The following is a 57,671-nucleotide window of genomic DNA, read 5'->3' as shown; positions in this document are numbered from 1 at the left end:
CGGATTTTCTAAACAGTTTGTCCAGATTGAATGCCACTCTGGGCAAGTACCCAAAATCTTCTAATAATGTAAAAAGTGGAAAAAATATGGCCATCGGTGGTAGCATTACACTGATCACCCATGCCAATGCCAGATAAACCCCATCTATAAGAAATCCACTCAACCACCAGACCATACCAATACTTTCAGCCATTTCTTTAAGAAAAGGATGAATGGTATCTAGCAGTAAAGCTGCAAGTAGTGATGAAGGAACATTAGCACCTTGGATGGTTAACCATAGTACAACTGACAAAATAAAGAGCATAATGGGAAACCCCCACGTTCGGCTGGTAACTATTCTATCTATCTTTCCATCAAATGGTGTATTTTTCCTCTCCCCTGCTACAGTCACCACTTTATCAGCTATTCGGGAAGCATCTGTATAAATACTTTGTGTCAGCGAATCATGGAAATTTTCACCAATGTTCCATTTAAGGCTATTGGCAAATGAAAGAATGTCTTTTTTAGATTCTTTGTTTTCCATTTTAATTATGCAATTTCAAATTCATTGTTTTCTAAAGCTTCAATTACCCGTTGGTCATTTTCGAGCAAACGAAAAGCAATCCATCTGCTATTAGGTACATGAGGATACTCTTCTTCGATTCGCTTACTCAACTGATCCACAGCATTTTGTATGTGACTGGGAATATTTTTAATCCGGTAAGGTTTACATACAATTCTTTTTTCAGCCACATCACTTATAGTCTTGATCAACTCAGGAATTCCCTGATCAAATCTGGCACTGGTTGCCACTACAGGAATACCCAGCCTGCGTGCCAAAGCTCGCTCATCTATTGATGTATTGTGGCGTTTGGCTTCATCCATTAGATTGAGACAAAGCACTGCATTGTCAGTAATCTCCAAAATTTGAAGTGCAAGATTCAGGTTTCTTTCTAACCTGCTGGCATCCACCACAATCACAGTTACATGAGGTCTGCCAAACAATATGAAGTTCCTTGCTATTTCCTCATCCTGACTGGTTGAAAGCAATGAATAAGTGCCTGGCAAATCTATAAGTTTGTATTTTTTGCCCTGATAGGAGAATCCTCCTTCCGCCCGTGTTACAGTTTTGCCGGGCCAGTTGCCTGTATGCTGTCTCAACCCTGTTAGTGCATTGAATACTGTACTTTTTCCGGTATTTGGATTGCCGGCCAACGCAACAACATAGTCGAATTCAGTTACATCAAGACCTAGTCTTTTCAAACTTCCTGTATTATTGAATTCACATGTTTCACAACTGCTATGAGGCTGACTGTTCATACACTTCTTTGTTTTTAATTAAAATGAAATTTGCCTGATCATTTCTTAGTGCAATATCCGTATTCCGAACTTTATATGCTCTGGGATCATTGAGTGGACTTGTTATACCCAAAGAAATTACCGTACCGGGTACAAAACCCAGATCCAGCAATCTCCTGCGGTTAGGTCCACGGCATTCTCTGGAAATACCAATTATTTCCACTTCTTCTCCTTCTCCAATATTAGCCAATCGTCTGATACTTTGATCATGTTGCTCTTCTTGCTTTACTGGTTCTACACTCAGATTTTCGGCTACTAATGGAGCCAGTACATACTCTTCACCTTCCGATAAAAAACGCACCCGTTGCTGATTCGATTCCACTACCCTAACCTGAGATCCTATATGGAGGTTTTCAGCCAGAATTTGTCTATATACTACCTCGGGCTCATCTTCTATATGAATGATTCTTCCAATTTTGTTTATTGGAAATAGAGAAAGAGAAATTCCCTTTTGAGGTCGTATATCGCCACTTTCAGTAGGAATAGGATCTCCATGAGGATCAAAATTGGGATTACCCAGTATGGAGGATAATTCATTGGTCTGATCTATGGTCAGCTCATGTTCCATCTGTTCTGCTCTATCGTGCCATTCCGACTTGTCATAACCAGTTTTTTCAGCCAAAAACTTTTCCCACAGGCGATGAGCTCTAACGATTCTTAAAGCATACTCTCTGCCTTCAGGTTCTAAAACCAAATAATCACCTTGCTTGGATATGAGTCCTTTTCTCATCATTTTATCCAGAATGGCAAGTACGTCTCCACCGCCTATACCTGTAGAAGCCCTTAAGTCCCTGAACCTCACTTGCGTATTTTCATATTCCATGTGAAAAAGCTGTTTCAAAACATCTTCTATTATGGTTTTCTCATTTTGTTTTTTACCCTGTTGGAATATCCAGTAATACCCATTTGGACGAAATACTATATACACTACAAGGCAAATAATCCCAAAAATTGATAGAGCCAAAAGTGGACTTAACATATTTTTATATTAATTAATTGAGTGCGTTTTTCTACTTTCAAATTTAACAAGATATATTATATTTTTAGATATATCTAAAAATTTTTAACATAAATACCTAAACATTATATTGGTAACTACGGCCATATATTTAAAAAGATACAATCCTTTTGGCTTTATTGAAAAGGAAATCATTTGATTCAGGCTGCAAATGCTTTATTTTTAAGACTATATTTCAAAACCAGTTTATGAATACAAAAAAAACACTGCTTTTATTTATACTTTTAATAGCCTCTATTTCATTATCTCTGGCTTTAAATCCATCGAAAGAATACAAGAAATATCCAACTGATTTGAAATTTAAAGAACAAAAGGTTCAAACACCTGATGGATATTCTCTTAATACCTGGTACTTTCCTTCAACCAGAACCTCTAATAAACTGATTATAGTAAGTCACAATGGAGATGGTAATATGGGTGATAACGTAGCTAGAATAAAATCATTTATCTCACTTGGTTTCAATGTGTTATGCTATGATTATCGTGGTTTTGGTTCAAGCAGTGATTTTAAGATAGACAATGAAACTTATTTGTACTCAGAGTTTTACAAAGACTTTGAAACTGTATATAATTATGCCTTAAAAAATCATGGAAAAAAAATCTATTTGTATGGTTGGGGTATCGGTGCAACTATCTCCATTACCATTGGCTACACCAGGTCTCACACCTATTCTATCGTAGCTGACGGAGCTATTTCAAGGTTTGTAGATTTACCTCAAAAGTTTTTTAAAATCGGGAGTAGAATGTCTTTAGACAGTGAAGTGTCTTCCAGATATAAAGATCCTTACACGGTACTTAGTGAAACCCCGTCAGCCAACTTTCGGGGTATCCTTTTCATTATTGGAAGCAAAAATTATTTATTTACTGAGAATGATGCCAATGAATTAAAAAGTCAGGTAAAAAATGGTATGGCAGAAGTCTTCGTGATGCAGAATAGTCGCTTTGCTGATAATTTTAAGGACAGCCCGTCAGATTATACCAGAAAGGTGAGTCAGTTTTTGATAAATAATTAGTACAATCTGATAACCCGAGTATTGTAACAGAATTGTACGATAATCATCAATAATAATGCATAAAAGTCCGATTTCGGACGATATTAGATTTTAAAAATATCATAACAACCTGTAAAACAGCATGTTATAATGTATGGTACATTTCTTGAAATCGTTAAATCATAATTGACAATATTATGATAAGAAACTACCTATTCGTCGGAATCAGAAATCTCCAAAAAAACCTGAGCTATGTCATCATCAATACCTTTGGGTTGGGAATTGCTATGGCTTGCTGCATCACAGCTTACCTGTTGATTGCCTATAACATTGAATTCGACAACTTTCATAAGAGCTCAAAAGTTGATCTAATCTATAAAGTTCACTCTCATTATAATAAAACAGAAGGAGATCCTTATCAGCAAATCAGTGCACCTATAAATCTGGCACCTAATGCAGCAATGGAAATTTCAGGTATCAAAAGGTACACACGCTACATGAATGAAGGAGGCTTTGTGAAAAGTGGTGATGATTCATATAGCGAGCGTATTGCATTTGCAGACAGTACTTTTTTTGAAATGTTTGATTTTCCTTTAGTGAACGGAAGTTACGGCTCGTTTAAAAATATGCACACCATATTTTTAAGTAAAAAAACGGCTGTCAAATACTTTAAAGATGAAAATCCAATAGGTAAAGTATTAGAGATAAATTTTCCGAATCAGACAGAAGTACAAGTAACAGTTGGTGGTGTTGTTGATAAAGTTCCTCAGAATAGTTCTTTCGTTTTCGACATGTTAGTCAGGTTCGAACATTTCTATGACATTTATGACCTCAATTCTGATAACTGGAAAGACTGGCGTGATCCTTCAACCTTTTTCGAGTTAACCGCACACAATCAGGCTCCATATATTAGTGAACAATTCAATAAATACATTGAAAGAAGAAATAAAGAAAAGACCGACAGAGTGGTAAAATCATACCAACTGCAACAGTTTAAGACATATTATGACCGTGAACAGGTTCAGTGGAGTCAGATTAATTTACCCATGAGTATTACACCGATGGTCGTATTTATATCAATGGCATTGATCATATTGATGATTGCATGCTTTAATATGACAAATACTTCCATAGCCATGACAGCCCAAAGAATGAAAGAAGTAGGGATCAGAAAAGTTGTAGGGGCAACAAAGTGGCAAATCATATCTCAGTTCCTTTTTGAAACCTTATTGGTTATCCTGCTATCGTTAGTTGCAGGTTTGTTTATGTCTAATATAATCACTCCAGCATTTACTGATATGTGGAACCTCAATTACGGAATGGAAGACCTTAATGGTCTCAATCTAATTATAGCGTTATTGATAATCATATTTTTCACTTCGCTGATTGCAGGAATTTACCCTGCATTATCTAGTAGCAGATTTGTGCCTGTGTTATTATTAAAAGGCAATTTGAAAATCAAAGGAAGTACTTTATTGAGTAAATCACTTATCACCATTCAATTTGCATTGTCTGTAATTGTTTTGATTGCAGGAGTTATGTTTGTCCAAAACACAAAATATCAGGAAAAGGTAAAATTTGGCTATGACAAAGACATGGTGTATATGATTAAAGTAAGTGGTGAAAAGGAATTTGAAGTGATGGAAAATGACTTGAGAAGTAACCCTAAAATACTAAAAATTGGAGGAACAGCCCATTCCTTAGGTTGGGATAGTTACGCTGTACCTTTAGGAGTAGATACTGCCAAATATGAAGCAAGACACTATGGTGTAGGTAAAAACTATTTTGACATTATGGGAATGAAAGTACTAAACGGCCGGGTATTTAGTACTGAGAGTACTAATGATTTAAATAGCGCAGTAGTAGTCAATCAGGCATTTCTAAAAAAAATTGGCATAGAGGATGATCCATTGATGAAAACGATAGTGATACATGAAGTAAAAAGACACATTGTTGGAGTGGTTGACAATCATATTGACAATCTTTTTAGATCCCGGGAACCAGAAGCTTCCGTTTTTTACCCTGCATTACCTAATCAATATCAATATTTATTGGTGAGAGCTGAACCTGAAAACCTGACTTCTCTGGAAGATTACATTGAAGATTTGTGGAAAAAAAACATACCGGACAAACCTTTTCAAGGTTGGTTTCAAGAAGACATTTTATTTGAAGACTTACGTGAAACAAATGCCAACCTCAAGAAAATATTCCTCTTCCTGACTGTTCTGGGAGGGCTTTTGTCTGCTTCCGGTATATTTTCATTGGCTACTCTGGATGTTAAAAAGAGAAGTAAAGAAATTGGTGTCAGAAAGGTTTTGGGGGCATCAGTGAGCAATATTTTAGCACTAATGAATAAAGAATTTCTGATTATACTGTCTATTGCTGGCATTATCGGATCTTTAGGTGGATATTTCCTCACCGGAGCTCTTTTGGATGAAATCTATGCTTACCACATACCTATCGGAATTATTCCCATTCTAATTTGTACTGCTACCATCATTTGCGTAGGACTTTCAACTACTTGTATGACTATTTTAAAAGCAGCAAAATCTAATCCTGTAGATACTTTGAGAGATGAATAGCTAACCCTTCGGGTTAACCACATACCCGCATCCATAATAATCATAGCTTTTTCTATTGATTTAGTCATAATGTAAACCTAAAGGGCAGACATGGCAAACATTGGTGTTAAAGGGAAAATGTGACCAAGCAAGACTAAAATCACCAACCAAATGTGATTCCCAATTTAAAAATAACCATATCAGTTTCTGAAGTCAAAGGATTTGCAATGGCGTTTTCTATGCCAACTTCTCTGATGGTTTTACCATCAACATATTCAGCCTTCCCTCCTATCAGGTATTGAATGCGGAATTCAAGAGCGGTATTTCCTTGCCCTATTGGAATGTGAATTCCGGCTGCTCCACCATAACTCAAAGCAAAATCATGAAAATCGGTTTGAATGGCTATAGGATCCAGTAAAATATTTTCTTTCAACTTACTTATAGTGTATAGAAATTTGAAGCCATAGAGGCCTTCAAAAAATGGAACTATGCCATCCGATGGTGGTTTAATCCTCAAAAGACCATGAAACTGAAGCATGTTGTTGTTAGTAATGATTTCATAATAACCATCACTATCAAACGATTTACCATAAATATCATAACTGAGGTCAGCTCCAAGATAAAACAGATTTTGAGCATCAAAAGAAAAATAAGCTCCCATTCCCATCCCCAATGCAAACGCATCAGTATTTTGACGAAACTCTCCGGTAGGTCTTCCAAACTCGGTAAACAGGTTCACCATTCCTTTTTGTGCTGCAACCTGAAGAGGTAAACTGAAAAGTAGTATAATTAATGTTTTTTTCATTAGAAAAGGCTTGTGGTAATGGTTGGATTGAACCCCCACTTCAACTAATATTTCCTTAAAGACAATAGTTTATTCAATTGCCACCAAAATCAGGGGTATTCTTTTCCATCCATTCCTCAATAGAATGCGCATCTTTTTCATGAATAACCTGTTCTTTTATTTTTTCCTGAGCCCTTAATATAGATTTTGTTACCATACTATGTTCGATCATTTCGTTTTCTTCCATTCCCATCGTCTTCAGCAGTTGAATGATTCGGTCTGCTCCAAACATTCTAAGAATTGGACTATCTATTGAAGTATAAAACCTCAGTATGGCACCTCCATATTTTTCTGTTAAATAATCGTATAATGCAATATCTACACCTGCCAACGGGTGTATTTCACATACCAAAATCATAGAATAAGCATTTACCTCAAAAGTATTTTTAGATGATTTGATGAGACTTTCTGCCTTTCCAATAGTAATACCAGAAGTATTCTCTTCCATTGACCCTAAAACATTAAATTTCAAGTCGGCAGCTTCCAGCAAACTCGCAAGTTCTTTACCTGTATCGTCAAAATAGTAGGCTATAAATAGTTCTTTTTGGTTGTTCATATCTTCCTGAACAGTAGCCATCAACTGTCTATATAAAGTGATTTTGGTCAAATAGACATAGTATGTCAAGTTTGATTTTTTTGCCTTACTCTTAAATAATCCAAACATATATTATTATTTATGGCATAAAGGTATTGCTTCAATTCCCCAATTAAAATACCCTTTACAGGGTATTCTAATAACCCATTCTATTGCCTTATTTTAACTTTTCATTTTGAAATTAATAAACGTCATGGCAACAATAAAACTCCGTCTAATAAACTGCTCACTGATTTCTGTAAGCTTAATTATTCTTTTCTCAGCCCAATTGTATGCTCAGGATTGCACTTCATCAGAAGATTGTTATCAAAAAGGAACAACAAACAATTTTACCAGTCAATCAATTGCATTGCTGGATAAAGCACTGAAGTTGGCTAAAAAGGAAAAAATAAATCCGGCAAAGATATATTGCCAAAGAGGCATCAAGTGGCTAAATGGCCGTTCGTCCAAAGATGCTTTAAAAGATTTTGAAGCAGCAATCAAATCAGATCCTACATTTTTCCTGGCATATAAGATGAAAGCGAATATTTTCAAAGTGCAAGAAAAAAATTATGAAAAAACTGATAAATTTCTAAAAGAAACTATAAAAACATTCCCCAACAACCCTGAAGCCGTTTATGAAAAAGCACAAAACCACCTATACTACAACAAAACTGATCTGGCCTATACTGATTTCGAAACAGCCTATAACATGCTAGTCATGATGATGGATGGTACCGATCAGATAGACACCAATACCAAAGGAAATATCTGCAAATGGTATGCTATATCATACATGAAAAAGAATAATTTATACGTGTATGATGCCAGAGCTCTGGAAATTCTGGAATCAGGTAAAAATTTCTCTCCAGATTCACCAGTAATGCTTGGAGAACTTGTAATGGCCTATTACGACAATGGGAGGTTGCAGGAAGCAACAACAGTCGGCAACAAAGCAGTATCTCTGGATGAAGAGACTTATAAATCCAAAAATGTAGGCGGCAACTTTATAGTTGGGATAAAAGCATTTGAAGACAAAGATTATTTTAAAAGTGCAAGCCACCTGAACTATGCCATAGCAAATATTTCCAATCCTCACCCACTAATCTACTACTATGCTGGTCTGGCCAATTGGTTTCATTATTACTACAATGCTCCAAAACTATGGTCATCTCATGTAGCACAAATTAAAAACCAATTAGAAATGGCTTATAAATATGGGCAAGGCACTAAATATGATTTTTACGCTCAGGATGCGAAAAAACGAATTCCGGATTTGAAATTCTAAACAAGTTCTTTATAGAAATTATACTGATCAATTAAATTATAAGAAATAAAATTCATGAAAAAGATTTTGCTCATCTTCATCTTATCTTTTCTTTTTCGGATTAATGCCTTCTCGCAGAGCCATGTCATTCCTCAATTGGGTCATCAGGAATCAATAATCCATGCTAAATTTTCGAAAGACGGAAAATGGCTGGCAACCGGCGGCCGTGACAGGGTAATCCTGCTCTGGGATATGCAAAAAGGTTTACACTGGCCATTGGAAGGACATTCATTTGTTGTAACCGGAATAGATTTTAACGATGACAACACGCTACTCGCTACAAGTGATGGCAGAGGCAAAATTTTTATCTGGGATATCGACTCTAAAAGTATTCTGTATCAAAAAGACTTAAAACGTGATGTTAATGACATCCATTTTTTACCCAATGGTAAGGGTTTGTTGTATTCCGATGATGTTGTCAATATTTGGAACTACAAATCCAGTCAGGTTCAAAAAACAACGATGAAAAAGAGCGAAGGAGGCATGTCCTCCGTCTCTATTTCACCAGACGGTAAGTACAGGATGCATACACAAAAGAAAATGGATTACATCAACTCAAATTTTGTAACCAACTACACTTTCACCCTACATGATATTTCGCAAAGCAAAGAAATCTACCGCAACGACTTGAAACAATTTGGCAATAAGTGGATCGTCAATGCAATTAGTTCAGATGGGAAGTTGATAGCTCTCGGTAATGAATTCAAAATAGTTGTACTCAAATTGGACAATGGACAATTGGTGAAACAATTTAACAAGGCTTCTGATATAGAAAATCTATATTTCACTAAAGGAGACCAGCAAGTGATTGCTTCATACACAGATGGATACATTCTCGTTGGTAATCTTCAGACTGGTAAAACTGAAAGCATAGGAGGAGTAGTCGGTCATGATGTTCCGGCAGGAAAAATGGCCTATGATGCCACAAATGATATTATAGCTGGAATCACTAAGGAAACAGAAATCGTTTTTTATGATCTGGAAAACAGGCAGCAAATTAAGACTTTTAGCCCGGGAGCTTCGGAAATTGCAGGGTTATATTGGAACGAAACAAAAAGGGAACTTTATACACTCATGAATAGTTCCGTGATTACCTGGGATTTAAATGCTCTCAATATTAGTGAAGCAATATATTCTTCAAAAAACAATTCAGGTAGTTCTATTGGAGTAATTGCCGGAAAGACAAAACAAATTTATGAAGAGCCCTATAAATATTTCAATAAGACAGGTTACTTACCTAAATATCCGGATGGAGAATCCAGAAAACACCACTTAAAAAGAACAGCTGTAGGAACAAGTAAATTCGGATTTAAAGTATATGACAAAAGTACGGGCAATGAAATTGCTAGCTTTCCAAGTGCTATTTACATAATAGGAACAGCCATTTCTCAAGATGGCACTAAAGTATTTGCAAGTTCAGTTAACAAAATCGATGTGTACTCTTTACCTGATAAAAAATTAGTAAAATCTATTCTCTATGAAACCGGAGCACCTTCGGTAATGAAAGTAACTCCAGATGGAAAACACTTGGTTGTAGGCAAAACTGCAGAAACAGTATGGTTTGGAGATACAGAAAAACCATTAGAATTTGACATAGATATTTATGATATAGGCACTCTAAATCTGTCAGGGAAGTTGAAAGGACATTATTCTTCTATTACAGGACTTGATTTCACTCAAAATGGAAGTTTACTATTTTCAGGAGCAATGGATGGTACAATTAGGATATGGGATTTAAAAACTAAAAAGCAGAAGGTATTGTTGCATGGCAATGCTACCGACCACTACTTTATCGTCTCTGAAGATGGATACTACAGTATGGCGAAAAAGGCTATTGAAAATATTGCTTATGGGGATCAAAATAACATTTACCCTGCTGCTCAATTTGAAATAAAGTTAAACAGACCAGATAAAGTAGCTGAAGCAATTGGCTTCACTCAGCCTTCACTTTTAGAAGCATACCAAAAAGCCTATCAAAAAAGAATCAAACAACTTGGAGTGTCAGACGATAAAATTGATCTAAACAACCTACCAACTATACAAGCAAATATTGATCATCTGCCACGAACTACCGGAGAGAAAAATATTAGCTTTTCTATACAGGCAAGTGATCAAAAAGTCAATTTAACACAACTCAAAATTCTGGTTAATAATGTGCCTGTCATTGAGGACAAATCAACTTCTGTGAAATCATCAAGAACAATTAAAAAGAATATTAATCTAACGTTGAGTTCTGGAATGAACAGAGTAAGTGTGTCTGTAATAAACGAACAAGGATTGGAATCCGCTCCTGCCACATTTGAAATTACCTGTACACAAAAGGCCAAACCAAACTTATACCTCTTCAATATTGGTGTGAGCAAGTTTGCAGATTCTGAATATAATCTGACCTATGCAGCTAAAGATGCCAAAGATCTGGCAGCATTTTTCGAAACCAGAAAAGCCGATTATGGACAAGTATTTGTAAAATCCTTCACTGATATTGCTGCAACAAAAAGTAATATTCTTGCCTCTTCGGATTTCTTTTCCAATGCCAATGAAGATGATGAAGTCATCATATTTGTAGCAAGTCACGGATTACTGGACGAGAATCTCGATTATTACATAGCGACCAGTGACATGGTATTCGACAATCCATCTTTCCTTGGATTGAAATACACTGAAATCGAATCTTTTTTTAAGAATACCAAAGCACGCAACAGACTTCTGATGATTGATGCATGCCATTCAGGAGAAATCGATAAAGAAGGTACTGAAGTGGTTGCTGGAACTAAATCTACCAATACATCAGGCGTGAAATCCAGAGGGTTCAAAACCGTAAAAAGCAGCAATGACCTTGGACTCAAAAATTCATTTGAATTGATGAAGGAAATCTTCGCTGATATGAGGAACGGCACAGGCGCAACTGTTATTTCTTCCGCATCCGGTACAGAGTTTGCCCTTGAAAGTGATCAATGGAAAAATGGCGTTTTTACTTATTCTGTATTGAACGGCATGACGTCCAAAACGGCAGATATGAACCGTGATGCCTACATTTCTGTTTCGGAGCTAAAGGAATATGTATTTGATGAAGTAGGGAAACTTACCAATGGCCTACAGCATCCTACTTCACGGGTTGAAAACATACAAAATGATTTTGTGGTAACCAGCACAACGGAAGCTCACGTAGTGAAATATGAGGTGAAAGGAAAATGGGTAAATGAATACAACTATTACAAAGACAAAAGAAAAAAATACATTGAAGTAGTCACCAATGGCGTTGATCTGGATATATATACGACCAGCATGGAAGATTACAGTAAAAAATGGTACATGAACAAAGGTCCAATCCGATACACCAAAATAGCCCCAAATCAGTACAAAAATGTGTCTGGAGCTATCATAGAAATGCGTGGAAAAGACCAGTTGGTTATGAAGGACATGTATGGAAATAGTGACTTTGATGCCATTTACACTCCTACAGCCACTATTAATACAAACACAGACAACTCAATATTTGGTGTATGGTATAGGTCTGATAAGAAAACAGACAGTTCGGGGAAAGTTTCATCCGTGAAAATTACATCTTTGTCCGATATGCAATTAGAAGTATGGTTTTCTGTTTCAGGGAGTACTTATAAATATGATAAAAAATCAGATTCGGAATACGAATTCAAATTAGGGGCTTCATCTTACAAACTGGCAGTCAATGCAGATGGTAGTCTTACTATAAATAATTATAACTTTAGCAGGTGAGAAATTACACATCCGAAAAGAGCCGTGAAACAAGCAATTTTAGTAGTCAATTTCGTCAATATTCTGTTTTTTTGTTGTGTAAAGTCACTAACTCTTAATAATTTGATCTAAGCATGTCAATCAATAATATATTCTACTTTATGAATTTACAAATGAATATAAATATTCGAAAAGAGCTGTCGTTTCTCTTTTACATTAAAAATATTGCTTTATTTATTATATTAATATGTATATCAGTACATATTGAAGCTCAGAAGCTTATCATTGATAATCATGGGCACTCCGGATTGGTACATGACGTTATTTTCATTAAAGGAGGAAAGCAACTAATTTCAGCTTCCGAAGACAAAACTGTTCGTATTTGGGATGTGTCGGATGGCAGTCTGATCAAAACACTCAGGTTTCAAATTGGTGATGGAGTTGATGGCAAAATATATGCTGCAGCCCTTGACCCAACTGAACGTTATCTATTCTTAGGTGGTTTTTTTGATAAAGCCGGAGGTGATCCCAAAAACATAGGATCTATTAGAGTTGTTGATTTGCAATTGGGTAAAATATCTCATACATTAAAAGGACACAACAATATCATCAATGACCTGGCTATCTCTGCCGATGGCAAATGGCTTGCCACTGCCTCTGCTGATCAAACCCTCGGACTCTGGGACATCTCAACTATTGCGAGTTCCAGTTCTATTACTGCACGAGGATTTCTAAAGGGGCACAGTGGAATTATCCAAAGTGTCGATATCAATCAAAATGGAAGTCGAATCGTATCAGGAGGAACAGATGGTATTGTCAAAGCCTGGAATACTGCTGACCTCAGCAATATTACTTTTATTGATGGAAAGGTTCATTTAGACAAAATAAGAAAAGTACTCTTTACTCCGGATGGTTCTAAAATAATATCCGGAAGCGAAGATGGTGATATAGTTGTCTGGACCAATGCAGGGAGGTTTTTAAGCAAACTGGACAATATTCCTTCGGCTGTCAACTCATTGGCTGTATCTAAAGACAACAAGTATCTGGTGGTTTTTAGTCGCAAGGGTGTGGTTTATAACCTTGATACAGAAACTGTCATTACTGATTTCAACTACCATGACAATGCCGTGAGTGCAGCAGTTTTTGCACCTTTCAAAAAATTTGACGAGGAAGAAGGTTTATATCTGGCATCAGCCGGAGGCAATGACAAAAATATTTTTATTTGGGATGCTTTATCAGGAAAACCTGTTCGCAACCTTGTTGGCAATGGCAGAGGTGTTTTTGCTGTAGGTTTCAATACTGACGAAAATACCACTGCTTTCGGACAAAGCAACCCAACAGAACTCTTGGACGATGCTCCATTGGAAAAGACTTTCAACCTAACTAACCTGAGCCTGGATCCTGAAAAACCGAACACAAAATCATTTATCAGGAATAAGAATAAATTTTTGGGACATGCTATCGAAAAGCAGTCTGAACAACGAATCAATTTTGGCAACAATGGGGTATCTGTTGATGAATTGAAAGACGGTATCATCAGGAGTTATTCTTTTGTAAATGATTACAATGAAGTAGTAATAGGCTCTACCTACTCTCTAAAAAGATTTAAGCCTAATGGCGAATTCTTGAATTCTTATGAAGGACATTTGGGAGAAACCTGGGCTATTTCAGAAATAGAAAAACAAGACAGATTGCTTTCATCAAACAGTGATCAGACAATAAAAATATGGAACTTATCTTCCGGAGAAAACCTGGCAACACTTTTCATTACTTCTAAGAATGAGTGGGTAATATGGACACCTCAGGGCTATTATGAAGCATCAGCCGGAGGTGAAAAATACATTGGGTGGCATATCAACAAAGGAGCTGGCTCACTGGCAGAATACCACGATGTGTCGGCTTTCAGTAAGAAATTCCACAGGCGTGATGTTGTGTTGAAAATGCTGGAAACAGGGTCCTTTGATAAAACAGCTACTGCGCTCAACATTCAAAAACAAGACGTAAATAAAATATTGCCACCCAAGATAAAATGGACATCACCTGTAAACAACTACACTACAACTACCCTGTCCAATTATAATTTGGAAGTATCTATTTCATCTGCCATTGATATTACTCAGGTAAAACTATTTGTAAACGGACGTCCTCTGGCTATTGGAGATAAACTGACATCAACAGGAAATACAACCAATAAGACAGTCTCCTATTCGTTAAAGCTATCTTCTGAAGATATGATTGGCAGAAGAGGTTTTGATGTAGTACCCGATGAAGAGGAAGTTGTTGAATCGTCCAAGGAGTTTCAAATTCGGTTCTTTGCAGCTAACAGTATAGCCAATGGATTCTCAGAAGACCGAACGATTATCTATAAACCGGATGCAAAAAAGCCTAGTGTAAATACCAATCAGGGAAACAGCGAAAAACGGGAGATCACCAAACTTGAAACTGAAGACAAAGAGGAAATACCACTAAGTAACCTCTATTTGGTTTCGATCGGCATCTCTGAATTTAAAAATCCTCAGTACAACCTGAATTATGCTGACGATGATGCCAGAGCGGTATCAAAAATATTTAAGGCACAGGAAGGTAAAATGTTCAATTCGGTGAAAACCATTGACATATTAAATTCATATGCCACACGTGAAAAGATTCTTTCTACTTTCCATAAGTTGGAAGAATACACTACTCCAAAAGATTTTGTTATTATCTTCATTGCCTCACATGGCTTGAATAAAGATAACAATTTTTATATCCTGCCACATGATGGAGATTCATCAAATCCTCGCATCTCCTGCGTTGATTGGCGTGATTTTTCGGATCTCATTGGTAATATGCCGGCAAAAGTGTTGCTACTGATAGATGCCTGCCATAGTGGACAACTGGGAGCCAATGTAGGCCAATCCAAAGTGGATAATACTGAAGCAGTCAGGGAATTGTCATCAGGTGAGTTTGGTGTAGTGATCATGTCTGCCTCTACCGGGGCTGAGTCATCTCTGGAACATCCGGACTGGGGACACGGCGCATTTACTCTCTCTATCATCGAAGGGCTGGAACAACAAAAAGCAGATGTGAAAAAGGATGGCAAAATTTACCTTAGGGAATTGGATTTTTATCTGGCTGAACGGGTAAGAGAATTGACCGGAGGAAGACAACATCCTACCACTCAGAAACCAAGTTCTATTAGTGTGCTCCCCTTGATTTCTTACTAAACTTTATGCATCAAAAAACCCGGCTTCACCGGGTTTTGGGCAAGCAGGAATCTATATGATTCTCAAAGCTTCACCGAGTTTGGTAACATGCTATGAAGGTACTCTTTTTATAGTTGAAAAACAAATGTTTTCAGGTATTTTACTGCGCCTGGAAATCAAATGAAAATACTTAAAACCCGTATGCTGAATAATCCTGAGAAAATTCACTTGGATCAAGTTTAGGGTCAATAGTTACCTTAGAATACTGGTATTTTTCATACAACCCCTGATCATCATATACATCCATTCTCAACGGAATCAAGGCATCTTTATCTATATATAGCATCATTTTGGGAGAGTAGTCATTTGGTATTTGGATTACCTGGCCAACAGAAACATCATCATAATGCTTCACTTTATGATTTTTCTCTAAAATCATGTGCTCACTCAATTTGAACTTAGCAGCTATCGTCTCAAGCGTTTCATTTTCCTGCACAGTATAGTCAATGTATTTAAAGTTCGGATTGGTAAAAGATACTGAATGACAATCCTTGTTGTCATGTTGCACAATTCCATTGTACTTTACCATTGTATCCATATCTGATTCGTATTTTTTAACCAAATAGTCCAAAATAGAGACCACATGGTCAAACCCAGACTGATAAATGGTATGATGTTGGTCATTGCGCATTATTCCCTCTTTAGGATGCAATTTTATGTTTACCCAGGGAAAACCATTGGGATTGATGATGGCTTTGTTATTGTGTTCACCCTCCACAAATAAAACTTCCATCCCTTCCTGTGGGTACAATTGTTTCATATATACCCTAAAAGGCTCTTTTTCCATTTTGGTAAAAGAAATTTGCTTGATCATCTTTCCTTCTATTCGCTCTTCTTTCGATAGCGTATAGATCAACGAACTAATACCGGACGTTTTTTTCAGCATTTTTAATGTAATGGAGTGTCCTGATTCTTCATCTGCTTTTTTAGCAAAAGAAGTCAACACCAAAATTGCTACAACTAAATATATACGATTTCTTTTTTTCATATAATCCTCAAACGTATGGATGATAAAAAAGTATCTGTAAAAACAATTTTAACAGATTCATTTTTCATTCAATAATACATGAATGAAAACTAAAACCGTGTTATTGTCTTATATTATTATTTTTAGAATAAAAGTAATTAAATTACTAAACCATCCAACGAGCAAAAATATGAACAAGGCCGCCAAAATCATTATTTCTATTCTCGTTGTATTATGCGCATTTTTTATTTTAATGGCTCAAATTCAGCGTAGTGAAGCCGAAAAACAAGCTGAGGCAGCTAAAATAGCTACAATACAAGCAGATTTGCATGCGGAAGAAGCAAAAAATCAAGCAAAAAGAGCAGTTCGCCTTGCAGCAGATGCAGTAGCTGCTGAAAATAAAGCCATGTACGCTCAAAAAGAAACAGAAAGAGTAATGGTTGAGCTGCAAAAATGCAAGAGCGGAAAATAACACCTACGATATGAACAAAACTGCAAAAATTATCATAGCCATCGAAGCGGTAATCATACTCTTCTTTGTTGTATTTGCTAAAATTCGAACAGCTGAAGCTGAAAAGCTAAAAATGGAGGTTATAGAGAAGAAAATAATAGTAGAGGAAGTTAAAAAAGAAGCAATCCAACTGGCAGAGCAAGCAGAACATAATGCTGCTCAAACACGACTCGCTCAAAATGAAGTTGAAAGAGTAATGGAGACATTACAAAAATGCCAAAGCGGTAAATAGCCCACCATGAACAAAACAGCCAAAATCATCATAGCCATAGAAGCGGCAATCATACTCTTCTATGTAGTAGTAGCCCAAATTAAAAGTGCTGAATGCGAAAAATACAAATTGGAAGCTGATATGGAGTTGCAAAAATGTAAAAATGGAAAATAGAACTATCAAATTTGAGTCTGTCTCAAAAAGCAGATACTTATCAGATTCCTGACTGCATCAGTACTGGAAATAACTATCGGTGCATTTTCAAAGGGATGCCGGAATAAATCCGGCAACTGTTTTACCCTTTTGAGACAGACTCATTCATTGAACCTTAATCGTCATGATGCATCAATCTTTCTTATTCATCATGAGCAATTCATGCAGTGAAATCTCAGTAACATAACGGGTCTCCCCTTCTTTGTCATATTTGCGATTGACGAGCTTTCCCTCTATGGCTACTTCACTGCCTTTTTTGAGGTAACTTTCAATAATGCTGACTTTTTTGCCCCAGGCCACAACGTTGTGCCACTGGGTGTCTTCTACTTTTTCTCCTTTACTGTTGTAGTAGATTTCATTGGTGGCCATAGAAAATGTAGCCATTGTTTTCCCACTTTCGAAGTTTTTTACTTCCGGATCGTTACCTAATCTACCAATTAGCTGTACTTTGTTTTTTAAAGTTGACATGATATTAAAATTTAAATATTATTGATATTCACCTGATGGTAGATGAATTTGTCGTTTGACAGGACAAAGGATGCAAGAAATCAAAAAACGACTCGGTTGTTAATTATTTGTAGTCACTTAACATCCGTTTGTAGTCGTTTGTAATTGGATATATTTCAGAAAATCAATAACTTACTGCATGAATCAGGAAACCGAAAACAGAACCTGTCCGGAATGTGGCCGTCCGATCTTTGGTAGAATTGATAAGAAGTTTTGCTCAGATGCATGCAGAAATGCTGCCAACAACAAGGTCAATTCAGACTCTACCAATTACATTCGAAATGTCAATAACATTTTGAGGAAGAACCGCAGAATATTACTGGAACTCAATCCTACAGGTAAGACCAAAACTCAGGTGGATAAGTTATTGAAAAAAGGATTTGATATGGAGTATTACACCAACACATACACAACCAAGGCAGGACAGGAATATCGCTATTGTTATGATCAGGGCTATTTACTACTCGACGATGGCTATGTTTTGTTGGTTCAAAAAATTGAGAGTCTTACCTGATAAATCAAGAAAACGAACTTATATCATTCCATGTTGACCAGATATACACTGCTCTTATGTGTATCATCATCTTTGTCATAGGCTACCAGCACATCTCCTTCAAGTAACCAATAATCCTCATCACTATCGTAAGAATCAGAATCTTCAATTATCAGTTCACCATTCTTATTGATGTGCCAATTTGAATATTCTACCTCTTCATCTCCAAAAGCATTGACTGTTACTTTCAAACGATTGTTCGGTTCAAATTCGAACCTGATGTCTAGTTCTTCCAAAATGCCATCCACAAAACCAATAGCTGATTTCACCATCAATCGGGCAAAAACATTGTCTTCATCGTCTATTTCATCCACAATTTCTTCTTTGTCAATATCTATCACCAACTTCCAAACCCCCTTAAGGTCTTTTTCTTTTACCTTTTTGGTTTGTGCACTGACGGACAACATTAACAATAGCATCGGAATTAATATAAAAAACTTTTTCATGTTATAGAAGGTATTAGGTTATACAAAGTACTAAATCCTAAACTGAGATTCACTAAAAAAGTTTCGTTTATATAAAATTATTTTTGCATTCACTCGTAACAATCAAAAGCATAGTGATTAATTTGACTCAATAAAATTTGTATTTAGAGTTAATCTTCAGCATATCATTCAATTCACAGTTCAATAAATGAAGTTCACCAAATTAGCCTTGAATTTGAAGCACCAATATCAAGATTACCTTGGTTATTAAAAATGCTTAAAATTACTTTGCGCCCAAATAACAGCACCTTCTTTTATAGAGGGGATTCAAAGGCACTTATGACACAACTCAATTCAGTAGTTTTTGCAAACAGACAGAGGATTGCTGTAGGCATATTTTTCTTTATTCAGGGTATTAGTTTTGCTACCTGGGCCTCACGCATACCGGACATCAAGCGTATCTTAGACCTCAATGACGCTGAAATAGGTTCTCTCCTACTGGTGATGCCATTCAGTTCCTTACTCGGGCTTGCCATTTCCGGATGGATCAATCGCAATTTTGACAACAGGCCGCCGTTAATTATAGCCATGATCGTGCAATGTGCCTCTATTATGGGTATTGGTATGAGTTCCGATATTATTGACTTGGGTATATCTCTGTTTTTTCTGTCTCTGGCCTTTCGGATTGGTGGTGTGGCTATGAACACCCAGGCAGTGATGCTTCAAAAATCATTTGCCAAACCTATTAATGGATCGTTCCATGCCATGTGGAGCCTTGGAGGAATTGTGGGTGTTGGTTTAACCACATCCCTGATCTGGTTGTCAGTTTCGATGAGCAGCCATCTTTTTTGGGTCGCCATCACGCTGGTTTCTGCGGCTATCATTACATTCAAATACCTGCCTTCCGGAGATAAAGCCACTACGGGATCAAAAATCCAGCTTGGCAAACCCGACAAATCCTTGTTGGTGTTGGGTCTGATTATATTGTTCGCTTCTTTTTGCGAAGGAGGCATGTTCGATTGGAGCGGAATCTATTTCAAAGAAGTAATAAAAGTGGATATCTATACAGTTGGGTATTTTACTTTTATGATGTGTATGGCACTTTCCAGGTGGTTTATGGATAAGGTAATATCCAAAATAGGAAAGCAGACGGTTTATCTCATCAGTTCCATTCTGATCACCTTCGGAATACTCATGTCCACTGTTTTTCCTTTCTTTGTTCCGGCTATCATAGGTTTTTCAATGGTGGGAATTGGCGCAGCAGTGCTGGTTCCGATCACTTTTTCACTGGCAGGAGAATCAAAAAAATATTCACCAGGAATGGCAATCTCAATAATTTCCACCTACAGCGTAGTGGGTATGCTCATTGGCCCTCCTTTGATTGGATTTCTTTCACATGCAATAGGAATGAAATGGGCTTTTCTCTTTATAGCCCTTATGGGAGCTTGTATATTACCAGCTTCCCGATGGTATTTTAGGGTAGCCAAATCAGAAAACCTGGATCAGTAAGTTTATCTGATTCAATTGGATCATTTTTTACTTGCAATTGGAATTGCATTCTCTGTTTTCAAAATATGCTTTGACTGAATAAAATCACCTTCAAAAACAACCTTAGATAAAGCAGGAAAATTATATTTCATTAATTACCTAAAAAGGCTGATAACTCTTGGTAACTTCCAGACCAATTGTTAACTATATGGAAGAATTCATTTCAATACCTAATATCATTACCATTGGAGTCATACTGGCCGGGCTATGGATTTTCTTTTTGATTATTCCGGTTAACCTGTGGATTACCGCTATATTTTCCGGTGTTAGAATAAACCTGATTGATATGGTTTTCATGCGATTCAGAAAAGTTCCTCCCGGACTAATTGTAAGATCGCTTATATTGGCTTACAAAGCCGGACTAAAGGATATAACCACAGAATTACTTGAAACACACTACCTGGCACAGGGAAATCTTGAAAAAGTGATTAAGGCATTGATAGTGGCAGACAAAGCAAATCTTAACTTGAACTTTCAACAAGCAACTGCCATAGATCTAGCAGGTAGAGATGTGTTGCAGGCAGTACATGTATCAGTTACACCCTATATAATCATTGTTCCTTCCATCACAGCAGTATCGGTAGATGGCATTCAATTAATCGCTGAGGCCAGGGTAACCGTCCGCACCAACTTGCAACAACTTGTCGGTGGAGCTGGAGAAGAGACCATTCAAGCACGTGTGGGGCAAGGAATCATTTCAAGGATTGGTGCCACTAAAAGTTACCTCGAAGTACTCGAAAAACCAGAAGAAATCTCCAAAACCGTATTGGCCAATGGGCTTGATGCTGGTACAGCATTTGAAATATTGTCTATTGACATAGCTGACATTAACATTGGACACAATATCGGAGCTAAACTTCAAATTGATCAGGCACAAGCAGATTTAAATGTGGCAAAAGCAAAAGCAGAAGAAAGACGGGCAATGGCCGTAGCAGCAGAACAAGAAATGCTTGCCAAAGTGCAGGAAGCCCGTGCCTTGGTCGTTCAGGCTGAAGCAGAAATTCCATTAGCCATGTCAGGAGCATTTAGAAAAGGTCAATACTATAAAAGGTAATCGTTTTTTGTTTTTAACAATTTCATTGCGCTTCAATGGAACATTTTCAAAGTGGAATAATGTAAGTTTGTATCTTGATAATAAGATATGCTGACCAACAACGATATACTTAAAAAATTAAGAGTTGCCCACAAGTTACGAGATGAAAATATTGTTGACATATTAAAATTGGTGGATTTTCAAATCACCAAAGGAGCACTTGGTGATATGTTTAGAGATGAAAGCCATCCTAAATATGTGGAAGCCGGAGATCAAATACTCCGCAATTTCCTTAACGGACTTATTATACATTTAAGAGGCCCAAGACCTAAGAAAAAAGGGAAAACAGATTAAAGCTTGTAGCTACTTCTTCTTTTTCTTCTTTCTTTTCTTTTTGAGATCAAGTTCCTCTTCCTTCAATAGCGATTGCCAGCTATCTGCCTTTGCATCTGAGATATTCAGAGTAAATTGATAATCACTTTTAGAAATATCAATTCTACTAATGGGCTTGCCCATATTGGTTTCAATTTCAGACAATAGTTCCTGCTCTTCTGTACTACAAAATGAGACGGCTTGCCCCTTCTGACTGCCCCGACCTGTCCTGCCAACTCTGTGAACATAATTTTCGGCAGTTTCGGGCAAATCATAGTTGATTACATATTCTACATTGGGGATGTCTATCCCTCTGGCACTAACATCTGTAGCTATTAGAATTTTCACATTTCCCTTCCTGAACCTTTGCATGGTACGCTCACGCTCTTCCTGTAGCTTGTCACTATGGATCGTGTCTGAGACAATTTGCACCCTATCCAAAGCCTTTTTTACTCGTTCTGCCCTTACTTTGGTACGTACAAACACCAGCATTTTTTTTTCAGGATTGTCCTTAATCATGTCTTCCAAAAAGAAACGTTTATCATCCATTTCAATAAATGCTACAGCATGGTCTATATTCTTAGCCACAGGATCTTTAGGAGACACCTGAATCCGAATGGCATTTGAAACCAGTGAATAAGCCAGTTTTTTAATTTTTTCATTAATAGTGGCTGAGAAAAACAATGTTTGACGCTTTTTAGGAAGGTGGCGCATCAGGTCTTTGATGTCTTTTATAAAACCCAAATCCAACATGTGATCCGCTTCATCCAACACCAGTATCTCTACCCTCTTCAAGATCAATACTCCCTGACTTACCAGATCAAATAATCGACCCGGTGTAGCAATCAATACATCTACTCCTTTATTTAACTGTTCAATCTGTGGATTCTGATCCACTCCTCCATGAATACAAAAAGAATTTATTCGGATATATTGGCTCAGTGTCTTGAAAACTCCGTCTATCTGTAGAGCCAATTCATGTGTAGGTGCCATTACCAGACATTTTACTCCGTCAGGACGCCCCACTATTTTTCTTTCCTGAAGCAAATGAAGAATTGGGATAGCAAATGCGGCTGTTTTACCAGTTCCGGTTTGTGCTATTGCCAACACATCTTCCCCCTTCAATATGAGTGGAATAGACTTAAATTGAATGTCTGTTGGTTTTTTATACCCCAGCTTTGATATGCTGGTTTTAATTCCTTCGTCTATATAATATTGTTCAAATTTCATACTCTAAATATATGCTGCAAAGATATAATCTTAATGGACACACTGCTCTGAATCCTCATTAATTGTATCCTACCGTCAGGTTCAACACGATACGTTTGTGATGGAAAATCAAAATCCTACCAGAATAAAACTCCAATTCTTATAATTTGTCTCAAATTAGCCCACTATAGGATTGAATACTATTGAAAATTGCTCACTTATCACTAACTTGCAGACATGAATATTTTAAGAAGCTGGAGAGAGCAGAAAGTTATGTTGAAAATGAGGTTTCCCATTCTAAACGATGATGACTTTATTTTTGAAGAAGGCAAAAAAGAATCCATGCTTACACAGCTGGGAATCAAGCTCAACAAATCCAGCATAGAATTGGAATTACTATTTGCAGAACTCCAACGGTGTTAACAATCATACCCTATGGTAGATTAGTTAATAAAATCCTATCTCACTACCGTTTTGCACTCCAATAAAACATGAAATGGTATCCTTTATGATTGTAAGGTGCCAAAATTAAAATTTGAACATTACCCAATAAAAATAAGCTCTATGACCAATTATTCAACGATTACTCACAAGTATGCTTTTCTATGGAATAAATATCGTCCGGCGATTCTTAAACTGATGATAGACTCAGAAAATGAACCTCAGGCATATAAATTTTCGAAACACGAATTCCATAATGTGAATGCCAAAGAAAAAGGCGGATACTCCTTCGTTCTCAGCGTATTTGACAGCAAACCAGTAAATGACATTAGAACTTCAGCATTGGCAAAGGATCTCTTGGTAATTTTACAAAATTCCAATAAAGCGTCAGAATTGACCCAAACTTCGACTTATGAATTTACCATGGATAAGCAATTTACACTTCATATTGTAAAGAAAGAAGCAGTATTGACAGAAGAGGAAGTTGTAACCACTGATGCTGAGTAATTTTATCCTCCTTTGATTTTGGCCAAAAAAGATGCGATTAGATAATTTTATGATTTTGAAAAATAAATCTGAACAATCCTGAAACAATTAGTCCATTGTCATTTGACCCTAATTCTATAGACCTGCCCATAAGGGATATAATTCCTGAGGTTAAACTCAAACTACAGAAAGATAACACCCTTATAATTAACGCTCCACCAGGTGCAGGTAAAAGTACATTGCTACCACTGGCAATAATGAATGAACTATGGCTGGAAGGAAAGAAAATACTAATGTTGGAGCCCAGAAGGTTGGCAGCCAGAACCATTGCATCAAGAATGTCTGCCCTTCTGGGAGAGGATACAGGTCAATCCGTTGGTTTTAGAATTCGGTTTGAAAACAGGGTCAGCCAGCAAACCAAGATCGAAGTGCTCACCGAAGGAATTCTCACAAGAATGATCCACAGTGATAATACTCTTGAGGGTGTAGGCATGGTAATCTTCGACGAATTCCACGAGCGTAGCATCCATGCCGATGTAGCCCTGGCACTGTGTCGAGAAGCACAGCAAGTGCTACGCACTGACTTAAGAATACTCATAATGTCGGCTACTCTTGACATGCCCCAATTGACACAAGTACTTAAAGCCCCGGTTGTTCAAAGTATGGGCAAGCAATACCCTGTTGACATCAAATACAGTGGTGAGCAAGATTTGATGATGATGCCTGAAATGGCAGCCAGAACAGTCATCAAAGCAGTAAGAGAACAGGAAGGAGATACATTGGTATTTCTACCAGGACAAGGTGAAATCAAAAAATGCGAAGAAATATTAAGAAAAGAGTTGCGTGGATTTATGATCCATCCCCTCTATGGGCAATTGCCGCAAGGAAAGCAATTTGCAGCAATTATGCCGGATAAAAATGGCAAAAGAAAAATAGTTCTGGCTACTTCCATTGCAGAAACCAGCCTCACCATCGAAGGAATTAAAATTGTAGTGGACTCTGGTTTTGGAAGGACTTCCAGATTCGACCCGAAATCCGGTTTATCAAGGCTGGAAACAATTCAAATAGCCAAAGACTCAGCAGACCAACGTGCCGGAAGAGCTGGGAGATTAAGTGCAGGTACTTGCTATCGTATGTGGTCGAAAGCCACCAATGATCGATTAGCAGAACACAGAACCCCCGAAATACTGGAAGCTGATCTTGCTTCTCTGGTACTAGATATGGCACAATGGGGTATAATGGACGTGTCGCAATTGACCTGGCTAACACCTCCCCCAAAAGGAGCATTGGCTCAAGCCAGTGAAACACTTCACCAACTGGATGCATTGGAAAATGGACGGATTACCGAACATGGTAAGAATATCCACAAATTGCCCTGCCATCCCAGAATTGCACACATGCTATTGATGGCACAAGAAGATGGCATGCTTACCTTGGCTACCGATATTGCCCCATTACTGGAAGAAAGAGATCCTCTTGGCAGAGAAGCAGGTATTGATATCAACCTGAGAATAGAAACGCTAAGAAAACATAGAGATGAAAACCGATTGGCTAAACACCTGGCAAAGATAGAGAAAATAGCAGCCTCTTACCGAAAACTATTTGATTTGGATGCAGACAATGGACTTGTTGATCCTTATGAGACCGGAGTAATTTTGGCGCATGCCTATCCTGAACGAATTGCTTGCGCCCGACCGGGAAATAATGCTCAATTTCAACTATCTAACGGTAAACTGGCCATGGCAGGTCACAGGGACGATTTGGCGCACGAACCCTGGTTGGCGATTGCTCATATAGATGCAAGAGACGGTATGGGTAAGATATTCATGGCTTCTCCTCTCAATCCAAAGGACTTGGCTCCTCTTGTAAAAGAAAAAGAAGTAATTACATGGGATACACGCAAAGGTGGCCTCATTGCAAGCAAAGATTTGCGAATAGGAAGTATTGTCCTTAGATCAACCCCTTTGCCAGAACCCGGGGAAGAATACCTGATAAAAGCAATCTCAGATGCTGTTAAAACTGAAGGAAAGCAATTGCTTAATTTTGATGAAGACGTAGAGCAATGGCAAAACAGAGTATTAAGCTTGCGTAAATGGAATCCTATGGAAGGCTGGCCGGATGTAAGCACCTCTACCCTCTTGATGACTAATACTGAATGGCTCATTCCATACCTGTCGGGAGTAAAAAAACCGGAAGACCTCAAAAAGATCAATCTTGCTGAAGTACTACAAAACCATCTTGATTGGCAAAAACAACAAGCCCTGAATAAACTTGCTCCCACTAAAATAGCCGTACCTAGCGGATCGTCAATCACATTAAAATACTTCAAAGACGGTGCTCCTCCGGTTTTGGCTGTGAGGTTACAGGAAGTTTTTGGATTGTCTGATACTCCACTGCTCAACGATAGAAAAAACTCTGTATTGATGCATTTGCTATCTCCGGGATTCAAACCCGTACAGGTCACCTCTGACCTCCGTAGTTTTTGGGACAACACCTATTTCGAAGTGAAGAAAGAACTCAAAAGACGGTATCCTAAACATGCCTGGCCCGAAGATCCTTGGAAGGAAGAAGCCGTGAGGGGTGTGAAGAGGAAGTAAGCAGTAAAAGAAAATTCTGGATTTTATTTCCAAAAATCACCAATATTATTCAAAACATATAAGTCCAACACTGCTTTGGGTCGTGCAAAAACTTCTCTAAGAACAGTGACATAAGAATAGTCTTCTGAAGGAAATTTAGCCTCAAAACAAATAGCATCTACTTTCAGGTATGAACATATAAAAAGAGCTCGGTAGGCATGGTAACGTTGCGTAATCAAAATAAACCCATGATAAACCTTTTTGCCATTGACAATGGAATCTAAAGTACGAAATCCTTTATCATCTAATATGATCGCTGACTCAGGTACTTTCAAAGCAATGAGAGCTGCTTTCATGTCTTTGGTTTCATCATAATATTTTGAATCTCTTGTTCCACTCAAAAGAATCTTGTTCACCTTTTTGCCATGGTACAATCTGGCTGCAGCTTCCATCCTGTTGTCGAAGAAAAGATTGTTGCCCCCTCCTGTTTTGTATTTGCTGGTGCCAAAAACCAAGGCAATCTCCTTGGATGGCACATCGCTTAATTCAGTAAAGATCTTGTGAGAAGTACTGTTGATTATCCAGAAATTGGACACCACCAGAAATGTGATGATACCATAGACCAGAAGCTGCCATATAATCTTGAAGCGTTTCAGAAATGCAATATATTAAAACGGATAACTATTCAAAAAGTCCTAGCTGGTCTTTACCATTTTTTTTATCATCCTTCCTGATGTCAAACTCAATAGATGATCCTATGTCCAATCCTTTATCCTCTTTTCCACTTTTTTCAGGAGCATTGCTGAGTTTTTCTTTCTCAGATTCCTCCTCAACCTCATGCCTGATATCTTCTTTCAGCTTACTCAAAAAATCAATATTTTCAGAGGTGTCTTCTTTCTGGGAAGAAGGAGTTTCTGTCCCAGCTTCTTCTTCCTCTATTTCAGGTTCTATTTCTTTTACAGATGTAATGGTCTGTACCGGAAATTTGTTACCAAGTGCTTTCCATCCCTTTATTTCTATCAGTTCAGAGAGGTTGAAGGTATCAGTACTTTTAGTATTCTCTCCTTTCTTTTTATAATTAACTTCAATCAATGGAGCAGAAAACAATGATAATGCAATGAGTTTTGAACCTTTTTCTTCACTGATAAACTTATATTCTTTGTTCAACGTCAGTGTTTCGATTTGAAAACGCTTTACATAATAAGTCTTAGAAGTGCCATCCTGATAAATCACTGACACAGTCATTTCAGGGTCAAATTTGACAATATTTAAAATATTGTTGGCATTGTACCTATTGGTAAGCTCAAATGTGCTCAACTCGTATTGTCCATCTTTGTAGAAGGATATAATTTTATCCTCTGCCTGAAAATTGCCCAGATATTCTCCACGTTCATCAGTATTAAGCCGCCCGATGGATTTGTCATACCAAATATCCAAACCTCCCAGCGTAGATTTACCAGCGGTTTTCAATTCTATCTTTCTTACAGGGTAACGGGTAAGGATGTTTCCTCCTGCGCCTCTTCCCTTTATTTCAATATCTGCAAAATCAAAATCAAACACTTTCTTTCGTGCTTTTGCTCCGGCTGTCAAAAAAACAGTGATCAACTCTGCTTCTCCATTAGGGTTAGCTGTAAAATAATGTACCTTAGACCCTTTATCACTTTTACATAAGTTGTATTCCTTGTCTCTGGTTATTGACGTAACACTAAATCGCTTGGCAAAGGTTCTTCCACTTCCACCATCCACATAAGCCATATTATAAACCATTCGGTCATCATTTTTTCTAAATACACCCGCATACAATATGTCTTTACCCACAAACACTTTGTCCTGAATTCTGACGACCATGAATTTTCCATCCTTTCTGAATGCTATAATGTCATCCAAATCTGAACATTCACCTAAGTATTCGTCTTTTTTAAGACCATATCCAATAAAACCATCCTTACGATTTACATACAATTTTTGATTGTTGGCGGCTACAACTGTGGCCGTAATGGTTTCAATAGACGAGATTTCCGTTTTACGCTCTTTTCCTTTCCCATACTTTTCCAGCAGACGTTCATAGTAGGTTACGGCATAGTCTATTATGTTTGCCAGATGATGCTCTACTTCTGCCAGTTCCTCCTGCAATTTTTTCATCAACTCATCGGCTTTGAATGAGTCAAACTTTGAAATTCTTTTGATCTTGATTTCCGTAAGGCGGATAATGTCATCACGGACTATTTCTCTATAAAACTGAGATTTGTAAGGTTCAAGTCCGGTATCAATGGTTTCTAATACAGACTCCCAGGTTTCACACTCCTCTATGTCCCGATAAATTCGGTTTTCGATAAATATTTTTTCAAGAGAAGAAAAAAGGATTTTTTCGAGTAATTCATTCCTGCGAATTTCAAGTTCTCTACGCAGAAGATCTACGGTCTGATCTGCGTTTTTCTTTAGAATTTCATCTACCGTCAAAAAGATGGGTTTGTCTTCAACGATCACACAGGCATTGGGTGAAATAGAAACCTGACAATCGGTAAAAGCATACAATGCATCTATGGTAATATCCGGAGATTGTCCGGGCGCAAGATCAACCTGAATTTCGATATCCTTAGCAGTATTATCAATTACTTTTTTAATCTTAATCTTACCCTTTTCATTGGCTTTGACAATTGATTCGATCAAACTGGTGGTAGTGGTACCATAAGGTATGTCCTTGATCACCAGAGTATTTTTATCAACTTCTTCAATCTTAGCCCTTACCTTAACTTTTCCTCCCCTTAGCCCTTTGTTGTATTCTGATACATCGATGGTGCCACCGGTAAGGAAATCCGGATAGAGTTTAAAACTCTTGCCTCTCAAATATTTGATACAGGCATCAATCAATTCGCAAAAATTATGAGGTAGAATTTTTGTAGATAATCCAACAGCAATACCCTCGACACCTTGAGCCAACAGCAATGGAAACTTGACTGGTAGAGTGACGGGTTCTTTCTTTCTGCCATCGTAAGACAACTGCCATTCAGTTGTTTGTGGATTGTAAAGTACATCCAGAGCAAACTTTGAAGGACGGGCTTCAATATACCTGGAAGCTGCCGCTCTGTCCCCTGTACGCACGTCACCCCAGTTACCCTGCATGTCTATCAGCAACTCCTTCTGCCCGAGGTTTACCATCGCATCTCCTATTGACATATCTCCATGTGGATGGTACTGCATGGTACTGCCGATGATGTTGGCTACCTTATTGTACCTTCCATCATCCATTTCCCTCATCGCATGCAATATCCTTCTCTGCACAGGCTTGAGCCCATCATTGATGGCTGGCACAGCCCTTTCCAAAATAACGTAAGAGGCATAGTCTAAAAACCAGTTTTCGTACATGCCCGATACGGGTACTACATTGTGTATGGTTCCCTCTTCGTTTTGTAATTCCCCGTTGTTTTCTAATTCATCCATTTAAGCAACCTCCTCTTCTACTATGTCTTTCTCAATTCTTAATTTATCTATAATAAAATTCTGCCTGTCAGGTGTGTTCTTGCCCATATAAAACCCTAATAAATCACTGATTTTTGTTTCCTTGTTCAGAATAACAGGTTCCAACCTTATATCCTCGCCAATAAATTCTCCAAATTCATTGGGAGAAATTTCACCCAATCCCTTAAATCGCGTAATTTCAGGCTTAGGGCTCAATTTTTCAATGGCGTCAATACGTTCCTGATCGCTGTAACAATAAATCGTTTCTTTTTTATTTCTTACCCTAAAAAGAGGTGTCTCCAGAATGAAAACATGTCCTCCCCTAACCAACTCAGGAAAAAACTGAAGGAAATAGGTCAACAGCAACAACCGAATGTGCATACCATCCACGTCGGCATCTGTAGCAATCACTATTTGATTGTAGCGCAAGCCCTCAATGCCATCTTCAATATTCAGGGCGTGTTGCAACAGATTGAACTCTTCATTTTCATATACTACTTTTTTGGTACAACCAAAGCAGTTGAAAGGTTTACCACGAAGACTAAATACGGCCTGAGTTTTGACTTCTCTTGATTTGGTGATTGATCCACTTGCCGAATCTCCTTCTGTAATGAAAAGGGTAGTTCCGTTTTTCAAATCTTCATCTCCCTTTTTGTCGTCGAAATGAATTCTGCAATCCCTTAGTTTTTTATTGTGCAGGTTGGCCTTTTTGGCTCTTTCGTTCGCCAGCTTTTTTATTCCTGCTATTTCTTTGCGCTCACGTTCTGATTGCATGATCCGCTTCTGAAGACCTTCCGCTACATCAGAATGCTTATGAAGGTAATCATCAAGTGCTTTTTTTATGAAATCATTAACAAAAGTCCTCATGGTAGGACCGTCATGTGCTACGTTGAGTGAACCTAATTTTGTTTTCGTTTGAGACTCGAAGACGGGTTCTTGTACCCTAACGGAAATAGCTGCAACGATACTACTTCTTACGTCTGCTGCATCATAATTTTTTCCATAAAAATCCCGAACTGTCCTTACCACTGATTCTCTGAAAGCAGCAAGATGGGTTCCACCCTGAGTGGTGTATTGTCCATTTACAAAGGAATAATACTCTTCACCGTATTGATTGTTGTGTGTGATAGATACTTCTATATCGTCTCCCTTCAAATGGATGATGGGATACCGAAGGGTTTCTGGATCGGTCTTCCTGCCAAGCAAGTCCAGCAATCCGTTTTCTGAATGATACTTTTTTCCATTGAAGTTGATGGTTAATCCTGCATTGAGAAATGCGTAGTTCCACATCAGATTGTCCAGATACTCAGGAATGAAACGGTAGTTTTTAAAGATTGTATTGTCTGGCTCAAAAGCTATAAGAGTCCCGTTGCGCCCGTCACTCTTTTCTATTTTGCTGTCATTGATTAGGTTGCCCACATCAAATTCAGCCAACTTGGTTTGACCTTCTCTAAATGACTGAGCCTTAAAATATGTTGACAATGCGTTGACTGCTTTGGTACCTACGCCGTTAAGTCCTACTGATTTTTGAAAGGCAGAAGAATCGTATTTACCTCCGGTATTGATTTTAGAAACACAGTCCACCACTTTTCCCAAGGGAATCCCTCTTCCATAATCCCTCACTTCTACCCTTTGATCAGTCACTTTTACATTGATGGTTCGCCCAAAACCCATGACGTGCTCATCAATACAGTTGTCCATTACTTCTTTTACCAGCACATATATGCCATCATCGGGGGCGGTACCATCTCCCAATTTGCCGATGTACATACCCGGCCTAAGCCTGATGTGCTCCTTCCAGTCCAGTGATTTAATACTATCTTCGGTGTATTCTCCAACTTGTGCTGCCATCCTCTTTTTATGAATTTTTAAAGTAAAATGATCGTGAATATATACTATTTCGACTTATTTTTTTACTAAAAAATAAGCTGAAAAATGACTTAAACAAACACTTTAATTTGAGCATGTATTTAACTCAAATTATATAATAAACTGATTTACAGTCAGAACTAGTGCTTTAAAAATAAAATGTAAATCAGGTAAAAAATTGATGCTACCATAAGGATTGGGCCAATATATATAATGACAGCAAAATATGAGATGTTAAAATGCTCGTCATTGTGAAACAACCCTACAAAACCAACAGTAAAAATGAAGAAAAGATTAAAGACTACAGAGAGGCTGTTGGCCCATGTTTGCAGGTGAGATTTTTTAGCAATAGACATAGTCATAGTACCGTCTGATGAATTGACTTGTATCAGGTTAAGTGATTTTTTCATGTAGGAAAGTATCAGAGTGGAAACGATAAACAATCCCAAAGCACTGTAAAAAAACAACTCCTTCCCTACCCGTAAAACTCCGGTGGCATTTTTGTCAAAATAAAGGCTTACCATATCGGGAAGAAACGCATAAACGTAGAGCAACATACCTAAAAAAATAAACGCCGTAATACGTGAAATCAGTTTGAATACTTTATGCATGAATCAACTATTTGAAAGGCGCAAAAGTATATAACAATTCCGAAGAAGCCACCAACTATTGGAGAATGAACCAGACAAATACATTTACGAATCTTTGCTCACTATCACGTCATTCTGGAAGTAGCACAGGCAATCAAGAATCTCATCAACCTGAATAAATACAGTCTTTTATTGCCAGTAGCTCGTTATGAGATCGGTATATCTAGGCTCCCTCTCATGGTTTGTTCATCTCGGGAATCAATACCCACTATGATTAGCACTACATGCAGATATATGCTCACTAAATATAGCTATTAAGATTCACTACAATTAGGTATTGACTCAGATGAGATACCACCCTACATTTGCCATTATTTAGAACAATTCTAAATAATAAATGATTTTGCAATCGCTTGCTTGAACAAACCATAAAAGCCCTCTGAAACCGTGAGTAAACACGGTATCATGAGGTAAAAAAATAAAAGTAAACCTTAAATATTTTAAATCATAAATCAAAACATGAATAATCATGAACAATAAAATACTACTTCTAATCTTTTCATTATTCCTTGGTACTGGAGTAATTCATGCACAAAATGGCAGTGTATCCGGTAGAATAACCGATAAAAATGATATCCCTCTAGAATTTGTCAGTGTCAGTCTAAAGAACACCAATAGGGGAACCATTACCGATAAGAATGGGAGATTTATACTCGACAAAATACCCGAAGGCAATCAGGTGTTCGTCTTTCAAATTGTAGGTTACATAAAAAAAGAGATTGACGTAAAGGTAAATCAAGATGAAGAAACCCTCCTACCTGAAGTTACCCTGTTTGAGGATGTCCTTAAGCTTAATGATGTAGAAGTATTAAGTAGCAGGGAAACCAACAAGTTTGCAGATAAGGAAACAGATTATGCTGCTCGTATGCCATTGGAAAATCTGGAAAACCCACAGGTATATAGTGCTGTAAGCAAAGAATTACTTGAAGAACAAGTGGTATTTAATATTAATGATGCAACCAGGAATACTCCAGGTGCAGTGCCGGTTATCTACCCTTCCGGAGGTCTGGGTATTACATTTAGAGGGTTTACAACGGGTGTTAATGCAAGAAATGGAATGGAAACCGTATCAGGTCGCTCTTCAGTAGATATTGCCAATGTAGAGCGTATAGAAGTTTTAAAAGGCCCATCGGGAACACTTTTTGGTGCATCGGTATCTTCTTTTGGTGGGGTAGTAAATTTGGTCACTAAAAAACCACATGAAATAAAGAAAACAGAAATAAGCTATACAGCAGGCAGTTTTGGGTTGAACAGACTTACAGCCGATATAAATACACCTTTAACAAAAGACAATACAGTATTATTCAGGTTGAACACTGCCATTAACAAACAAAAAAGTTTTTTAGACTATGGGTTCAACAACACGTTTTTAATAGCTCCAGGTCTTTTGTACAAAGCTTCGGACAAACTTACGTTTACTTTAGATGCTGAACTATTTAATGCCAATAGTACACGTATAAGATATGATCGCTATGGTACAAATTCAGGTATTACAAACCCGAATGATATTCAATTAGATTACAGAACATCTTTGTTTCATGATGATGCGAATGCCAAAACTTCATCATCTAAGGTCTTTTTACAGGCAGAATATCAACTTTCTGACAATTGGAAATCGACCACATTATTTTCCTTTGTGGAGGAAGATGTAGATTATAGTTACCAATATTACGCAACATGGTTATCTCCAACCGAAGCAACGAGAACAATGGGGGTCTGGGGTCCTATTTATAACAATTATGTCAATATACAAGAAAACATTAATGGTAAATTTAATACAGGTAGCATAACACACAACATATTAGCTGGAGTTAATTATAGACATCAAAAAGTTAATGCCAATGCCAAGAACACGGGTGCGGACGTTGTAGATACTATTGATATAACAACGGATTTTAGGGCTTTGAGAAAAGAAGATGTTGATCCATATTTAATCCCTGGATATTGGACTGGCTGGAATCATGGAGAAAATCACACTATAAGTACTTATGTATCAGATGTCATCAACCTTACAGATAGATTGTCCACCATGCTTAGCTTACGCTTAGATCACTTCAATCGTAAAAAAATGGACGGTGTAGAAGACTATAACCAAACTGCTTTAGCACCAAAATTAGGGTTGGTTTATCAAGTAGTTAAAGACCAAGTCTCTGTTTTTGGTAACTATATGAATGGTTTTCAAAACACAGCACCTGTAAACCAACCAGATGGTTCTCAATTAACACTGAATCCTATATATGCCATCCAATACGAAGGTGGTATCAAAACAGAAGCATTTGATGAAAAATTAAGTTCAACATTAAGTTATTATAATATAACTATTGACAATGCTACAAGAACAAATGCTGATGGATTTACGATACAAGATGGCAAACAAGTGAGCAAAGGTTTTGATTTTGAATTGATTGCCAATCCAATTACAGGTTTAAATATTATTGCAGGTTACGCCTATAATGACAATCGAATTGTAAAGGCAGCAGATGAATCCATAGAAGGAAATAAAGCAACCGGTGCTCCGGAAAATGCCATTAACTTTTGGGTATCTTATAAATTTCAAAAAACATTACCTGGCTTAGGGGTTGGTTTTGGAAGCAACTATGTGGATAAAGCCTATAAGTTTAGTGATAATGTTTTCTATTCCCCTTCTTATTCAGTTTTTAACGCCACTTTATTTTATGAGCATCCTATATGGCGATTCGGCTTAAAGCTTAACAACCTTACTAACCAGAAATACTGGGATGCTTATGGAGTAGCCCAACCCCCCAGAAATTTTGTTGCAAACTTGACGCTTAAATTTTAAGTGTGTTTGAGACAAGACACCTCAACCTACAGGGTTGAGGTGTTCTTACTTATGTAATAATTGCTTGTTTATAGCTTTTTGAAAAAAATGGGATTCAAAAAAATTATTAGAAAGACCCATCTGTTGCTGGGCTTAGCATCTGGGATAATTGTATTTATATTAGGAATTACAGGGTGTATTTATGTTTTTGAAGAAGAAATTAAACCAATAATATACGATCATTATCATTCAAACGAAATAAAAGAAGAAAAAATACCGATTAGTCAATTACTCCAAACGGTACAGGACACGCTCAAAAATAAATCAGCTACTGGCATACATATATATAATACTAATGAAAATACGATCAGATTTTTAGCCTTCAAAAATAAAGAAAATGCATCCGGAATCTGGTTTTGGGATCAAAGAGAATATTACTATACGACTTATATCAATGCCTATACAGGCAAAATCCAGCAACTGGAAAATAGTACAACAGAATTTTTTCAAATAATACTTTGGCTGCACTGGAGTCTCTTGTTAAAAACAAAAATTGGTCAACCTATCGTAGGAGTAGCTTGTCTGATTTTTGTTATTTCTCTTATTACCGGCTTGGTTTTGTGGTGGCCAAAGAACAAAAAAGCTGCTAAACAACGGTTTTGGTTTCGTTGGAAACCTAGCACAAAATGGAAACGCAAGAATTATGACCTGCATAATATTTTTGGATATTACATGATGCTTTTTGCTTTAATTATTTCCTTAACAGGCTTAGTATGGGCTTTTGATTGGTTTGATAATAGTGTACAATGGGTTGCTAATGGGGGCAAAAAAATTCAAAATAAAAAAGAAGCACTTTTCTCTGATGCTACACAATTTACCAACCAAAGGCCATTGGATAAAGTATATGCTAAGGTCAAACAGAACTATCCTGATGCGAAAAGTTATTTCATTTCTTTACCCCAAGACAGTATTGCTGCACAACGTGTTTTTGTCAAATACAAAGCAAGAACACGAGATGTGTCCTTGGTCTTTGATCAGTACACCGCACAACTTCTCAATACGGAAACCTTTATCAGTAAGAACAACGGAGAAAAAATTCGTTCGCTCAACTACGATATTCACGTAGGCAGTATTCTGGGTTTCCCGGGCAAGGTTCTTGCATTTTTTGCCAGCCTCGTATCGGCCAGCTTGCCGGTAACCGGTTTTATGATTTGGATGGGAAGAAGAAAAAAAGAGAGCAGAACAAATCATAAAACAGTAAAAAAACAACATGGGTTAGCTCCTAAACCTAGAATTCAGACCACAATAAACGAGAAAACATACTATCCTTAATTCTAAGAAAATAAACACTAATACTATACCAATTACTGACACTACAAACCTTTCCAAATTCAGGATCACAGCAGAAAAATAGAAGCATTACTAAAAATCAGATAAGAAGAAGTTTATAATACTCCTCAAATATAGAGCCACTCACTAAGGTTGATTTTTAACAATTAGACTTGTTGGAAAGTGCTAAAATCAAACTGGAAGTCCCAATGAGAAGGAATCAAAAATACTACAAGAAACAACTTTATGTTTTTAGAAAGATATAAAAAAGAATGGAAATACTATTCTCTCAACTTTGTGATTAACAATAATTTACGAATCAACCTGTCATTACTGAAATCATAATTATCCAATCTCTTATTTTCATTCTCAGTTTTTCAAATGATGAACGTTATAGTACTAACCTGAGTTCGATTAATATTACGAAAAAAAACTCGTAACCGTCACTCAGATGAGCTTTTATTGGAGAGTGCGATAGGAAGCGACGTGAAAGTCCCTATGAGTAAGAGATTCTCACGCTTGTCTGCCCTTTAGGCAGGGCTTTCAACGCAAAGCCCAGCCCAAAAGCCTCTGAATGACGAGTTTTTGAATAATTTTAGAATCGAACTCAGGTTGCTACAATGCTCGCATATGATCTATGTCAACATCAAATCTAAAGAGTTATAGTAGAAATAAGGCAATAAAAAACCCGCTGAAATCTCGATGAGATTAGCAGCGGGAGTTTAATTACCAGCTATGGAAATCTTTACATATATTGAGTTCTAAATCATTTTTACAATGCTAATAAGAGAATGGCTCTTTACCAGATATTGTCCGTTTAAGTCATAAATTCTATCATGAATGATATTATACCGTCCTTTAATTTCTCAATAGTGTCTATAACAAAACCAGTACTAAAAACAGCAATAATCCATTGTTGGTTGATAGCTCTTTTTTGCACAAATATTTTCGCAAATAATATAAACATTGATAGTCTGACTAATGAATTGAAACTTACAGAAAATGATTCTGTCAGATTTTTCATTCTTTGCGATATATATGATTACCACTATGGCAATAATAATGAAGGGTTGGCTGATTCTCTTGCCAATCACATACTTGAATTGACCAATAGCAGTGAGAGTAAACATATACGAGCAAAGGGATATACTTTGTTAGCAGATCATAAAGGAGAGCTTGGAAGCTACCTTGATTCTAAAAATTATTACCAAAAGGCAATGGAGTTGAACCTTCTGCTAAAAGATACCGTGGCTTATTCCAATTCAATATTCAACCTCGGCGTAACCTATGATTATCTAGGTGATTACGTCACAGCTCTCAAGTATTACTTTCAATCACTCGACCTATTTGAACAACTCAATGACAAATCAGGAATAGCAGAAATATTGAGCAATATATCTGTACTCTATAGCAACCAACTCGATTATGAAAACTCTGCCAAATATTCTCTTCAGGCACTTGAAATTAATAAAGCACTGAATAACAATGAATTCATTGGATTGAACCTCGGTAATTTAGGTGCCATTTACCATGATTGGAGTGTAGATAGTGGCGACAGTACCAAACAGAAACAAGCTCTTGAATACTACCAAAAGGGCCTGGAAATCGAAAAGACTTTAAAAGACTCCACTTCTATTAGTTGGATCATGGCGAATATTGGCCTGCTTTACAATGAACTGAATGATCATGAAACAGCTCTGGACTATCTACAAAAGGTTCTGACCATAAGTAAAGCTATAAACGATAAGACAGGACTGGCAGTAGCCTATGGTAATATAGGTGAAGTATATTTCAGTAAAGAAGACTATCAGAACACACTGGATAACATGAAAAGGTCGTACCAGCTTGCTGTAGAAACCAACGACAAACTATTGATTTTAGAAGCCTATGAAAGCTTTTCTCAGGTATATGAAAAACTTGGGAATTTTAAACTGGCTTATGAATACCACACCAAATTTAAGGCCGCTCAAGATAGTCTGTACAATGTAGAAAAAAATTCAAAATTCAATGAACTAATTGCATTGTATGAAACAGAAAAAAAAGAGCAGGAAATAAAAAATCTTCACACTAAAAGACAACTGAATGAGCTGGAAATAGAACAGCAAAAATCTCAAAAAAGGCTGTACATAATTATAGCTATATTCTTGGGATTATTCGCTCTGAGTATTTCATTTTTCTATCTGCTACAAAAACAGAATAAAGAAAAACTGGAGAAAACTAACTTAAATTTAATCAAATCACAAACTGAACTTACCAGACTAAATCAAACTAAAGATCGATTTTTTGCAATCATAGCACACGACATCCGGGGTGCTCTTACCTCTTTTCACGGTATAGGAAAAGTGATCAAAAATCATCTGGAAAAAGGACGGCTTGAGCGAATCAATATGGTAGCGGATAGAATTGATAATTCAGCCAACAAACTGAATGAACTTTTAGACAATCTGCTCAACTGGGCAGTCACTCAGCAAGGGAATATGCCTTTTAAGCCAAAGCAAATAGTGCTCAATACCTTCATTGAAAAGGAGCTCACCTTTTTCAATGAAGATCAGCAGGCTAAAAATATGAAAATCACAATTGATATTCCAGAGGGTACCATTGTTTATGCTGATCAAAACGGACTTAATGTAATTATCAGAAATCTGCTAAGCAATGCATTTAGGTTTACACCACACGATGGTACAATATCGATAAAAGCAGAGAATGGTATTAGTGGTGTCACTTTATTTGTTTCAGACACAGGCATGGGAATACCAAAAGATAAAATGGATATATTATTTTCCATTGATGAAAAGAAAAGCACTCCATCCATTAGTGGCGAAAAAGGTATAGGTTTAGGGTTAACACTGACCTATGAGTTTGTCACACTTCACAATGGCAACATCGAAGTTGAAAGTATAGCAGGAAAAGGAACAACATTTAAAGTTTACCTGCCAAACGAGGTTACTCAATCCTGAAATCTTTCACCGAAATCCATGATGCACATCATGTTAAGAAATTTATCTGAAAGTACTTTTGCTAAAAAAAACTTATGGCCAAACTACTTTCTCCAACCGACGCACTCAACTATATAAAATCTAATGACAGGGTGTATATACATAGCGTAGCAGCTTCTCCCCAAATACTTATAGATGCTCTCGCCAAAAGAGCTTGCGAATTAAAAAATGTAGAGATTGTACACCTGCATACAGAGTGTAATCCGAGCTATATCAACGAGGAATATCCAGATAGCTTCAGGCTAAAATCTTTTTTTGTAGGTGCAAATGTGCGAAAGGCAACCCAATCCGGAATAGCCGATTACATTCCGGTATTCCTCAGCGAAATCCCCTCTTTGTTCAAAAAAAACATTCTCCCTCTTGATGTGGCTCTTGTGCAGGTTTCTCCCCCTGACAGGCATGGATATTGCTCCTTGGGTGTATCTGTAGATGCCACATATTCGGCAGTGAAATGTGCCAAACTTGTGATTGCTCAGGTAAATAAAAACATGCCCAGAACTTATGGTGATGGGCTCATGCATATAAAGCATTTTGATATACTGGTGGAGCATAATTCAGACCTGCCTTGCATTGCCATGCCTGAAGCAACAGAAATAGAAATGCGCATAGGTAAACATGCATCCGGACTGATAGAAGATGGAGCCACTTTGCAAATGGGGATAGGCGCCATACCAAACGCTGTGCTGGCATCATTAGACGGACACAAAAATCTTGGCATTCATACTGAAATGTTTTCCGATGGTTTAATTCCTCTTGTTGAAAAAGGAATTGTAACTGGTACAAAGAAAAAATTAAACCCTGAAATGATAGTTTCAGCCTTTGTGATGGGAACAAAAAAGCTCTATGATTTTGTAGATAAAAACCCGGGAGTGCAAATGAAAGATGTAGCCTACACAAATGATGTGGCTGTTATCAGGCAAAACCCAAAAGTAACTTCCATCAACAGTGCGATTGAAATAGACTTAACCGGCCAGGTGTGTGCCGATTCCATTGGTTCTAGGCAGTATTCCGGAGTTGGCGGACAAATTGACTTCATCCGGGGTGCATCTTATTCTGAAGGCGGGAAACCCATTATAGCCCTGCCATCGACTACCCGCAAAGGAGAAACCAAAATTGTTCCTTTCTTAAAAGAAGGTGCCGGAGTGGTATCAACCAGGGCAAATGTACATTATATAGTAACTGAATTTGGAGTAGCCAATCTATATGGAAAAAGCCTTCAGGAAAGAGCCAGGTTATTAATCAACATCTCCCATCCTAATCATCGGGAATATCTGGAAAAACAAGCATACGACAGGTTTGGAAGAAATGTCTAGCATAGTGTAAACAAACATACTAACCGGATAGGTGTTGCTGCGATTTTGAAAGGAACTTGTCCCCGTCTGATCCAACAAGGCCTACCCTCCAAGGAAGGGAATACGACTTGTAAACATTTAAAAGGTTGGGTTAATATTGCACATTACTGCATGGAAGACTCAACGTTTTCTACTGTTTTTGCCATTTTCTGGCTAAGCTTGTGTTTTCAAATTCATTTTCCTTAAACATGAAAAATTTTGATTACCGAACAGTGAGCCAGTCCATGGTGACTATTGTAGAATTAATGATTCCCTCGTATGCCAATTTTGGAGGAAAAATACACGGAGGAATCTTACTGTCTCTTATGGATAAAGTAGCGTATGCAGCAGCAACCAAGCACAGCGGCGCATACTGTGTAACGGTTTCTGTTGACAATGTCAATTTTCTCCAACCTGTGGAAGTAGGAGATTTAGTTTCATTAAAAGCTGCCGTGAACTATGTAGGCAGGTCATCTATGGTGGTCGGTATTCGGGTAGAAGCAGAAAATGTAAAAGAAGGAATCGTAAAACACACCAACACCAGCTACTTCACCATGGTAGCAAAAGATGAAAACGACAACTTGATCCAAGTACCCAAACTCAAACTGGAGAGCCCCATAGAAGTAAGGCGTTATGCTTCTGCCATTACCAGAAAGAAGAAAAATTTTGAGTTTCGAAATGACTATGTTGACAGCAAAATAGGATTTTCTTTATCAGATGAGATCGAAAAACTCAAGAATGAAAGGTGTGTGATTGAGATGATGAATGAAATGTAAAAAGCACTCCATTATGTTCTAACTAAAAAAAAGAGACGGCCTCTTTATTTTTGAGGCCGCCTCTTTAAAAAGTTAATACTCGATTTTAATGTTTAATCCGGTAAAGGGCTTGGCAATGCTTCCTGATAGTCAGGATCATCTACACCCCCCTTATACGTTTCAGGAATACCGGGATACTTTGTATAAACCGTTTGGTCATATTCACCACGATATTTTTTACTCTTATCAGTATCTGCTACCCAAAAAATTGGAGTAGTAAAATTATCTTTACCAACAACCTCTGAATATGCATCCGGATTGCTGGAAGACAATGACCCGGGGTATGGATATCGTTCCAAATGTGGTTCCATGGATGTCGATCCAAAATATCCGGTTGCAAGTTTAGGATAACGGGTTCTTCTTACCTCTGTCCAGGCTTCATACGGATTATGATATAGGAAATTCATCCATTTTTGAGTATGAATCACTTCCATTTTATCACTTGCACTGGCATATTCACCAGCGATTTTAGCTGCATAGGCAGAGATGTCTCCATCGTTCCTTACAGGTTGCAACATCGCCGTTTTAGTTGCATTTTTAGCATCGAAATTATCCAACTCTGACCAGGTACATCCCTCATTAATTTTATACCAATAATTAATAGAGCTTAACACTCCGGCTTCTACTTCCGCAGCGGCATCACCTGATGCAAGGCCATTGAGGTACGCTTCAGCTAATAAAAACTTCACTTCAGCATAGGTAAATGCAGGAAAGTCATCTATTACTCTAACCAGAGTGGCAGGATTCCACAACGAATAGGAATTGTAGTACAAATAATCATCCAGATTACCATTAAAATAATTGTAAGCAACGTACGCTCCTCCTGCAGGTGCTCCACCGTTTTCACCATTGATTTTGTCAAATATTTTTTGTCCAATATCACAATTCATTGATGGAGTCATGTAAAGTCCATCCCTGTTTGGCATCATGTAAACACCTAATCTTGGATCGTCTATACCCGCATCATATTTATGGTTTCCATCTCTATCCAACTGCATCCACATAAATGGCGTTACAAATCCCGCATAATCACGCTCAGAGTATCCTAGTTTCCAGTGCCCTCTATCGTTAGAAACCCAGGGCTGGGCAGGGATCATTAAATCTTCGTTTGGCAAGTTGCCACTACTAAGCACCTCTGCTATCGTACTTTTCGAAAGTGTCTCATCAGCAGCCTGAATCCGAACTGCAAAACGCAGGCGAAGAGAAGTTGCTAACTCAACCCATTTATCAATATTTCCCTGGAAAACAATGTCCTGTGTTGCAAAAGTGGACTTACCGTCATCAGTCATGGCACTATAAAGAGAAGGAATTGTTTCAGCATATTCTTTTAAATCAGCTATCATAGCTCTATAAACATCCAGTCCGCTTTCTATTTTAGGATAAAAATTACCTTCAAGTGCCTTTAATGTCTCGGTATATGGAACATCATCAAAAAGATCAACAGCTCTATGAAAGCGATAGATATATGCAATTCTAGCTAGTGGAATATACACTTCTGCGTCTATTCTGGCTTCTCCTTCCAGCTTTCCAAGAATTACTTCCATAGTTGGTAATTCCTTGAATGATTGCGCACTGTTGTAATAACTTGAATTTGAATCAGTAACAGCATTGGCCAACACATCAGATTCACTTTTAAGATAACCATAAGCCGTTCTATAAGCCCTCATCTGATATTGTAAATAGGTCAAAACACCACTGAAATTACCATGATTCCAGTATTCTGCATAATCCATTTTAAATGTTTTGCCCTGCTGCATCATTCCAGAAAACATTCCGGGTATCAGCACATTCTCATCTGGAGAAAATACTGAAGGATCTACATGCAATTCTTCCAATTTATCCTGACAACCAACAACAGCCAGGCATAGAAAAATCACGCCAAAAGCTATTTGCTTATATATTGTTTTTATTGTTATATTTTTCATGGTTATTGCTTTTTATTAAATGCCCATTTTTATTTTCACTCCATAAGACCTCAGAGAAGGAAAAGGAGATGCTTCATAGTATTGATTGGTACCAATGTAGGACTCAGCGTCCAGATTCGGCACTGTTCGATGAAGATAGAACAGGTTTCTGGCGAATGCACCAAGTTCTACAGACCTTAGTCTCAACTTGTCCACTACTACTTTCGGCACTTTATAACTTATAGCAAATTCCCGAACTTTGATATAATCATTTTTCAAACTTAAATCCTGTGCATTTAAAGCCTCGCCTGCCCATGTGATAAAAGTTCCATAATAATCAGCCACTGAAGCGATATTGGTATTTTTGACATAGTTTCCTGTGCCATCATCTACTACACCCGGTAAGATAATTCCGTCATGATAAACCGGTTCTCCGTCAGGACCTTGAGCTGCACTATGGGAAATTGCTATATTTTGACCTTCTGAATCAGAATAATATGCAAGTCCACCATTAGCCTCATCACGGTTTTTCAATGAAGCCAACCCGGTACCTCCAGCCATCAGCCATTGGTTCGTTTGAGAATACATAGTAGATCCGAAACTATAATCCAAGCCAACCATTACTGAAAACCCTTTAAAACTAAAGTCTGAACTCATACCTCCAATAAAATCAGGAAACACATTCCCTATTTTAGTTGTTTCTTTGTTATCAAGTACATAGCTCGCTCCATCAGTACTAACGATTCTATTTCCGTTATCATCTGTTTTTACAGCATACCCATGGATATCACCAATTCGCTCTCCTTCCACTGCTTTTACAAAAACCTTCCCGCTATAACTACTCACAATTTTCTCTTTGATCGCATCATGAAGCTTAACTATTTTAGAAAAAGTATTGGCTGTAGTAAAAGTTACATTCCAACGCATTGAATTAGTGAGTACAGGTGTTGCTCTAATAAGCACTTCATATCCGGAATTTTTCACATTTCCGGCATTTAATTTAATAGATGAAAATCCTGATGTACCTGCAAGAGGTACTGTCATTATCTGATCATATATATTGTTGGTATAAAAAGAGGCATCCACATGCAGGCGCTTTCCTTCAAAATAATCTAACTCAAATCCAACTTCCAATTCGCGTTTTCGCTCAGGGCCTATTTGATCATCAAATAAGGAAGAAGGCACTGTTACTGTAGGCACATCGCTCCCACCAACTCTTCCTGCATTATACGAATTGTAAGCAAAATATCTCGAAGGGGCATCACGTCCAACATCTGCATAAGATAAACGAATCTTTCCAAATTCTAATTTTGGAAGTTTACTTGCTAATGCTTCTGTCATATCCCAGGTAAATGCAACACCAGGGTATGTATAAGCATTTTTCCCGGGAGGTAATGTAGATGACCAATCCTTACGTACATTTAACTCTAAAGTATATCTATTGTCAAAAGTAGCTGTTACCACACCTAATGCACTGTATATTACATTTTCTCCGTAACCAGTATTAAATAATTTATCTTTATTAGTTGGAAAATCTGATTGATCAAGGTTGTTCATGTGAAACCAATCAGGGTACTGAAATGGAGACCCAGATCTAGTAGCAGTAGCAACCCAGATATCATTGCTAGAAACGTTTTTGTAAATTCCACCACCCATCACTTGTAAATCAAGCCGATCATTCAACAACATTTTGTCGAAGGTTGCAAAACCCTTGTATTCCTGAACCTTATTGTTGGTTTTTTTGAAACTGTAATACCCACCAACCAGATCAGGATATACTCTTGTTACATTATTTTCAGTAGTATAATCTATATCGGTGTTGTCAACACTAAATTGCCCTGTAAGTGTCAAATAATCTGTTACTTGCAATCGTGGACTGATAGACGTAATCAAATGCGTTTTATCATCTACCAGGCTGTTATTATCTACACTCCAAAATTGATTGGCATATTGCTGTAATGGATAAGATCCTGTGGGGTATCCTGCTGCATCCCAGGAAATTCGCCTTCCATAATTTGGATCCATTGGATCATTAACTAAATAGCCTTTATCCGCTATAAATTCTTCGAAAGGTGCACCTCTTGATACCCCATGTACAATAAAATTCATGTAACTTCCAGGTCTGTTTTTTGTGGAAATATTAAAAAGGTTGCTTGAGTACTCTACAGTAAATTTCTTAGAAAATTTAAAACGCCCTGAAAAACTAAGAACATCTTTATGTTGGTTCAAATTGTCAATAATACCATCATACTCGTAGTTGGTATAAGCAAACCGGGCATTGCCAAATTCACCACCTCCAGCGGCTGATATAGTAGTACTTCTTGATGCTCCGTCAGAAAACATGAATTCATAGTTATTGGGTCGGGCTACATAAGGTCTGGCAACACCATCCCACCAAACACGCTTTTCATTGGCATTAAACTCTGGTCCGTAGTTGAACCATTGCCCTGTATTTGCCTGAGGATAATCCATCCCATCATTGGCTGTCACCATATCTCCTACATCATAGATACTATTGCCATTGCCATATTTATTCTGAAATTCGATATAAGATTTTGGTTTTTCAATGGATGATTGATGTGTTATATCAATTTGCATTCCTTTGATATTCCTTCCACTTTTTGTAGTGATTAACAAAACACCATTGGCTCCCTCACTTCCATAAAGCACCGATGCTTTGGCTCCTTTTAATATGTCAATTGATTCAATATCTTCCGCATTCAAATCATTTATACCAGATCCAAAATCTCCCGAACCACCCAACTGACTGTCTTGATCGTGTATTGGAACCCCATCAACAACAAATAAAGGACGGGTTTTTGCATCACTTTCCAGCCCTGCTGCATTTCGGATTTTAATATCAATACCTCCTGTTGGGCCAGATACCGATTGACGAATATTTACACCAGCTGCCTTACCATAAAGAGATTGGATTGGATTGGTGGGATTTCCAGCTGCTACCAACTGTGTACTTGACACGTGACTAATGGCATACCCCAAAGATTTCCTGTCACGTCTGATACCTTGGGCAGTAACTATCACTTCATCCAGTTCTGTTTCATCTACTTGCAGGACTATATCTACTACAGATCGTCCAGTAATATCTACTTCCTGCTTAAGGTATCCTACAAATGAAAACACCAATGTACTTCCTTCCGGCGCAGATATACTGTAATTACCTTCAACATCAGTAATTACTCCGTTTGAAGTTCCTTTCACCAATACATTGGCACCAGGAAAACCTTCACCATTTTCGTCTGTTACTTTTCCTTTGATAGCAACATCTGCAATGGTTTCACCATAAACTTCCGTAACCGGAGGAGCTGATTTTTTTTTGGAAACAACATGAATTACTTCATTAACCCGCTTAAATTGAAGGTTGGATTCTCTTGAAAACTCTTTCAACAAATCTCCTAATGACTTGTCTTTGGTAGGAATCGTGATTTTCTTATACTTTTTCAGAAGAAAATTATTGTAGTTGAAGCGAAAGTCTGTCGAGTTTTCGATTTTTCGAAATGCCTCAGCATAACTTACATTTTTCAAATCAATTTCAAGATAAATGTCATTCACGCTGTTGCGCTGTGCACGAACGTCACTTGCAAGCACCATGGCTCCCAAAAGGACTTGTAAGCAAACGCCATAAAATGCATATTTCGACATCAAAAGGAACTTTTCTATGTACAAATTTATTGGTAAATTGCAATGCATAATTTTATTATTATGTTGAGAATTATTTTCTTAATTAAGAGAAAACATTACAAATCAGAGTGATCCGCCAAGACCTGGGATTTGTATTTGTTTAGATCTTACTGTTTAGGGCCAGGGTACTTCTAAAGTCACCTGGTCTTTTTTTTCTATGTTATGTTTCTTTTCATATATTTCGTTTATGTGTTAAATACCAGTTAAAGTCACTTTGTTTTGATCAATTTCGTAATTGAAGTTGGATGAAAGTTTAATTCCGTCCAAAACCTTTTCCAAGCTACTATTCTGGAAGGTCCCGTTGTATGATACTTTGATTTTTTCTTTGTTAATTACCTCAACCTCAACTCCATACCAGTTCACCAGCTTTTCGATAATACTATCCAAATTGTCATTTTTAAAGAAGATGATTCCATCTTTCCAAGCCAGCACTTCAAGAGGATTATAGATTCCTTTACTAAAAGTGGCACTCTTCGAATCATAATTAAGAATTTCGCTTGGCAGAACTATTGTATGCTCTTTTTCATATTCATTATTCTCGCTCAATGATTGCACACCCACCTTTCCTGTCAATACTGCAACCTGAGCAATATTAAGATCCGGAACAGATTTCAGTACAAAAGAAGTCCCGAGTACTGTAGTTTTGATATTTCCAGCCTTAATTTGAAATGGTCTTGATTTGTCTTCTGTAACCTCAAAAAATGCTTCTCCTTCCAGATACAATTCTCTGACATCATTGGCAAAATAGCTGGGATAAACCAACTTGCTTCCAGAATTAAGTTTCACTCTCGATTTATCGGGTAGTACAATTGTTAACTTTTCTCCCAGCTCGGTTGATTTTACAATATATTCAGGAGCTGCATTCTCGCTTTTTTGAGTAGATTTATTATAGACCAGACCACAAATTAATAGGATTAATACAGATGCGGCTATCTTAATAAGATGGCCATACCAAAATTTTTCCCGATCAGGCCTATAGTTAAGGTACTTATGATGTTTTTCCTCAAACTCCTCTCCATGTTTCAATTCTTTACTCAATAAATTCCACATTTGGATCTTTTTAGATTCTGGTAAATCAAACTGTCCTCCAAACTCCATTTTCATGATTATTTCTTTGGCCTCTTCTACTTCAATAAGCTTTTCAGGGAATTTATTAATAATACTATCCCAAATCATTTTGTCTCCTTCATTACCGCGAAGCACGCAATCCCGAAACTCCCTGTCAATGAGGAAATCATTTACGGTATAAGTGGAGTAGTTTTTATTCATTGCAATAAAAAATATAGTTCTATAGTCTCTTATATAAATAGAGCACTGTACGGAACTTTTGTATCCCTTGAATTAAAAAAAATATTTTTCCGGTAGATTTTTTGGAGGAAAGCAGCTTGTATATGGTACCAACTGCTATTAATGTATTTGAATTATTTGTTGTAAGATTGAGATTTCAGATTTTCCCTCAACTTTTTAATGCCCAAATACACGAACTTTCTGGCACTTTGATAGCTAATGGACATGATTAGCATGATCTCTTCATACTTCTTGTTTTCAAAAAAGCGTAGTGTTACTGCCCGGCGTTGTTTTTCTGGTAAGTTACTAATGGCCTCTGTTAAGATATGACTATTATGCGTTTTAGTCTGTTCGTTAATAATAAACTCCTGAATAGAATTGTCCTCCTGGTCTGTAGCATACTTAAAGTAACTATCATTCATTTCAGTTCTCTTTTTTATCAGAGTCTGTTGTTTTGAAATTGTCCTTCGAAAAGACACAATCAGATAGTACTTAACAGATTCTACATCTGCCAAAGACTTTTTAGATTCCCAAATATTGAGAAACAATTCATGGATACAATCTTCAATCAATTCTTCATTACCTACATAAGACAATCCGTAGTGGTATAAAATTGGCGAATACTTATCGAATAAGATTCTATAAGCGTCTTTATTACCTTTTTTAAATTGCCTCCACAATTTAATATCTGTGATATGGTCAAAGCTATTAGACATCCTTAAAGCAACTATGACTGTTTTGAGTAGTATATCAAATTCTTAGTTAATACTATTAAATAAAAGGATAGTAAACACATTATTTGATAAAGAAAATTGTGATCTTAAGTATAAAATTTTGAATATCAGGAAATTTAACTCCTCTTACTTTAAATCCTCTGTATGATATAATCTATCAATATTGGCATTGGTTTTTACAGCAAAATCCTGCATTTGTTTGTAGTATTTCTCCACCAATTCGGGGTATGCCTCTGCCCTGTTGTACTTTTCGGAAGGATCCATATTCAATTCAAACAATTCTATACCACCGTCTTCAGTATTTCTGAACTTCCAATTTTTGTCTCTGACAGCTTCTACTTTTTTGCCTTTGAGATAAATAAACTGGTCTCTTGGTGAAACACCATTTTCTTTAAGAAATGGCAATATATTTTGTCCGTCAATATCTCTTCCTTTAGGTACAGTCCCTCCGGATATTTCAATAAGTGTGGAAAATAAGTCCATAGTAGTAGCCAATTCATCCGACACTTGATTTTCAGGAATCTGACCCGGCCATCTCACAATTCCGGGAACTCGAAAGCCTCCTTCATAAGTAGTAGCTTTAGACCCCCTGAGTATTCCGGCACTACCCCCATGCCATAGTTCTACTCCACGCTGGAGCATCCTGTTCGGTAAGTTTTGCCAAGGTCCATTGTCGCTCGTAAAGATTACCAATGTGTTGTCATCCAGATTTTGTTCTTTAAGCGTTTTCATAATTTGTCCCACACTCCAATCTATAGTCTGCACCACATCTCCATACAACCCAGCTTTAGATTTACCTCTGAAACTTTCCGCTGTACTAATAGGTAAGTGTGGCATGCTATGGGCAAAATATAAAAAGAATGGATCATACTTCGAGGATTTGATAAACTCAACAGCTTCAGTCGTATAATCTATGGTAAGACTATCCTGATTAAAACCAATCTCCCTGATTGGAGTATTGTCTTGATACAGTTCGAGCTTATTGTGTTCTGGAGCTAACCAGGGACACCAAGGCAGTATCATATCGTTGCTATAAGGTAGCCCATAAAAATGGTCAAATCCTCGGCCTGTTGGCATCAATTCTGGCTTGCCATATCCAAGATGCCACTTTCCAATGGCCATGGTTTTATAATTCTGTTCTTTCAATACGTCAGCAATTGTGACTTCTGTCAAGGGCAACCCATGTTTGGATTCAGGGCCTATGTTGTTGGGCAGGTTTCGTATAGGATACCTACCAGTCAACAAAGCTGCTCTGGATGGAGTACACACGGGTGCTGCTGCATAAAATGAGGTCAATCTGATACCTTCATGAGCCATCTGGTCAATGTGTGGAGTCTTGATGATAGGATGCCCGTAGCAACTCAAATCTCCATAGCCCATATCATCAGCGAATATGATGATGATATTGGGTTTTGTTCCTACCACAACATCTTGTTTATTTGATTGACACGATGCAATTAGTACTACTGCAAATAAAATGAAAGTCAAATGCGGTAAACTAGTTAGGGATTTCTTCATATTTATTCAATTAATTCGTGTTTTTTTGTTTTATCTTAACCGATTCAACTCCTGTCTTTTTTCATCTATGGCTTGAGCCAATTGATAAACAGCCATAGCATACATTTCGCTATGATTGTATCTGGTAATCACGTAAAAATTATTGAACCCAAACCAATACTCCATATCATCGGTTTGTTCAAGTTGGATCAAGGTAGAAACAGAACCGGGAGAAATATTACCGACAGGCCTGTAACCCAAGTTGCTGTAATGTGATACAGGATACTTCGGTTTCAAAGATTGTTTCTTCAATGTTTGTGCATCCGAAGATTTGACAGCCTCACTCACTACGATCTGACCTTCTATCCATTTATGCACCTTCAGATAATTGGCTATACTGGCAATCGCATCTTCAGGAGAATCCATCAAATCCCGAGTACCCCCTACATCATAACTTTTGGCATAAGCCCTGTAGCTACTCGGCATAAACTGGCAATACCCCATAGCTCCGGCATAAGAGCCTTTCAGGTTATACACATCTAGTTTTTCTTCGTTGGTCAATTCTAAAAAATGCTCCAATTCGGACTTAAAAAACTTTGCTCTCTTTGGAAAACCAAAACCAAGAGTATAAAGTGCATCCAATATCTTATATGTTCCTTTTCGCTGACCAAAATACGTTTCTACGCCCAGTATTCCCAAAATAATTTCTTCAGAAACTCCAGATTCGTTGCTAACCTGTTTTAAAGTCTCTTCATTTTCATTCCAAAAGCTGACTCCAGCCAAAATACGGTCATCTTTCATAAAAATATTTCTATATCGGGCCCAGTTCATCTTGCTTTCAGCAGGATTATTCATTTTATCAATGATGGATTCCTGATACTCTGCCTTACCCAAAATATCTCTAACCTGCTCCTCAGTCAATTTCGATCTTGAGGAAAAATCTTTGATAAACGCCTCTACAGCAACCTGATCAATCTGAGCATTTGCAAAAAATGAGATGAGCAATAGAGACAGGCAAACAGCTAAGTATTTAGTAAATTTTGGCATAAGTCAAAATTATCAATATTGAATGTATGAAAAAGAAATATGAAGTGAATAATTCATCTACTCACAATAATCACAAAGATTATTCCAAAGAAAATAATACGGGTATGTATTAGAAAAGAAACCTGAGAATAAAAATGTAATCTGAGCACAACAAAATTTCTACTAATTGCACTCAGCATCTTCCGGCAATCCTTTACTTAACTCTAAATTGAAGGTTAATTTCAGGATGTGATTTAGGAGCATCCACAGCATTTAGCACCTTAAATTTCATACTAAATGAATCAAGTATTTCTATAGTTTTCACTTCTAAAACTGTAGCAGCATTTGGTTTTAGGTTTATGATATCAGCGTGCTGATGTAATGTATAATCACTTAAGTTTTCAAGTACATATTCGGCATCACTTATATTTTCAATGGTAATGTGGGCAACTTTTGTATCTCCGGAGTATGCCACCTCTTTTACTACTATTGAACTTTCAATTAATGGCACTAAAAATTCATTTTTACCTATCAATGTATTGTTAAACCAAGCTACAGTACGCTCATTCATTAATCCATCTTTCACTCCATCTTCAGTTCTTTCTTTCGTAAATACCAATGTAACAGGCCTGTGGCCTCCTTCAGGAACATCGAATTGCCAGTCAATCAAGCCATGAATATCAGACGAACCGATCACTGCTAAGCTGTTGTCAAAAGCAATCTGCAAAGCTTCTTCAGAATAATTCAAATCATTGACAACTTCTATACCGTGCAACAATCCTTCCCTGATCAACTGACGATGCATGTCAGTGAGTTTTGCTATACCGTCTTTTACCTGACTAGTCCAGTTTGGATGATTCCAAAAAATGAAGGCTCCTTGTTCTTTTGCTTCTCTAAAAACCTTCACAGGATCGTCATCTAACAATTTATTGGCATCTTTAATAAATATTGCATTAATGTGTCCCGGAGGCATGGATCGGGTTACTTCTGAACCACGTACTACTATCAAATTTTGATTTTTGGCAGAATTCAGAGCCAATTGATAAGACCTGTTTCTGTCAGGATGTGGTATATCCGGTTTGTGTGGCTGGTACTCCAAATGCTCTGTCAGAGATATCACATCAAGACCATCTCTAACAGCCTCTTCTACCCTTATATCCGGCCAGACACTACCGTCTGAAAAAACACTGTGCTGGTGAAAATCACATTTTAAAACCTTGTATCCGGGGACATCCGGAAAGGTAATTTTCCTTCCATGCGAATGACTGTGTACATGCCCATGTGGAGTTTGTGCTGAAAGAAAAAAAGTAACAGTAGAAATGAAAGTGTGGATATTTTCTTCATTGTGATCGTTGTATTGATGATAAATCTGTGGCTTTAAATATTCGCTTTCAATGATAATAAATTCAATAGATAATATACAAATAATAAAAACATATTTACTTATGTGAAAATAATACTTAATCCTGACATAACATTTAGTACATACAATTGGCCATTCTTCTATTCCTGATTTGATTTTTACTTTAAGGTAATTCATTCAATTTTTTATTACTTTCACCGCTCAACTAAATACCAATAATCATTTCAAAAAAAACATCCATACTATCCATAGCTGTTGCCATTGCGATCACGGTATTTTTTGGATGGCAGCTCACTCATTTGGCTTTTGATTATGAATTTGAAAAATTCTTCCCAATAGATGATCCCGAGTTGGATTTTTACAAAAAATTCTCAGACAAATTCGGAAATGACAATGACTACCTGCTCATAGCAATTGAGAATCAGGCAGGTGTATTTAAGCCTGATTTTCTACAAAAAGTAAATGAATTAACTCTGGAGCTCAAAACACTACCAGAATCCAATCAGGTACTTTCAGTAACTAATTCGAAAAAGCTAATATCAACTCCACTGGGTTTTGTCGATATTCCGCTCATGCACCTCGATGACACTTTCAAACTCAAACAAGACAGCATACACCTGTTTAAGGATCAGTACTACAGACAATCTTTTTTTGCGAAAAACGGAAAGGGAATGCGCCTGATTCTATTCCATGACAGAATCAATGATGTAAACAGATCAGATCAGTTTGTATTTACAATAGACTCTCTGGTCAACAAATTTTCTTTTGACAAAACTCATATAGCCGGAAAATCCAAAGCACAATATGTCTATGTGAATATGGTAAAACTGGATTTTGCAAGATTTCTGGTCATCTCTGCTTTGATCATTTTAGTCTTACTTATCATCTTCGTAAGAAAGCCAATACTCATATTTGGTACATTCGTCATTTCCGTACTTTCCATACTCTGCACGCTGGGTTTTATGTGTCTGATGGGTAAAAAAGTCGATCTTCTCAGTTCTCTGATACCAACTATTTTGATAGTGGTGTCCATGTCTAACATAATACACCTTTTTTCGGTAGTAAAATCAAAACTCGGAGTACAAGGAACCGAACTTCATAAACTCAAAGAAGCCATAAAGGAAGTGGGATTCGCTACCTTCCTCACTTCCATCACCACAGCCCTTGGATTTCTTACTTTAATATTCATCAAAGTATTGCCTATTATTGAATTAGGTTTGTATGCTGCAGCAGGAATTTTCATCACTTTCGTACTCACCTACCTTATTTTTCCATCAATTATTGTATTGTCCAATACAGGTTTTCGATACAAATACATTCCTACTACCAACAATCCCTGGTTGTCTGTCTTATTCTTGAAAATAATTAGAAACAGTAAACCCATTTTAGTTATATTCTGTTTGTCTGCGGGTTTACTCACATTTGGTATAACCAAACTCAACATCAACGCTTTTCTTATAGATGATTTGCCCGACAATACTCCGCTAAAAGAAGATTTCATCTACTTTGACCATCAGTATGGCGGAGCAAGGCCGTGGGTGTTAAGTGTATGGGTAAAGGATTCAGATAAGAATATTTACAGTATCGATGTGATCAAAGAAATTGAAAGAATTGAAAGCATTGCAAAAAAAACTCTGCCGTTGAATGGGCTAATGTCACCTGTGAGTTATGTGAAATTTGCCAATCAAGCTTACCACAGTGGTTCTCAGGAGTATTACAAGTTGCCGGAAAAGAAAAGTGAATGGAATAAGTCATTTCATTTCATCAAAAAACAGCATCCCGAGGAAAAATTCATTAAGGTATCTTATGGAAAAGAAGCCCGCATTTCAGGATTTACTCCCGATATCGGATCAAAACTATCCAATGAAAACAATGAAAAGCTTATAGAATTGCTAAATGAGGAAATTGATCAAAATCTGATGGGTTATGCCATTACGGGTACTTCACATCTGATTGACAAAAGTCATGGATTGTTGTCTATGAAGCTCGTAAAAGGATTGATCGGAGCAATGCTTTTGGTAGGTGTAATTGCCGGATTTTTATTTCGATCCTCGCGTATGATCTTCATTACCTTATTACCCAATGTGTTTCCCATATTGGCAACAGCCGCCATTATGGGGTATTTCAACATTCCCCTCAAACTGAGCACATCCATCATATTTGCCATTTCATTTGGAATTGTTGTAGATGATACCATCCATTTTCTATCAAAATTCAGACATGAAAAGAAAAAAGGATTGTCAAGCATATATGCGATGAAAAGAACAATTCTGACAACCGGAAAACCAATCATCATCACCACTATTATCCTCACTTTCGGCTTTGTGGTCTTTTGCTTTTCCAGTTTTGGAGTGACTTACCACATAGGGTTATTTGTAAGTATTTCTTTTCTGATTGCACTGCTGGCAGACTTGTTTTTATTACCTGTGTTGATTCTTTTGATCTATAAAAAATAGACTTTCCTCTGGAATTATGGATGTGCACATACCCAAACTTCACCGTCTTCAAAGATTTCTTTTTTCCAAATTGGTACAGTTTGCTTTAGTGTGTCTATAATGTATTTGCAAGCTTCGAATGCAGCTTGTCTGTGAGGAGATGAAACAGCAATCACGACAGCTTCCTCTCCTATTGCTACTACTCCCACTCTGTGTGCAACAGCCACTTTGGTAATAGTCCAATTGGATCTGGCAAAATCTACAATCTTTTGAAGCTCTTTTATGGCCATAGATTCGTGAGACTCAAACTCCAATCTCAGGACTTTTTTTGAAGCAGTCGAATTTCTTGTAGTACCAATAAATACATCAATAGCACCTGCCTCAGGGCTACCGACCTCTGTAATCATTCTTTGAGTATCTATTTTAACAGGCGTAATCTCTATCATTATTAAACTATTTTAGCCTCCACTCACAGGAGGTATCAGTACCACTTCATCTCCAGGTTTAATAATATGTTCATCCGATGCATACTCATCATTCACTGCAATCATTAGAGATTTTAGCTTGCTAAAATCTGAAAATTTAGAAACAAGAAAATCCATAACATCCTTCACCGTAGATCCTTCCTTGATTTCAATACTATAAGTCGGCCCACCAATGATGTCCCTGGATATACCATACAAAATAAGTTCTATTTTCATTGAATACTTTTATGCTTTATAGAACAAAGATAATCGAATTTAAAAGTGTGACACGAGTCAAAATGATATATTCAGTAATTGTTGAAATTTCCCCTATTTCATTCATTATGATTGTAAATCTGACAATTTAAAGTCTAGGAATAGTTTGATTTTTTACATACGAGAACCTTATCCACACTTATGGTTTATACTTTTACTGCCTATTGCTAACTACAAGAGTCACACTTATAAATTTTAATGAGCTAATCTATAGCTGTTTTACCACTTGTAAACTTAAACGACCCTGGCAATGGAACTTCCGTGACGGGATTCTAGAAGTAAATCTTACCATAAGTGAATATGACAATCACTCATGCTTTTCGTTCTTATTATGAGCTACAAATGGATGCTCCCACTTTCCAGAAAGTAGATAGAGTTCATAGAATATAAACCATTCGTGCGTCCACGGTACAATGAGCTCATGAATATGGTGTTTTTGAGTATCCCAAACCAAATCTGTTTTGTGATAAAGGCATAAGCTCCTATTCTGAGGATACATGTGTATATCGTCATTGTATTCAATGAAAGGATCTAATACAGTCACCGACGGAGAGCGAAACCCATTATACTTAATTCTGTATTTGTAAGTCACTGAATATTCAGTAGGTTGGTATTCCCCGTAGCAGTATAGGATTCCATTTTGCAGTTTGGTTTCTAGAAATGGGAAGTTTCTACGAATAAGAGAACTTTCTCTGCCTACAATTACAGAGTTCGTAACATATTTAGTTTCGAAAAATTTCTTCCTTTTACCCGCCAAAATTTTTATGTGGTTGATTTTTCACTCCGCCATTATTCTAAATTTGACCAGTCGTACTTGTGTATGCAGTTCCTGATAATACAGTTCCAGCAACCTTTCTAAGTTGACTTTCCCTCGCTAGGATTTCTTTATTTGAGTCCGTAAACCGCTGACCAAGGTGTTTACTCCATTCCGCAGCTGACGCAGTTAACTCTTCTTGGAACTGCTACATTTGACAGGACAGTAAGTTAAGCTCGTTAAGCTAAATTTACATAAGATGAAACAAGAAAGAAGACACTTCGATAAGGAGTTCAAAATGATGGCAGTAAATCTGTGTTTGACAGGGAAGTCAACCAA

At 37.2% G+C, this 57,671-nt stretch carries 44 protein-coding genes (1 of these 44 running past the window's edge); 21 read left to right on the top strand and 23 right to left on the bottom strand.

What is annotated here, in order from left to right; translation table 11 throughout:
• The 3 genes in view from AAOP42_RS10715 to AAOP42_RS10705 are tightly spaced (at most 5 nt apart) and all read right to left on the bottom strand, a layout consistent with a single transcriptional unit that may run on beyond the window.
• A protein-coding gene (locus AAOP42_RS10715) for a nucleoside recognition domain-containing protein (RefSeq protein WP_349528505.1) crosses the window boundary here: on the bottom strand, nt 1-523 show its 5' end (the start). 905 nt of this gene lie to the left of the window's left edge; the window shows 523 of its 1,428 coding nt (coding positions 1-523); the start codon lies at nt 521-523; its stop codon lies off the left edge, out of view.
• Between the two features lie 5 nt (nt 524-528).
• Complete coding sequence (locus tag AAOP42_RS10710) at nt 529-1,299, bottom strand: FeoB small GTPase domain-containing protein (RefSeq protein ID WP_349528504.1); 771 nt, start codon at nt 1,297-1,299, stop codon at nt 529-531.
• Nucleotides 1,280-2,317, bottom strand: coding sequence for a metal-dependent transcriptional regulator (locus AAOP42_RS10705; RefSeq protein ID WP_349528503.1), 1,038 nt, complete (start codon nt 2,315-2,317; stop codon nt 1,280-1,282). Before AAOP42_RS10705 ends, AAOP42_RS10710 begins: the two co-directional genes overlap by 20 nt.
• A gap of 227 nt (nt 2,318-2,544) precedes the next feature.
• Between AAOP42_RS10705 and AAOP42_RS10700 the strand changes: the two genes are divergently transcribed.
• Together AAOP42_RS10700 and AAOP42_RS10695 are read left to right on the top strand one after the other, a co-directional pair.
• Nucleotides 2,545-3,369, top strand: a complete 825-nt coding sequence (locus tag AAOP42_RS10700) for a serine aminopeptidase domain-containing protein (RefSeq protein ID WP_349528502.1) — start codon at nt 2,545-2,547, stop codon at nt 3,367-3,369.
• A gap of 176 nt (nt 3,370-3,545) precedes the next feature.
• Nucleotides 3,546-5,930 (top strand): ABC transporter permease, encoded by a 2,385-nt coding sequence (locus AAOP42_RS10695; protein ID WP_349528501.1) that lies wholly within the window; start codon nt 3,546-3,548, stop codon nt 5,928-5,930.
• A 139-nt stretch (nt 5,931-6,069) separates the two neighbouring features.
• Here AAOP42_RS10695 and AAOP42_RS10690 read toward each other — a convergent pair whose 3' ends face one another.
• A complete protein-coding gene (locus tag AAOP42_RS10690) occupies nt 6,070-6,714 on the bottom strand; it encodes a hypothetical protein (RefSeq protein WP_349528500.1) in 645 nt (214 codons plus the stop codon).
• A 73-nt stretch (nt 6,715-6,787) separates the two neighbouring features.
• Complete coding sequence (locus AAOP42_RS10685) at nt 6,788-7,417, bottom strand: hypothetical protein (protein ID WP_349528499.1); 630 nt, start codon at nt 7,415-7,417, stop codon at nt 6,788-6,790.
• Nucleotides 7,418-7,541: 124 nt separating this feature from the next.
• On the opposite strand from AAOP42_RS10685, the gene AAOP42_RS10680 reads away from it, so the two are divergent.
• The 3 genes from AAOP42_RS10680 to AAOP42_RS10670 all read left to right on the top strand — a co-directional run bounded on the left by AAOP42_RS10680 (nt 7,542) and on the right by AAOP42_RS10670 (nt 15,574).
• Nucleotides 7,542-8,615, top strand: a complete 1,074-nt coding sequence (locus tag AAOP42_RS10680; protein ID WP_349528498.1) for a tetratricopeptide repeat protein — start codon at nt 7,542-7,544, stop codon at nt 8,613-8,615.
• A 54-nt stretch (nt 8,616-8,669) separates the two neighbouring features.
• Entirely contained in the window at nt 8,670-12,389 is a 3,720-nt protein-coding gene (locus AAOP42_RS10675; RefSeq protein WP_349528497.1) for a caspase family protein, read from the top strand.
• Nucleotides 12,390-12,541: 152 nt separating this feature from the next.
• Nucleotides 12,542-15,574: a caspase family protein gene (locus AAOP42_RS10670; RefSeq protein ID WP_349528496.1), complete on the top strand. Its 3,033-nt coding sequence runs from the start codon at nt 12,542-12,544 to the stop codon at nt 15,572-15,574.
• Between the two features lie 169 nt (nt 15,575-15,743).
• On the opposite strand, the gene AAOP42_RS10665 is transcribed toward AAOP42_RS10670, so the two are convergent.
• Nucleotides 15,744-16,601: a LysM peptidoglycan-binding domain-containing protein gene (locus AAOP42_RS10665; RefSeq protein WP_349528495.1), complete on the bottom strand. Its 858-nt coding sequence runs from the start codon at nt 16,599-16,601 to the stop codon at nt 15,744-15,746.
• Nucleotides 16,602-16,683: 82 nt separating this feature from the next.
• Here AAOP42_RS10665 and AAOP42_RS10660 point away from each other — a divergent pair, with 82 nt between their 5' ends.
• From AAOP42_RS10660 to AAOP42_RS10650, 3 genes are read left to right on the top strand one after another with little or no spacing between them, the layout of a single operon-like run.
• Entirely contained in the window at nt 16,684-17,052 is a 369-nt protein-coding gene (locus AAOP42_RS10660; RefSeq protein ID WP_349528494.1) for a hypothetical protein, read from the top strand.
• Between the two features lie 10 nt (nt 17,053-17,062).
• Nucleotides 17,063-17,323, top strand: coding sequence for a hypothetical protein (locus AAOP42_RS10655; RefSeq protein WP_349528493.1), 261 nt, complete (start codon nt 17,063-17,065; stop codon nt 17,321-17,323).
• 6 nt (nt 17,324-17,329) lie between these two features.
• Nucleotides 17,330-17,476 (top strand): hypothetical protein, encoded by a 147-nt coding sequence (locus AAOP42_RS10650; RefSeq protein ID WP_349528492.1) that lies wholly within the window; start codon nt 17,330-17,332, stop codon nt 17,474-17,476.
• Nucleotides 17,477-17,647: 171 nt separating this feature from the next.
• Here the strand turns inward: AAOP42_RS10650 and AAOP42_RS10645 are convergent, their stop codons facing one another.
• Nucleotides 17,648-17,983, bottom strand: coding sequence for a single-stranded DNA-binding protein (locus AAOP42_RS10645; protein ID WP_349528491.1), 336 nt, complete (start codon nt 17,981-17,983; stop codon nt 17,648-17,650).
• Nucleotides 17,984-18,161: 178 nt separating this feature from the next.
• On the opposite strand from AAOP42_RS10645, the gene AAOP42_RS10640 reads away from it, so the two are divergent.
• Entirely contained in the window at nt 18,162-18,536 is a 375-nt protein-coding gene (locus tag AAOP42_RS10640; protein ID WP_349528490.1) for a DNA gyrase inhibitor YacG, read from the top strand.
• A gap of 23 nt (nt 18,537-18,559) precedes the next feature.
• Here AAOP42_RS10640 and AAOP42_RS10635 read toward each other — a convergent pair whose 3' ends face one another.
• Entirely contained in the window at nt 18,560-19,021 is a 462-nt protein-coding gene (locus tag AAOP42_RS10635) for a hypothetical protein (protein WP_349528489.1), read from the bottom strand.
• A 252-nt stretch (nt 19,022-19,273) separates the two neighbouring features.
• Here AAOP42_RS10635 and AAOP42_RS10630 point away from each other — a divergent pair, with 252 nt between their 5' ends.
• From AAOP42_RS10630 to AAOP42_RS10620, 3 genes are all read left to right on the top strand, one after another.
• Nucleotides 19,274-20,509, top strand: a complete 1,236-nt coding sequence (locus AAOP42_RS10630) for an MFS transporter (protein WP_349528488.1) — start codon at nt 19,274-19,276, stop codon at nt 20,507-20,509.
• Between the two features lie 187 nt (nt 20,510-20,696).
• Nucleotides 20,697-21,602, top strand: coding sequence for a flotillin-like protein FloA (gene floA, locus AAOP42_RS10625; RefSeq protein WP_349528487.1), 906 nt, complete (start codon nt 20,697-20,699; stop codon nt 21,600-21,602).
• Between the two features lie 87 nt (nt 21,603-21,689).
• Nucleotides 21,690-21,935, top strand: coding sequence for a DUF1456 family protein (locus tag AAOP42_RS10620; RefSeq protein WP_349528486.1), 246 nt, complete (start codon nt 21,690-21,692; stop codon nt 21,933-21,935).
• A 9-nt stretch (nt 21,936-21,944) separates the two neighbouring features.
• On the opposite strand, the gene AAOP42_RS10615 is transcribed toward AAOP42_RS10620, so the two are convergent.
• Nucleotides 21,945-23,183 carry a DEAD/DEAH box helicase gene (locus tag AAOP42_RS10615; protein ID WP_349528485.1) on the bottom strand — a complete coding sequence of 413 codons (1,239 nt, stop codon included), beginning with the start codon at nt 23,181-23,183 and terminating at the stop codon, nt 21,945-21,947.
• Between the two features lie 216 nt (nt 23,184-23,399).
• Here AAOP42_RS10615 and AAOP42_RS10610 point away from each other — a divergent pair, with 216 nt between their 5' ends.
• The 3 genes from AAOP42_RS10610 to hrpB all read left to right on the top strand — a co-directional run bounded on the left by AAOP42_RS10610 (nt 23,400) and on the right by hrpB (nt 26,686).
• Complete coding sequence (locus AAOP42_RS10610; protein ID WP_349528484.1) at nt 23,400-23,585, top strand: hypothetical protein; 186 nt, start codon at nt 23,400-23,402, stop codon at nt 23,583-23,585.
• A gap of 141 nt (nt 23,586-23,726) precedes the next feature.
• Entirely contained in the window at nt 23,727-24,110 is a 384-nt protein-coding gene (locus AAOP42_RS10605; protein ID WP_349528483.1) for a hypothetical protein, read from the top strand.
• A 95-nt stretch (nt 24,111-24,205) separates the two neighbouring features.
• Nucleotides 24,206-26,686, top strand: coding sequence for an ATP-dependent helicase HrpB (hrpB, locus tag AAOP42_RS10600; protein ID WP_349528482.1), 2,481 nt, complete (start codon nt 24,206-24,208; stop codon nt 26,684-26,686).
• A gap of 23 nt (nt 26,687-26,709) precedes the next feature.
• On the opposite strand, the gene AAOP42_RS10595 is transcribed toward hrpB, so the two are convergent.
• The 4 genes from AAOP42_RS10595 to AAOP42_RS10580 all read right to left on the bottom strand — a co-directional run bounded on the left by AAOP42_RS10595 (nt 26,710) and on the right by AAOP42_RS10580 (nt 32,604).
• The gene (locus AAOP42_RS10595) at nt 26,710-27,261 is read right to left on the bottom strand and encodes a SanA/YdcF family protein (protein WP_349528481.1); all 552 of its coding nucleotides are present in this window, start codon (nt 27,259-27,261) and stop codon (nt 26,710-26,712) included.
• An 85-nt stretch (nt 27,262-27,346) separates the two neighbouring features.
• Nucleotides 27,347-30,106 (bottom strand): DNA gyrase/topoisomerase IV subunit A, encoded by a 2,760-nt coding sequence (locus tag AAOP42_RS10590; protein ID WP_349528480.1) that lies wholly within the window; start codon nt 30,104-30,106, stop codon nt 27,347-27,349.
• Nucleotides 30,107-31,975, bottom strand: coding sequence for a DNA topoisomerase IV subunit B (locus AAOP42_RS10585; protein ID WP_349528479.1), 1,869 nt, complete (start codon nt 31,973-31,975; stop codon nt 30,107-30,109).
• Between the two features lie 158 nt (nt 31,976-32,133).
• Nucleotides 32,134-32,604, bottom strand: a complete 471-nt coding sequence (locus tag AAOP42_RS10580; RefSeq protein WP_349528478.1) for a hypothetical protein — start codon at nt 32,602-32,604, stop codon at nt 32,134-32,136.
• Nucleotides 32,605-33,112: 508 nt separating this feature from the next.
• Between AAOP42_RS10580 and AAOP42_RS10575 the strand changes: the two genes are divergently transcribed.
• The 5 genes from AAOP42_RS10575 to AAOP42_RS10550 all read left to right on the top strand — a co-directional run bounded on the left by AAOP42_RS10575 (nt 33,113) and on the right by AAOP42_RS10550 (nt 41,854).
• Nucleotides 33,113-35,443, top strand: coding sequence for a TonB-dependent siderophore receptor (locus tag AAOP42_RS10575; RefSeq protein ID WP_349528477.1), 2,331 nt, complete (start codon nt 33,113-33,115; stop codon nt 35,441-35,443).
• An 87-nt stretch (nt 35,444-35,530) separates the two neighbouring features.
• Nucleotides 35,531-36,754, top strand: coding sequence for a PepSY-associated TM helix domain-containing protein (locus tag AAOP42_RS10570; protein ID WP_349528476.1), 1,224 nt, complete (start codon nt 35,531-35,533; stop codon nt 36,752-36,754).
• 833 nt (nt 36,755-37,587) lie between these two features.
• Nucleotides 37,588-39,708 carry a tetratricopeptide repeat-containing sensor histidine kinase gene (locus tag AAOP42_RS10560; RefSeq protein ID WP_349528475.1) on the top strand — a complete coding sequence of 707 codons (2,121 nt, stop codon included), beginning with the start codon at nt 37,588-37,590 and terminating at the stop codon, nt 39,706-39,708.
• 74 nt (nt 39,709-39,782) lie between these two features.
• On the top strand, nt 39,783-41,060 hold the full coding sequence (locus AAOP42_RS10555; protein ID WP_349528474.1) for an acetyl-CoA hydrolase/transferase family protein: 1,278 nt from the start codon (nt 39,783-39,785) through the stop codon (nt 41,058-41,060).
• A 227-nt stretch (nt 41,061-41,287) separates the two neighbouring features.
• Nucleotides 41,288-41,854 (top strand): acyl-CoA thioesterase, encoded by a 567-nt coding sequence (locus AAOP42_RS10550; protein WP_349528473.1) that lies wholly within the window; start codon nt 41,288-41,290, stop codon nt 41,852-41,854.
• A gap of 92 nt (nt 41,855-41,946) precedes the next feature.
• Here the strand turns inward: AAOP42_RS10550 and AAOP42_RS10545 are convergent, their stop codons facing one another.
• The 7 genes from AAOP42_RS10545 to AAOP42_RS10515 form a co-directional block, all read right to left on the bottom strand.
• The gene (locus tag AAOP42_RS10545; protein ID WP_349528472.1) at nt 41,947-43,818 is read right to left on the bottom strand and encodes a SusD/RagB family nutrient-binding outer membrane lipoprotein; all 1,872 of its coding nucleotides are present in this window, start codon (nt 43,816-43,818) and stop codon (nt 41,947-41,949) included.
• A 15-nt stretch (nt 43,819-43,833) separates the two neighbouring features.
• Complete coding sequence (locus tag AAOP42_RS10540) at nt 43,834-47,457, bottom strand: SusC/RagA family TonB-linked outer membrane protein (protein ID WP_349528471.1); 3,624 nt, start codon at nt 47,455-47,457, stop codon at nt 43,834-43,836.
• A 231-nt stretch (nt 47,458-47,688) separates the two neighbouring features.
• Nucleotides 47,689-48,765, bottom strand: a complete 1,077-nt coding sequence (locus AAOP42_RS10535; protein ID WP_349528470.1) for a FecR family protein — start codon at nt 48,763-48,765, stop codon at nt 47,689-47,691.
• Between the two features lie 152 nt (nt 48,766-48,917).
• Nucleotides 48,918-49,499, bottom strand: a complete 582-nt coding sequence (locus AAOP42_RS10530) for an RNA polymerase sigma factor (RefSeq protein WP_349528469.1) — start codon at nt 49,497-49,499, stop codon at nt 48,918-48,920.
• A 144-nt stretch (nt 49,500-49,643) separates the two neighbouring features.
• Nucleotides 49,644-51,035 carry a sulfatase family protein gene (locus tag AAOP42_RS10525; RefSeq protein ID WP_349528468.1) on the bottom strand — a complete coding sequence of 464 codons (1,392 nt, stop codon included), beginning with the start codon at nt 51,033-51,035 and terminating at the stop codon, nt 49,644-49,646.
• Between the two features lie 30 nt (nt 51,036-51,065).
• The gene (gene mltB / locus AAOP42_RS10520; protein ID WP_349528467.1) at nt 51,066-52,061 is read right to left on the bottom strand and encodes a lytic murein transglycosylase B; all 996 of its coding nucleotides are present in this window, start codon (nt 52,059-52,061) and stop codon (nt 51,066-51,068) included.
• 193 nt (nt 52,062-52,254) lie between these two features.
• Nucleotides 52,255-53,580: an Sb-PDE family phosphodiesterase gene (locus AAOP42_RS10515; RefSeq protein WP_349528466.1), complete on the bottom strand. Its 1,326-nt coding sequence runs from the start codon at nt 53,578-53,580 to the stop codon at nt 52,255-52,257.
• A 122-nt stretch (nt 53,581-53,702) separates the two neighbouring features.
• Between AAOP42_RS10515 and AAOP42_RS10510 the strand changes: the two genes are divergently transcribed.
• The gene (locus AAOP42_RS10510; RefSeq protein WP_349528465.1) at nt 53,703-55,859 is read left to right on the top strand and encodes an efflux RND transporter permease subunit; all 2,157 of its coding nucleotides are present in this window, start codon (nt 53,703-53,705) and stop codon (nt 55,857-55,859) included.
• Nucleotides 55,860-55,873: 14 nt separating this feature from the next.
• Here AAOP42_RS10510 and AAOP42_RS10505 read toward each other — a convergent pair whose 3' ends face one another.
• From AAOP42_RS10505 to AAOP42_RS10495, 3 genes are all read right to left on the bottom strand, one after another.
• Entirely contained in the window at nt 55,874-56,284 is a 411-nt protein-coding gene (locus tag AAOP42_RS10505) for a molybdenum cofactor biosynthesis protein MoaE (RefSeq protein WP_349528464.1), read from the bottom strand.
• Between the two features lie 12 nt (nt 56,285-56,296).
• A complete protein-coding gene (locus AAOP42_RS10500) occupies nt 56,297-56,539 on the bottom strand; it encodes a MoaD/ThiS family protein (protein WP_349528463.1) in 243 nt (80 codons plus the stop codon).
• 346 nt (nt 56,540-56,885) lie between these two features.
• Nucleotides 56,886-57,335, bottom strand: coding sequence for a type II CBASS E2 protein (locus AAOP42_RS10495; protein ID WP_349528462.1), 450 nt, complete (start codon nt 57,333-57,335; stop codon nt 56,886-56,888).
• Between the last annotated feature and the right edge of the window lie 336 nt (nt 57,336-57,671).

Origin of the sequence: Reichenbachiella sp. MALMAid0571, from assembly GCF_040151475.1 — a bacterium.
Lineage (GTDB): Bacteria > Bacteroidota > Bacteroidia > Cytophagales > Cyclobacteriaceae > CAXBNB01.
Note: the sequence above shows the minus strand (reverse complement) of the source record. Positions and strands in the feature narration are given on the sequence as shown.

Excerpts from the sequence above, each read along its gene's own strand:
- floA (WP_349528487.1), top strand. The coding sequence starts at position 20,697 with ATGGAAGAATTCATTTCAATACCTAATATCATTACCATTGGAGTCATA.
- AAOP42_RS10585 (WP_349528479.1), bottom strand. The coding sequence starts at position 31,975 with ATGGCAGCACAAGTTGGAGAATACACCGAAGATAGTATTAAATCACTG.
- AAOP42_RS10555 (WP_349528474.1), top strand. The coding sequence starts at position 39,783 with ATGGCCAAACTACTTTCTCCAACCGACGCACTCAACTATATAAAATCT.
- AAOP42_RS10650 (WP_349528492.1), top strand. The coding sequence starts at position 17,330 with ATGAACAAAACAGCCAAAATCATCATAGCCATAGAAGCGGCAATCATA.
- AAOP42_RS10640 (WP_349528490.1), top strand. The coding sequence starts at position 18,162 with ATGAATCAGGAAACCGAAAACAGAACCTGTCCGGAATGTGGCCGTCCG.
- AAOP42_RS10665 (WP_349528495.1), bottom strand. The coding sequence starts at position 16,601 with ATGAAAAAAAGAAATCGTATATATTTAGTTGTAGCAATTTTGGTGTTG.
- AAOP42_RS10615 (WP_349528485.1), bottom strand. The coding sequence starts at position 23,183 with ATGAAATTTGAACAATATTATATAGACGAAGGAATTAAAACCAGCATA.
- AAOP42_RS10645 (WP_349528491.1), bottom strand. The coding sequence starts at position 17,983 with ATGTCAACTTTAAAAAACAAAGTACAGCTAATTGGTAGATTAGGTAAC.
- AAOP42_RS10620 (WP_349528486.1), top strand. The coding sequence starts at position 21,690 with ATGCTGACCAACAACGATATACTTAAAAAATTAAGAGTTGCCCACAAG.
- AAOP42_RS10525 (WP_349528468.1), bottom strand. The coding sequence starts at position 51,035 with ATGAAGAAATCCCTAACTAGTTTACCGCATTTGACTTTCATTTTATTT.
- AAOP42_RS10635 (WP_349528489.1), bottom strand. The coding sequence starts at position 19,021 with ATGAAAAAGTTTTTTATATTAATTCCGATGCTATTGTTAATGTTGTCC.
- AAOP42_RS10530 (WP_349528469.1), bottom strand. The coding sequence starts at position 49,499 with ATGTCTAATAGCTTTGACCATATCACAGATATTAAATTGTGGAGGCAA.
- AAOP42_RS10570 (WP_349528476.1), top strand. The coding sequence starts at position 35,531 with ATGGGATTCAAAAAAATTATTAGAAAGACCCATCTGTTGCTGGGCTTA.
- AAOP42_RS10545 (WP_349528472.1), bottom strand. The coding sequence starts at position 43,818 with ATGAAAAATATAACAATAAAAACAATATATAAGCAAATAGCTTTTGGC.
- AAOP42_RS10515 (WP_349528466.1), bottom strand. The coding sequence starts at position 53,580 with ATGAATTACCTTAAAGTAAAAATCAAATCAGGAATAGAAGAATGGCCA.
- AAOP42_RS10610 (WP_349528484.1), top strand. The coding sequence starts at position 23,400 with ATGAATATTTTAAGAAGCTGGAGAGAGCAGAAAGTTATGTTGAAAATG.
- AAOP42_RS10550 (WP_349528473.1), top strand. The coding sequence starts at position 41,288 with ATGAAAAATTTTGATTACCGAACAGTGAGCCAGTCCATGGTGACTATT.
- AAOP42_RS10680 (WP_349528498.1), top strand. The coding sequence starts at position 7,542 with ATGGCAACAATAAAACTCCGTCTAATAAACTGCTCACTGATTTCTGTA.
- AAOP42_RS10580 (WP_349528478.1), bottom strand. The coding sequence starts at position 32,604 with ATGCATAAAGTATTCAAACTGATTTCACGTATTACGGCGTTTATTTTT.
- AAOP42_RS10675 (WP_349528497.1), top strand. The coding sequence starts at position 8,670 with ATGAAAAAGATTTTGCTCATCTTCATCTTATCTTTTCTTTTTCGGATT.
- AAOP42_RS10690 (WP_349528500.1), bottom strand. The coding sequence starts at position 6,714 with ATGAAAAAAACATTAATTATACTACTTTTCAGTTTACCTCTTCAGGTT.
- AAOP42_RS10670 (WP_349528496.1), top strand. The coding sequence starts at position 12,542 with ATGAATATAAATATTCGAAAAGAGCTGTCGTTTCTCTTTTACATTAAA.
- AAOP42_RS10630 (WP_349528488.1), top strand. The coding sequence starts at position 19,274 with ATGCTTAAAATTACTTTGCGCCCAAATAACAGCACCTTCTTTTATAGA.
- AAOP42_RS10685 (WP_349528499.1), bottom strand. The coding sequence starts at position 7,417 with ATGTTTGGATTATTTAAGAGTAAGGCAAAAAAATCAAACTTGACATAC.
- AAOP42_RS10535 (WP_349528470.1), bottom strand. The coding sequence starts at position 48,765 with ATGAATAAAAACTACTCCACTTATACCGTAAATGATTTCCTCATTGAC.
- AAOP42_RS10710 (WP_349528504.1), bottom strand. The coding sequence starts at position 1,299 with ATGAACAGTCAGCCTCATAGCAGTTGTGAAACATGTGAATTCAATAAT.
- AAOP42_RS10575 (WP_349528477.1), top strand. The coding sequence starts at position 33,113 with ATGAACAATAAAATACTACTTCTAATCTTTTCATTATTCCTTGGTACT.
- AAOP42_RS10500 (WP_349528463.1), bottom strand. The coding sequence starts at position 56,539 with ATGAAAATAGAACTTATTTTGTATGGTATATCCAGGGACATCATTGGT.
- AAOP42_RS10605 (WP_349528483.1), top strand. The coding sequence starts at position 23,727 with ATGACCAATTATTCAACGATTACTCACAAGTATGCTTTTCTATGGAAT.
- AAOP42_RS10590 (WP_349528480.1), bottom strand. The coding sequence starts at position 30,106 with ATGGATGAATTAGAAAACAACGGGGAATTACAAAACGAAGAGGGAACC.
- AAOP42_RS10540 (WP_349528471.1), bottom strand. The coding sequence starts at position 47,457 with ATGTCGAAATATGCATTTTATGGCGTTTGCTTACAAGTCCTTTTGGGA.
- AAOP42_RS10505 (WP_349528464.1), bottom strand. The coding sequence starts at position 56,284 with ATGATAGAGATTACGCCTGTTAAAATAGATACTCAAAGAATGATTACA.
- AAOP42_RS10560 (WP_349528475.1), top strand. The coding sequence starts at position 37,588 with ATGAATGATATTATACCGTCCTTTAATTTCTCAATAGTGTCTATAACA.
- AAOP42_RS10660 (WP_349528494.1), top strand. The coding sequence starts at position 16,684 with ATGAAAACTAAAACCGTGTTATTGTCTTATATTATTATTTTTAGAATA.
- AAOP42_RS10655 (WP_349528493.1), top strand. The coding sequence starts at position 17,063 with ATGAACAAAACTGCAAAAATTATCATAGCCATCGAAGCGGTAATCATA.
- AAOP42_RS10705 (WP_349528503.1), bottom strand. The coding sequence starts at position 2,317 with ATGTTAAGTCCACTTTTGGCTCTATCAATTTTTGGGATTATTTGCCTT.
- AAOP42_RS10695 (WP_349528501.1), top strand. The coding sequence starts at position 3,546 with ATGATAAGAAACTACCTATTCGTCGGAATCAGAAATCTCCAAAAAAAC.
- mltB (WP_349528467.1), bottom strand. The coding sequence starts at position 52,061 with ATGCCAAAATTTACTAAATACTTAGCTGTTTGCCTGTCTCTATTGCTC.
- AAOP42_RS10700 (WP_349528502.1), top strand. The coding sequence starts at position 2,545 with ATGAATACAAAAAAAACACTGCTTTTATTTATACTTTTAATAGCCTCT.